This is a genomic window from Streptomyces macrolidinus, from assembly GCF_023887685.1.
GTDB classification, from domain to species: domain Bacteria; phylum Actinomycetota; class Actinomycetes; order Streptomycetales; family Streptomycetaceae; genus Streptomyces; species Streptomyces macrolidinus.
On record NZ_JAMWMR010000015.1, the window covers coordinates 55,913 to 111,781 of the forward strand.

At 71.5% G+C, this 55,869-nt stretch carries 54 protein-coding genes and 1 pseudogene (2 of these 55 only partly in view); 19 read left to right on the plus strand and 36 right to left on the minus strand.

The annotated features are described in order from the left end of the window. From NGF19_RS17770 to NGF19_RS17815, 10 genes are all read right to left on the minus strand, one after another. A protein-coding gene (locus NGF19_RS17770) for an SCO3242 family prenyltransferase (RefSeq protein ID WP_372505678.1) crosses the window boundary here: on the minus strand, positions 1-241 show its start. It extends 755 nt beyond the left edge of the window; the window shows 241 of its 996 coding nt (coding positions 1-241); its start codon is at positions 239-241; the stop codon falls past the left edge of the window. Between the two features lie 156 nt (positions 242-397). After that, complete coding sequence (locus NGF19_RS17775) at positions 398-1,747, minus strand: ThuA domain-containing protein (RefSeq protein ID WP_252425928.1); 1,350 nt, start codon at positions 1,745-1,747, stop codon at positions 398-400. A gap of 12 nt (positions 1,748-1,759) precedes the next feature. After that, positions 1,760-4,276, minus strand: coding sequence for a PQQ-dependent sugar dehydrogenase (locus NGF19_RS17780; protein WP_252425929.1), 2,517 nt, complete (start codon positions 4,274-4,276; stop codon positions 1,760-1,762). Between the two features lie 123 nt (positions 4,277-4,399). Next, the gene (locus NGF19_RS17785; RefSeq protein ID WP_252425930.1) at positions 4,400-5,398 is read right to left on the minus strand and encodes a sugar phosphate isomerase/epimerase family protein; all 999 of its coding nucleotides are present in this window, start codon (positions 5,396-5,398) and stop codon (positions 4,400-4,402) included. Between the two features lie 14 nt (positions 5,399-5,412). Further along, on the minus strand, positions 5,413-6,561 hold the full coding sequence (locus NGF19_RS17790) for a Gfo/Idh/MocA family protein (protein WP_372505682.1): 1,149 nt from the start codon (positions 6,559-6,561) through the stop codon (positions 5,413-5,415). A gap of 247 nt (positions 6,562-6,808) precedes the next feature. Further along, positions 6,809-7,858 carry a substrate-binding domain-containing protein gene (locus NGF19_RS17795; RefSeq protein WP_252425932.1) on the minus strand — a complete coding sequence of 350 codons (1,050 nt, stop codon included), beginning with the start codon at positions 7,856-7,858 and terminating at the stop codon, positions 6,809-6,811. Between the two features lie 17 nt (positions 7,859-7,875). After that, on the minus strand, positions 7,876-8,895 hold the full coding sequence (locus NGF19_RS17800) for an ABC transporter permease (protein ID WP_252425933.1): 1,020 nt from the start codon (positions 8,893-8,895) through the stop codon (positions 7,876-7,878). Next, on the minus strand, positions 8,892-10,430 hold the full coding sequence (locus NGF19_RS17805; RefSeq protein ID WP_252425934.1) for a sugar ABC transporter ATP-binding protein: 1,539 nt from the start codon (positions 10,428-10,430) through the stop codon (positions 8,892-8,894). Before NGF19_RS17805 ends, NGF19_RS17800 begins: the two co-directional genes overlap by 4 nt. A 120-nt stretch (positions 10,431-10,550) precedes the next feature. After that, positions 10,551-11,741: an ROK family transcriptional regulator gene (locus tag NGF19_RS17810; protein WP_252425935.1), complete on the minus strand. Its 1,191-nt coding sequence runs from the start codon at positions 11,739-11,741 to the stop codon at positions 10,551-10,553. Between the two features lie 177 nt (positions 11,742-11,918). Beyond that, complete coding sequence (locus NGF19_RS17815) at positions 11,919-12,866, minus strand: beta-ketoacyl-ACP synthase III (protein ID WP_252425936.1); 948 nt, start codon at positions 12,864-12,866, stop codon at positions 11,919-11,921. 186 nt (positions 12,867-13,052) lie between these two features. On the opposite strand from NGF19_RS17815, the gene fdhD reads away from it, so the two are divergent. Then, the gene (gene fdhD / locus NGF19_RS17820; protein ID WP_252425937.1) at positions 13,053-13,907 is read left to right on the plus strand and encodes a formate dehydrogenase accessory sulfurtransferase FdhD; all 855 of its coding nucleotides are present in this window, start codon (positions 13,053-13,055) and stop codon (positions 13,905-13,907) included. Next, a pseudogene (locus NGF19_RS17825) lies at positions 13,900-14,112 on the plus strand (zinc-binding dehydrogenase); the annotation flags it as partial. The gene fdhD and the pseudogene NGF19_RS17825, both read left to right, overlap by 8 nt. Here NGF19_RS17825 and NGF19_RS17830 read toward each other — a convergent pair. Beyond that, positions 14,074-15,096: a bile acid:sodium symporter family protein gene (locus NGF19_RS17830; RefSeq protein WP_252426017.1), complete on the minus strand. Its 1,023-nt coding sequence runs from the start codon at positions 15,094-15,096 to the stop codon at positions 14,074-14,076. The pseudogene NGF19_RS17825 and the gene NGF19_RS17830 sit on opposite strands and share 39 nt — an antisense overlap. Before the next feature lie 120 nt (positions 15,097-15,216). Between NGF19_RS17830 and NGF19_RS17835 the strand changes: the two genes are divergently transcribed. The 3 genes from NGF19_RS17835 (at position 15,217) to NGF19_RS17845 (ending at position 19,135) form a co-directional block, all read left to right on the plus strand. After that, positions 15,217-16,080 (plus strand): LysR substrate-binding domain-containing protein, encoded by an 864-nt coding sequence (locus tag NGF19_RS17835; protein ID WP_252425938.1) that lies wholly within the window; start codon positions 15,217-15,219, stop codon positions 16,078-16,080. A 242-nt stretch (positions 16,081-16,322) separates the two neighbouring features. Next, positions 16,323-18,149, plus strand: coding sequence for an AMP-dependent synthetase/ligase (locus tag NGF19_RS17840; protein WP_252425939.1), 1,827 nt, complete (start codon positions 16,323-16,325; stop codon positions 18,147-18,149). Positions 18,150-18,298: 149 nt separating this feature from the next. Next, positions 18,299-19,135 (plus strand): aldo/keto reductase, encoded by an 837-nt coding sequence (locus NGF19_RS17845; RefSeq protein ID WP_308288498.1) that lies wholly within the window; start codon positions 18,299-18,301, stop codon positions 19,133-19,135. An 88-nt stretch (positions 19,136-19,223) separates the two neighbouring features. Here the strand turns inward: NGF19_RS17845 and NGF19_RS17850 are convergent, their stop codons facing one another. From NGF19_RS17850 to NGF19_RS17875, 6 genes are all read right to left on the minus strand, one after another. After that, complete coding sequence (locus NGF19_RS17850) at positions 19,224-19,925, minus strand: SDR family oxidoreductase (protein ID WP_252425940.1); 702 nt, start codon at positions 19,923-19,925, stop codon at positions 19,224-19,226. A gap of 87 nt (positions 19,926-20,012) precedes the next feature. Further along, positions 20,013-20,957: a class I SAM-dependent methyltransferase gene (locus tag NGF19_RS17855; protein ID WP_252425941.1), complete on the minus strand. Its 945-nt coding sequence runs from the start codon at positions 20,955-20,957 to the stop codon at positions 20,013-20,015. 150 nt (positions 20,958-21,107) lie between these two features. After that, entirely contained in the window at positions 21,108-21,884 is a 777-nt protein-coding gene (locus NGF19_RS17860; RefSeq protein WP_252425942.1) for a class I SAM-dependent methyltransferase, read from the minus strand. A 69-nt stretch (positions 21,885-21,953) separates the two neighbouring features. Further along, a complete protein-coding gene (locus NGF19_RS17865) occupies positions 21,954-22,694 on the minus strand; it encodes a class I SAM-dependent methyltransferase (RefSeq protein ID WP_252425943.1) in 741 nt (246 codons plus the stop codon). Positions 22,695-22,704: 10 nt separating this feature from the next. Further along, positions 22,705-23,013: a 4a-hydroxytetrahydrobiopterin dehydratase gene (locus NGF19_RS17870; RefSeq protein WP_252425944.1), complete on the minus strand. Its 309-nt coding sequence runs from the start codon at positions 23,011-23,013 to the stop codon at positions 22,705-22,707. A gap of 76 nt (positions 23,014-23,089) precedes the next feature. Beyond that, positions 23,090-24,157, minus strand: a complete 1,068-nt coding sequence (locus NGF19_RS17875) for an ADP-ribosylglycohydrolase family protein (RefSeq protein WP_252425945.1) — start codon at positions 24,155-24,157, stop codon at positions 23,090-23,092. Between the two features lie 28 nt (positions 24,158-24,185). On the opposite strand from NGF19_RS17875, the gene NGF19_RS17880 reads away from it, so the two are divergent. The 3 genes from NGF19_RS17880 (at position 24,186) to NGF19_RS17890 (ending at position 26,908) form a co-directional block, all read left to right on the plus strand. Then, positions 24,186-25,022 (plus strand): helix-turn-helix domain-containing protein, encoded by an 837-nt coding sequence (locus tag NGF19_RS17880; RefSeq protein ID WP_252425946.1) that lies wholly within the window; start codon positions 24,186-24,188, stop codon positions 25,020-25,022. 120 nt (positions 25,023-25,142) lie between these two features. Beyond that, the gene (locus NGF19_RS17885; RefSeq protein WP_252425947.1) at positions 25,143-26,006 is read left to right on the plus strand and encodes a Sco1979 family transcriptional regulator; all 864 of its coding nucleotides are present in this window, start codon (positions 25,143-25,145) and stop codon (positions 26,004-26,006) included. Positions 26,007-26,089: 83 nt separating this feature from the next. Continuing rightward, on the plus strand, positions 26,090-26,908 hold the full coding sequence (locus tag NGF19_RS17890) for an SAM-dependent methyltransferase (protein ID WP_252425948.1): 819 nt from the start codon (positions 26,090-26,092) through the stop codon (positions 26,906-26,908). Positions 26,909-26,973: 65 nt separating this feature from the next. On the opposite strand, the gene NGF19_RS17895 is transcribed toward NGF19_RS17890, so the two are convergent. Beyond that, complete coding sequence (locus NGF19_RS17895; protein ID WP_252425949.1) at positions 26,974-27,399, minus strand: OsmC family protein; 426 nt, start codon at positions 27,397-27,399, stop codon at positions 26,974-26,976. A gap of 107 nt (positions 27,400-27,506) precedes the next feature. Continuing rightward, positions 27,507-29,648 carry a phage holin family protein gene (locus NGF19_RS17900; RefSeq protein ID WP_252425950.1) on the minus strand — a complete coding sequence of 714 codons (2,142 nt, stop codon included), beginning with the start codon at positions 29,646-29,648 and terminating at the stop codon, positions 27,507-27,509. A 169-nt stretch (positions 29,649-29,817) separates the two neighbouring features. On the opposite strand from NGF19_RS17900, the gene NGF19_RS17905 reads away from it, so the two are divergent. Then, the gene (locus NGF19_RS17905) at positions 29,818-30,591 is read left to right on the plus strand and encodes an MBL fold metallo-hydrolase (RefSeq protein WP_252425951.1); all 774 of its coding nucleotides are present in this window, start codon (positions 29,818-29,820) and stop codon (positions 30,589-30,591) included. Further along, complete coding sequence (locus NGF19_RS17910; RefSeq protein ID WP_252425952.1) at positions 30,588-31,214, plus strand: DedA family protein; 627 nt, start codon at positions 30,588-30,590, stop codon at positions 31,212-31,214. The genes NGF19_RS17905 and NGF19_RS17910 overlap by 4 nt, the downstream gene beginning before the upstream one ends. Positions 31,215-31,235: 21 nt before the next feature. Here the strand turns inward: NGF19_RS17910 and NGF19_RS17915 are convergent, their stop codons facing one another. The 3 genes from NGF19_RS17915 to NGF19_RS17925 are packed head-to-tail and all read right to left on the minus strand — an operon-like array spanning position 31,236 to position 35,035. After that, positions 31,236-32,315 (minus strand): MBL fold metallo-hydrolase, encoded by a 1,080-nt coding sequence (locus tag NGF19_RS17915; protein WP_252425953.1) that lies wholly within the window; start codon positions 32,313-32,315, stop codon positions 31,236-31,238. Further along, positions 32,312-33,556, minus strand: coding sequence for an aminotransferase class I/II-fold pyridoxal phosphate-dependent enzyme (locus tag NGF19_RS17920; protein WP_252425954.1), 1,245 nt, complete (start codon positions 33,554-33,556; stop codon positions 32,312-32,314). The genes NGF19_RS17915 and NGF19_RS17920 overlap by 4 nt, the downstream gene beginning before the upstream one ends. A 42-nt stretch (positions 33,557-33,598) precedes the next feature. Then, positions 33,599-35,035, minus strand: coding sequence for a hypothetical protein (locus NGF19_RS17925; protein WP_252425955.1), 1,437 nt, complete (start codon positions 35,033-35,035; stop codon positions 33,599-33,601). Positions 35,036-35,236: 201 nt separating this feature from the next. Here NGF19_RS17925 and NGF19_RS17930 point away from each other — a divergent pair, with 201 nt between their 5' ends. Beyond that, positions 35,237-35,629 (plus strand): DUF2795 domain-containing protein, encoded by a 393-nt coding sequence (locus NGF19_RS17930; RefSeq protein ID WP_252425956.1) that lies wholly within the window; start codon positions 35,237-35,239, stop codon positions 35,627-35,629. A 63-nt stretch (positions 35,630-35,692) separates the two neighbouring features. Further along, positions 35,693-36,232: a type 1 glutamine amidotransferase domain-containing protein gene (locus NGF19_RS17935; RefSeq protein WP_252425957.1), complete on the plus strand. Its 540-nt coding sequence runs from the start codon at positions 35,693-35,695 to the stop codon at positions 36,230-36,232. Between the two features lie 19 nt (positions 36,233-36,251). Here the strand turns inward: NGF19_RS17935 and NGF19_RS17940 are convergent, their stop codons facing one another. Beyond that, the gene (locus NGF19_RS17940) at positions 36,252-36,494 is read right to left on the minus strand and encodes a DUF6158 family protein (RefSeq protein WP_252425958.1); all 243 of its coding nucleotides are present in this window, start codon (positions 36,492-36,494) and stop codon (positions 36,252-36,254) included. An 81-nt stretch (positions 36,495-36,575) separates the two neighbouring features. Continuing rightward, positions 36,576-38,195 carry an ABC-F family ATP-binding cassette domain-containing protein gene (locus NGF19_RS17945; RefSeq protein ID WP_252425959.1) on the minus strand — a complete coding sequence of 540 codons (1,620 nt, stop codon included), beginning with the start codon at positions 38,193-38,195 and terminating at the stop codon, positions 36,576-36,578. A 192-nt stretch (positions 38,196-38,387) separates the two neighbouring features. Here NGF19_RS17945 and NGF19_RS17950 point away from each other — a divergent pair, with 192 nt between their 5' ends. Together NGF19_RS17950 and NGF19_RS17955 are read left to right on the plus strand one after the other, a co-directional pair. After that, complete coding sequence (locus tag NGF19_RS17950) at positions 38,388-39,203, plus strand: class I SAM-dependent methyltransferase (protein ID WP_252425960.1); 816 nt, start codon at positions 38,388-38,390, stop codon at positions 39,201-39,203. A 43-nt stretch (positions 39,204-39,246) separates the two neighbouring features. Further along, positions 39,247-39,423 (plus strand): hydrophobic protein, encoded by a 177-nt coding sequence (locus NGF19_RS17955; protein ID WP_252425961.1) that lies wholly within the window; start codon positions 39,247-39,249, stop codon positions 39,421-39,423. Positions 39,424-39,496: 73 nt separating this feature from the next. On the opposite strand, the gene NGF19_RS17960 is transcribed toward NGF19_RS17955, so the two are convergent. Continuing rightward, positions 39,497-41,344 carry a transketolase gene (locus NGF19_RS17960; protein ID WP_252425962.1) on the minus strand — a complete coding sequence of 616 codons (1,848 nt, stop codon included), beginning with the start codon at positions 41,342-41,344 and terminating at the stop codon, positions 39,497-39,499. A 285-nt stretch (positions 41,345-41,629) separates the two neighbouring features. On the opposite strand from NGF19_RS17960, the gene NGF19_RS17965 reads away from it, so the two are divergent. After that, positions 41,630-41,983 (plus strand): VOC family protein, encoded by a 354-nt coding sequence (locus tag NGF19_RS17965; protein WP_252425963.1) that lies wholly within the window; start codon positions 41,630-41,632, stop codon positions 41,981-41,983. Between the two features lie 219 nt (positions 41,984-42,202). Here NGF19_RS17965 and NGF19_RS17970 read toward each other — a convergent pair whose 3' ends face one another. From NGF19_RS17970 to NGF19_RS17980, 3 genes are all read right to left on the minus strand, one after another. Beyond that, complete coding sequence (locus NGF19_RS17970; RefSeq protein ID WP_252425964.1) at positions 42,203-42,748, minus strand: GNAT family N-acetyltransferase; 546 nt, start codon at positions 42,746-42,748, stop codon at positions 42,203-42,205. A gap of 24 nt (positions 42,749-42,772) precedes the next feature. Further along, a complete protein-coding gene (locus NGF19_RS17975; protein WP_252425965.1) occupies positions 42,773-43,012 on the minus strand; it encodes a LapA family protein in 240 nt (79 codons plus the stop codon). Positions 43,013-43,078: 66 nt separating this feature from the next. After that, a complete protein-coding gene (locus NGF19_RS17980) occupies positions 43,079-43,627 on the minus strand; it encodes a hypothetical protein (protein ID WP_252425966.1) in 549 nt (182 codons plus the stop codon). A 104-nt stretch (positions 43,628-43,731) separates the two neighbouring features. Here NGF19_RS17980 and NGF19_RS17985 point away from each other — a divergent pair, with 104 nt between their 5' ends. Beyond that, positions 43,732-44,622, plus strand: coding sequence for a hypothetical protein (locus NGF19_RS17985; RefSeq protein ID WP_252426019.1), 891 nt, complete (start codon positions 43,732-43,734; stop codon positions 44,620-44,622). Positions 44,623-44,640: 18 nt separating this feature from the next. Here NGF19_RS17985 and NGF19_RS17990 read toward each other — a convergent pair whose 3' ends face one another. The 7 genes from NGF19_RS17990 to NGF19_RS18020 all read right to left on the minus strand — a co-directional run bounded on the left by NGF19_RS17990 (position 44,641) and on the right by NGF19_RS18020 (position 52,617). After that, a complete protein-coding gene (locus NGF19_RS17990) occupies positions 44,641-45,021 on the minus strand; it encodes a hypothetical protein (protein WP_252425967.1) in 381 nt (126 codons plus the stop codon). A 294-nt stretch (positions 45,022-45,315) separates the two neighbouring features. Then, positions 45,316-46,242: a S66 peptidase family protein gene (locus NGF19_RS17995; protein WP_252425968.1), complete on the minus strand. Its 927-nt coding sequence runs from the start codon at positions 46,240-46,242 to the stop codon at positions 45,316-45,318. Continuing rightward, positions 46,239-48,212 (minus strand): dipeptidyl-peptidase 5, encoded by a 1,974-nt coding sequence (locus tag NGF19_RS18000; RefSeq protein ID WP_252425969.1) that lies wholly within the window; start codon positions 48,210-48,212, stop codon positions 46,239-46,241. The genes NGF19_RS17995 and NGF19_RS18000 overlap by 4 nt, the downstream gene beginning before the upstream one ends. Positions 48,213-48,234: 22 nt before the next feature. Continuing rightward, positions 48,235-49,548, minus strand: a complete 1,314-nt coding sequence (locus NGF19_RS18005; RefSeq protein ID WP_252425970.1) for a M20/M25/M40 family metallo-hydrolase — start codon at positions 49,546-49,548, stop codon at positions 48,235-48,237. Beyond that, positions 49,541-50,374 (minus strand): M55 family metallopeptidase, encoded by an 834-nt coding sequence (locus NGF19_RS18010; RefSeq protein WP_252425971.1) that lies wholly within the window; start codon positions 50,372-50,374, stop codon positions 49,541-49,543. The genes NGF19_RS18005 and NGF19_RS18010 overlap by 8 nt, the downstream gene beginning before the upstream one ends. Positions 50,375-50,536: 162 nt before the next feature. Then, a complete protein-coding gene (locus tag NGF19_RS18015; RefSeq protein WP_252425972.1) occupies positions 50,537-51,568 on the minus strand; it encodes a cation diffusion facilitator family transporter in 1,032 nt (343 codons plus the stop codon). 146 nt (positions 51,569-51,714) lie between these two features. Beyond that, positions 51,715-52,617: a sugar phosphate isomerase/epimerase family protein gene (locus NGF19_RS18020; RefSeq protein WP_252425973.1), complete on the minus strand. Its 903-nt coding sequence runs from the start codon at positions 52,615-52,617 to the stop codon at positions 51,715-51,717. A gap of 229 nt (positions 52,618-52,846) precedes the next feature. On the opposite strand from NGF19_RS18020, the gene NGF19_RS30715 reads away from it, so the two are divergent. The 3 genes from NGF19_RS30715 to NGF19_RS18035 all read left to right on the plus strand — a co-directional run bounded on the left by NGF19_RS30715 (position 52,847) and on the right by NGF19_RS18035 (position 55,555). Then, on the plus strand, positions 52,847-53,398 hold the full coding sequence (locus NGF19_RS30715) for a hypothetical protein (protein ID WP_289735468.1): 552 nt from the start codon (positions 52,847-52,849) through the stop codon (positions 53,396-53,398). Between the two features lie 254 nt (positions 53,399-53,652). Then, the gene (gene iolC, locus NGF19_RS18030; RefSeq protein ID WP_252425974.1) at positions 53,653-54,609 is read left to right on the plus strand and encodes a 5-dehydro-2-deoxygluconokinase; all 957 of its coding nucleotides are present in this window, start codon (positions 53,653-53,655) and stop codon (positions 54,607-54,609) included. A 67-nt stretch (positions 54,610-54,676) separates the two neighbouring features. Then, positions 54,677-55,555, plus strand: coding sequence for a Cgl0159 family (beta/alpha)8-fold protein (locus NGF19_RS18035; RefSeq protein WP_252425975.1), 879 nt, complete (start codon positions 54,677-54,679; stop codon positions 55,553-55,555). 2 nt (positions 55,556-55,557) lie between these two features. Here the strand turns inward: NGF19_RS18035 and NGF19_RS18040 are convergent, their stop codons facing one another. Further along, positions 55,558-55,869: the 3' portion of a GNAT family N-acetyltransferase gene (locus tag NGF19_RS18040; protein WP_252425976.1), read on the minus strand. It continues 186 nt past the right edge of the window; only the last 312 of its 498 coding nucleotides appear in the window; its start codon lies beyond the right edge, outside the window — the gene reads right to left on this strand; its stop codon occupies positions 55,558-55,560.

Here is a 55,869-nt window from a genome sequence, read left to right on the forward strand (position 1 = left end):
TGAGGGCCATACCCGCTTCGTACAGGCACAGGGAGGCACCGATGGCGAGCAGGGTACGGGAGGAGGGCCGCGCGGCAACCGCCGCCGCCCCTGCCAGCGCGTCGCCGGGGACGGTGAACAGGGCGGGGAGGCGCAGGAGTTCGGCCCAGGCGCGCACAGTGTCGCGGCTGCCTGTGGCCGCGTGGGTTCCGCGTACAGCAGACCCTGCCGTACCTCGGGCCGTTGGGGTTCTTCGGGTCATCGGGGCTCCCCCGGCACTTCCCGGTCGGTGTGCCGGGCAAGCTCGGGCGGCGGGGACGTGGGCATGGGCGGGCCTCCTTGTCAGGGCGTGCTGTGGGGAGACGGCGGCTGGGGGGAGACGACGGGCAGGGGTTCGGCGTCCCCCGCCCGTCGTCGCTCAGTTGCCCCGCGCGGGCAGTTCCTTGATCCGGATGTCGCGGAAGGACACCTGGTCGTCGGCCGAGTGGTTCTGGATGCCGATGTGTCCGTCGGTGAGGCTGCGGGCCGGATCGGTGTTGGTGAAGTCGTTGATCCGCACGCCGTTGAGCCAGACGCGGAGGCGTTCGCCCTCCACGCGGATCTCGTACGTGTTCCACTCCCCCGGCGGGTTCAGCGCGCGGTCGCGCTTCGCGAGGTCGGCGGAGTGGAAGCCGTAGACGGCCCCGGTGGTCTTCTCGGGCACGTCGGTGGCGTCGATCTGGATCTCGTAGCCGTTGTCGACGGCCGACCACGGGTCGTCCGAGGGCGGGAAGCCCACGAACACACCGGAGTTGGCGTCACCGGTCATCTTCCAGTCCAGCTTCAGCGCGTACGAGCCGAAGCTCTGGTCGGCGTACCAGAGCAGGCCCATGCCGCCCGATGACGTCAGGCTGCCGTCGTCGTCCAGGGTGAAGGAGCCCGGGCCCGCCTGTGTCCAGCCGGACAGCGAGTCGGCGGTGCCGTCGAAGAGCGGGCGGTAGCCGTTCTCCGGGCGGCAGTCCGCCTGCGCGTCGCCGATGCTCCATCGGATTCCGCCCAGCAGGTGCTGGAGGAAGGCCGGTTCGCTGTAGGACTCCGTGGTGTGGCCGCCTCCGGTGTAGAAGGCGCGCCCGCCCTGGTAGGTCTGGCACCAGGCGATCGGATGATCGCCGTTCATGGTGCCGCCCGTGTACGACGACTCGTCGAGCGAGGCGAGGACATGGGCACGATCCCGGGGATTCGAACGGTAGTTGTACCACTCGTCCGTACGGTCCCAGGTCCGCGCGAGCCCCGAGGTCGCCGGGTGGGCGCGGTCCTCCACGTCGACGCGCGCCGGTTGGATCTCCGGGTGGGACGCGAAGTAGGCCCCGGCGAGGCCGCCGTAGAACTCCCAGTCGTACTCGGTGTCGGCGGCGGCATGCACGCCCACATAGCCGCCGCCCTTGCGGATGTAGTCCTCGAAGGCCTTCTGCTGCGCGGAGTCGAGCACATCTCCCGTCGTGGACAGGAACACAACCGCGTCATAGCGCTTCAGGTGCCCGGGTGTGAAGGCCCGCGCGTCCTCCGTGGCGTCGACCGTGAAGCCGCCCTTCTCGCCGAGCCGCTTCACCGCCTCGACGCCCGCCGGGATCGAGTCGTGGCGGAACCCGGCGGTCTTGGAGAAGACCAACACCCGCTTCCCCGGCTCGCGTTGCTCTTCCGAGGCATGGGGCACCGCAGGTTGTACCGCACAGCCCAGTACCAGCGCGGCTCCCACGACGGTGGTCGTCAGTCGGCCGGTCGTTCGCATGGCGTCCTCCCCTCAGCCGGTGGTGAAGGTGAAGTCGTCCACGTCGAAGAGGGCCCCGGAGCCGCCCTTGAAGACCAGGTAGAGCGCGGTCGTGGCCTTCGGCGCCTGGGACAGGTTCGTGCTGACGTCCTGGAAGGTCTCCCAGCCGCCGGTCACCGGCACGGTGGCCTGGCCGAGCAGCGTGCCCGTCGGGGAGCCCGCGCGGACCTCCAGGGTGCCGCCCACGCCGCCGGAGGAGATACGGGCCGTGAACGTCTTGGCGTCGCTCAGGATGTAGGGGGTGAAGGAGATCCAGTCGCCGTCATGGATGTCGCCGACCGTCTTGCCGCCGTGGGCGGTGTCCTTGTTGAACGTGGAGATGCCGGCCGAGTCGTTGAAGTGTTCCGCCTGGCGGTGGCGGGGCTGGGTGACGTTGCTGTCGTGGGTGGTGAGCGGTGCCTGGCCGCCGCCCCCGCCGTCGGTGTACTCGGCGTCGAACACACCGAAGATGTTGGCGTTCTCGTCGTGGCCGCCGTCGGCGCTTGTCTGGATGGTGCCGGAGCAGCCGTTGGCGGAGGTCAGCGGGTGGCCGTGGGTGTCATGGCCGAGGACGAAGGTGACCTTGACCTTGGAGCAGTCGATCCTCTTGTCCTCGGGGTCGCTGACCTTCACCTTGAACGGCACCGCGTCTCCGAAGGAGAACAGCCGTCCGTCATCCGGGAGTTGCAGCGTGACTTTGGGTGCGGTGTTGCCGACCACGATCGGCACGCTCGCGCTTCCGGTGTACCCCTTCGGGTCCTTGACGGTCAGGGTCGCCGTGTAGGTGCCGTTCTTGGTGTACTTGTGCGTCGGGTCGGTGGCGGTGGAGGTGGCGCCGTCGCCGAAGTCCCAGTGGTAGGTGAGTTCGTCACCGTCCTGGTCACCGGTGCCCGCGGAGGAGAAGGACACCTTGAGCGGTGTGGTTCCGGAGGTGCGGTTCGCCGCGGCCCGGGCCACGGGTGCGTGGCCGTCGGTGACGTTCTCGATGCGGTACAGGCCGGAGTTGTCGTCGCCGCCGAACCAGCCGGTGCCGTAGTCGAGGACGTACAGCGCCCCGTCGGGCCCGAACGCCATGTCCATCACCTGGGTGCCGGACCAGGGCACAGGGTTGATCGACTGCACGGTTCCGTCGCCGTCGCTGACGATCCGCTTGATCCAGCGTCGCCCGAACTCCCCGGCGAAGAAGTCGCCGTCGTAGCTCTGCGGGAACTTCACGGGCGAGTCGAGCGTGGCGTCGTAGTGGTAGACCGGGCCGCCCATCGGGGACTCCGAGCCGTCGCCGAACTCCGGTACGGACGGGCCGTCGTAGGGGATCCAGGCGGCGTGGGCCGGAGGCAGGTCGGTCAGGCCGGTGTTGTGCCGCGAGGTGTTCTTCGGGGCGGCGCAGTCGAAGGGGGCGCCGGACGTCTTGGTCGCGAAGTCGTACTCCCTGTACGGCTCGTTGGCGCCGATGCAGAGCGGCCAGCCGTAGTTGCCGGGGCCGGTGACACGGTCGAACTCGACCTGTCCGGAGGGTCCGCGCTGCGGGTCGGCGGCGCCCGCGTCGGGACCGTAGTCACCGACGTAGAGGATGCCGGTCTCCTTGTCGACGCTGAAGCGGAACGGGTTGCGGAAGCCCATCGCGTAGATCTCGGGCCGTGTCTTGTCCGTGCCGGGCGGGAAGAGGTTGCCGTCCGGGATGGAGTACGAGCCGTCCGCGTTCACCTTGATGCGCAGGATCTTGCCGCGCAGGTCGTTGGTGTTGCTCGCCGAACGCCGGGAGTCGAAGGCCGGGTTGCGGTCGGGGCGGTCGTCCAGGGGCGCGAAACCGTCCGACTGGAAGGGGTTGGAGTCGTCTCCGGTGGACAGATAGAGGTTGCCGTCCTTGTCGAAGTCGATGTCCCCGCCGACGTGACAGCAGATACCGCGCGAGGTCGGGACCTCCAGGATCTTCTTCTCACTGGCCGTGTCGAGGGTGCCGTCGGTCTTCAGGACGAAGCGGGAGAGGCGGTTCACGCCGTCGAAGGGGGCGAAGTCGGCGGCGGTACCGGTCTCGGGCGCATCACCGTCCGGGGTGTCCAACGGCGGTGCGTAGTAGAGGTAGATGAAGCGGTTGTCGGTGAAGTCGGGGTCCACGCCGATGCCTTGGAGGCCCTCTTCGTCGTGGCTGTAGACGTTGAGCGCGCCGGCCTGCCGGGTGTTGCCCGCCGCGTCGGTGATGCGCAGGACGCCGTCGCGCGAGGTGTGCAGGACCGAGCGGTCCGGGAGGACGGCCAGCGACATGGGCTCGCCGACTTCCGCCGCGCCCTTGGCCAGCATGACCTGTTGGAACTCCTCGGCCGCCGCCGACCGCGCATCGGCGGCGGTCGCCTTCGGGTCGGCGGCGGTCGCGCCGGCCTGCGGCGTGGTGAGAGTGAGCGTGGCGCCCGCGAGCAGGACGCCGCTCAACAGGGCGAGGGTTCTGCGCAGTCGGGGGCGCCGGCTGTGCGTGGCGGTTCTTCCGGTGTGGGTGGTGCGGTCGTTCCCGTGCACGTGTGCCTCCCAGGAAGGGGCCTGTTGTACGGGGCAGGTGCGGTCTGTACGGGGCGGGTGCGGTCGGTAGGGGGCGGGTGCGGTAGGCCGGGATGCGCCGTCATCCCGGACGGGGCGAAGAGGTCAGTGGCCGAACGCCGCGTCGAAGGAGGCCGACGGCGGCTCGAAGTCGTAGGCCCTGAGGCGGTCGAGGGCCTCGGGGGCGCCCTGGAGCCGGTCCATCCCGGCGTCCTCCCATTCGACCGAGACGGGGCCTCGGTAGTCGATGGAGCGCAGCATCCGGAAGACGTCCTCCCAGGGGACGTCGCCGTGCCCGGCGGACACGAAGTCCCAGCCTCGGCGCGGGTCGCCCCAGGGCAGATGGGAGCCGAGGCGGCCGTTGCGTCCGTCGAGGCGGGTGCGGGCCTCCTTGCAGTCCACGTGGTAGATCCGGTCGCGGAAGTCCCACAGGAAGCCGACCGGGTCGAGGTCCTGCCATACGAAATGGGAGGGGTCGAAGTTCAGTCCGAAGGCGGGACGGTGGTCAACGGCCTCCAGCGCGCGTCGAGTTGTCCAGTAGTCGTACGCGATCTCGCCGGGGTGGACCTCGTGGGCGAAGCGCACGCCCTCGGCGTCGAAGACATCGAGGACCGGGTTCCAGCGCTCGGCGAAGTCCTGGTAGCCGCGGGCGATCATCGCGTCGGGCACGGGCGGGAACATGGCGACCAGGTGCCAGATGGCGGAGCCCGTGAAGCCGATGACGGTGTCCACGCCGAAGGCGGCGGCGGCGCGCGCGGTGTCGGCGATCTCGGTGGCCGCCCGTCGGCGTACGCCCTCCGCCTCGCCGTCGCCCCAGATGCGTGCGGGCAGGATGGCCCGGTGGCGCTCGTCGATGATGGCGTCGCAAACCGCCTGGCCCACCAGGTGGTTGGAGACGGCATGGCACGCGAGGCCGTACTTGTCGAGGAGTTGCCGCCGGGAGGCGAGGTACGCCGGGTCCGTGATCGCCTTGTCGACCTCGAAGTGGTCGCCCCAGCAGGCGAGTTCGAGCCCGTCGTAGCCGAAGTCGCGGGCCAACCGGCAGACCTCTTCGAGCGGGAGGTCGGCCCACTGGCCGGTGAAGAGCGTGAAGGTGCGCGGCATCTCGCTTGGCCTCCTCAGTTCGCTATCGGGGTGTAGACGGAGTTCTTCCCGGCGCTCTCCTCCACCGCCGCGAGCACCCGCTGGACCTGGAGCCCGTCGGCGAAGGAGGGAACGGGCCTCGTGCCTTCGGCGATCGCGCGGACGAGGTCGCGGGCCTGGTGGACGAAGGTGTGCTCGTACCCGAGGCCATGGCCCGGCGGCCACCAGGCGTCCAGATAGGGGTGATCGGGTTCGGTGACGAGGATGCGGCGGAAGCCCGCGTAGCTGCCGGGCTCGGTCCTGTCGTGGTACGACAGCTCGTTGAGGCGCTCCAAGTCGAAGGCCAGCGACCCGCGTTCACCGTTGAGTTCGATCCGCAGGGCGTTCTTGCGTCCGGTGGCGTACCGGGTGGCCTCGAACGAGGCGAGGGCGCCGGAGGGGAAGCGGGCGGTGAACAGGGCGGCGTCGTCCACCGTCACCTGTCCGGCGTTGTCGGCCGTCACGGCGGACAGGCCGCTGGTGGGGCCGCCGGGCAGCGGGCGGTGTCGTACGAAGGTCTCGGTGAGCGCGGAGACCCCGGCCAGTGGCTCTCCCGCCAGGTGCTGGGCGAGGTCCACGATGTGTGCTCCGAGGTCGCCGAGCGCGCCGGACCCGGCCTGTTCCCTGCGCAGTCGCCAGGTCAGGGGGAAGTCAGGGTCCACCAGCCAATCCTGAAGGTACGTCACCCGTACGTGCCGCAGGGCGCCGAGCCGCCCCTCGGCGACCATGCGCCGCGCCAGCGCGGTGGCGGGCACCCGGCGGTAGTTGAAGCCGACCATGGCCAACTGACCGCGTCCGGAGGCCACTTCGGCGGCCGAAGCCATCGCTTCGGCCTCCGCGACGGTGTTGGCGAGCGGCTTCTCGCACAGCACGTGCTTGCCCGCGGCCAGCGCGGCGAGGGCGATCTCGGCGTGGCTGTCGCCGGGTGTGCAGATGTCGACGAGGTCGATGTCGTCCCGGGCGATCAGGGCACGCCAGTCGGTCTCGGCCGTCGCCCAGCCGTGCCGGTCCGCCGCCGCGCGCACGGCCGTCTCGTCCCGGCCGCAGATCGCCGCCAGGACGGGGCGCAGCGGCAGGTCGAAGACGCGGCCGACGGTGCGCCAGCCCTGGGAGTGAGCGGCGCCCATGAAGGCATAGCCGACCATGCCGACGTGCAGGGGCGGTTTGGTGCCCTTGGCGGTCGCGGCCGGTGCTCGGTCCGGTGCCTCGGCTCCGTCCGATGCCTTGACTTCGGCCGATGCCCTGGCTTCGGCCGCGTGCGGCTTGGCGGCCTCGGACTTCGCGGCCTCGGACTTCGCGGCCTCCGCGTTCTCCGACCGCTGCGGCTCTCCCATGGGAGGGTCCTCCTCGTCCTCGTCGTGATGGCGCCGTGGGGGGTGGGGGCGGGAGTCGTCACTTGAAGCCGGTGGGCATGTACTGATCGACGTTGTCCTTGTCCACGACGGCCGAGTAGAGCGTGAGCGAGGCGGGGATCTCGTACTCGGCGAGGCCGCCGACGCCCTTGCCCTGGCCGAGGGCGCGGGCGAGGTCGATCGCGGAGGCGGCCATGGTCGGCGGGTAGAGGACGGTGGCCTTCAGGACGCCCTTGTCCTGCTTGATGGCCTGGAACGCGGCGAGCGCGCCCGCGCCGCCGACCATCATGAAGTCGCTTCGGCCCGCCTGCTCGATGGCGCGCAGCGCGCCCACGCCCTGGTCGTCGTCGTGGTTCCACAGGGCGTCGAACTTCGATTGGGCCTGGAGGAGTTGGGCCATCTTGGCCTGTCCCGACTCGACCGTGAAGTCGGCGGCCTGACGGGCCACCTTCGTGATGTTCGGGTAGTTCTTCAACGCGTCGTCGAAGCCCTGGGTGCGCTGCTTGGTCAGTTCCAGGTTGTCGAGCCCGGCCAACTCGACGACGCGGGCGTCCGACTTCCCCTTGAGCTTCTCGCCGATGTAGCGACCGGCGTTGAGCCCCATGCCGTAGTTGTCGCCGCCGATCCAACAGCGGTACGCCTGCGGTGTGTTGAAGATGCGGTCGAGGTTGACGACCGGGATGCCCGCGCGCATCGCCTTCAGCCCGACCTGGGTGAGTGCCTTGCCGTCGGCGGGCAGGATCACCAGCACGTCGACCTTCTTGTTGATGAGGGTCTCGATCTGACCGATCTGCGCGGCGGTGTCGTTCGACCCCTCGGTGATCTCCAGGGTGATGTCCGGGTACTTCCCGGCACGGCTCTTGGCGTTGTCGTTGATGGCGTTGAGCCAGCCGTGGTCGGCCTGCGGTCCGGCGAAGCCGATGGTGACGTGCTTGCCGGGGGTGTTGTCGGCGGCCGACTGGCCGTTGCCCGCGGGCTTCGCGTCCTTGTCGTCGTTGCTCGTGCACCCGGTGAGGAAGGCACCGGCGGAGACGGCGGCGGCCCCGAAGAGCATGCCTCTTCGGCTCGTGAAGGACGTCCGTTCTGACATGGCGGTGAACCCTTCCCTCAAGTCGTGCTCGCGGTACGGCGCTGGACCAGCACGGCGGCGACGATGATCGCGCCCTTGGCGATCTGCTGGACGTCGCTCTGCAGGTTGTTCAGGGCGAAGATGTCGGTGATCGTGGTGAAGATCAGGACGCCGAGCACGGAGCCGGTGATGGTGCCGCGGCCCCCGCTGAGCAGCGTCCCGCCGATGATCGCGGCGGCGATGGCGTCCAGTTCGTAGAGGTTGCCGTTGGTGTTCTGGCCGGAGCCGGACAGGACGATCAGCAGGAAGGCGGCGATGCCGCAGCACAGCCCGGACAGCAGATAGAGGTAGAGCCGCTGGCGGCGTACGTCGATACCGGCGAGCCGGGCCGCCTCCGCGTTGCCGCCGACGGCGACCGTGCGGCGCCCGAACGTGGTGCGGCCCAGGACCAGCCAGCCGATGACCGTCACCACCGCGAACACCATGACCAGCGGCGGGATGCCGAGCACATACGCGTCGCGCTCGCCGAGTCTCAGGACCTGGTCGACGGTGACGATCTGGGTTCTGCCGTCGGTGATCTGGAGTGCGAGGCCGCGCGCCGAGGCCAGCATGGCGAGCGTGGCGATGAACGGAACCATGCCGCCGTACGCCACGAGCAGGCCGTTGACCAGGCCGCAGCCCACGCCGACGGCGACCGCGGTGAAGAGGATGCCCGCGAAGCCGTAGTCCTGGGTGGCGACCGTGGTGGCCCATACCGAGGCGAGCGCGACGATCGCGCCGACCGACAGGTCGATGCCGCCGGAGGTGATGACGAAGGTCATCCCGACGGTGACCACACCGATCACCGAGGCCTGGGTGAGGACGAGTTGGAGGTTGCGGGTGTCGAGGAACTCGTCCGGCTTGGTGACGCCGCCGATGACGACCAGCGCGGCGAGCACGCCGAGGAGTGAGAGGGTGCGGACATCGAGGTGGGCCATCAGGCCGCGCCAGAAGGGGAGTTGGCCTGTCGGTGTCGCCTTGCCGGTGTCGTCGCGGGGCGGGGACATGTGCTGTGTCATGACGCCGGGCTCCCTTCGCTCGCCACGGGGCTGTCTGCCATCACCAGGTCGAGCACGCGCCGCTCGTCCAACTCCCGGGCGGGCGCCTCGTGGACGACCCGGCCTTCGCGCAGCACCAGGACGCGGTCGGCGAGCCCGAGCACCTCGGGCAGTTCGCTGGAGACCAGCAGCACGGCGACGCCCTCGGTGGCGAGACGGCGGACCACCGCGTACAGCTCGGCGCGCGCGCCGACGTCCACGCCGCGGGTCGGCTCGTCGAGCAGCAGCACCCGGCAGCCGCGCAGCAACCAGCGGGCCAGGACGGCCTTCTGCTGGTTGCCGCCGGAGAGGGTACGGACGCGTACGGAGGGGTTGTCGGGGCGCAGCGACAGCTCGCGGATCGCCTCGTGCGCCGCGGCCCGTTCGGCGCCCCGGTCGATCCAGCCCGCGTGCGCGAAGCGGGAGAGGGAGGAGACCGATACGTTGTGGGTGACGGACTCCAGCATGAGCAGGGCCTGTGCCTTGCGCTCCTCCGGGGCGAGCCCGATCCCGGCACGGACCGCCGCGCGTACGTTGCCGGGGCGCAACGGGCTTCCACTGACGAGGACTTGACCGGCGGTGGGCCTGCGCGCCCCGTAGATCGTCTCCAGGATCTCGGAGCGACCGGAGCCGACGAGTCCCGCGAGGCCGACGATCTCGCCGGGGCCGACCGTGAGATCGAGGGGCTCGAACTCGCCCTTGCGCGCCAATCGCCGTACCTCCAGGACCGGTTGACCCGCAGGAGTCTCGGCGGGGCGCGGCGGGAAGACGTGCTCGACGTTGCGCCCTGTCATCAGCGCGACCACCTCGCGCGTCGGTGTCTCCTTGGCCGGGAGTCCGCCCGCCACCGCCCGGCCGTCCTTGAGGACGGTCACCCGGTCGCCGATGCGGCGGATCTCCTCCAGGCGGTGGGAGATGTGGACGACGGCGACGCCGTCGGCGGTGAGGTCGCCGACGATTCGGAAGAGGTTGTCGACCTCGTCCGGGTCGAGGGCGGCGGAGGGCTCGTCCATCACGATGAGCCGTACGTCGTGCGAGAGTGCCCGCGCCATGGACACGATCTGCTGCTGGGCGGCGGACAGTTGACCGACACGGCGGGCCGGGTCGATCTCGGGATGGCCGAGTCGGTGCAGCAATCGGGCTGTTGACGCGCGCGCCGCCTTCCCTCGCACGATGAAGCCCGTCGTGGTCGGTTCATGGCCGAGGTGGACGTTCTCGGCCACCGACAGGTGTTCCACCAGGTCGAGTTCCTGGTAGATGGTGGCGATGCCGAGGCGCATGGCGGCGCTGGGCGAGCGGAGGGTGACGGGTTCGCCCCGCCAGCGGATCGTGCCGGTGTCAGGTTGGTGGGCACCGGCGAGGACCTTGATGAGGGTGGACTTCCCGGCCCCGTTCTGGCCGAGCAGGCAGTGCACTTCGCCGCTGTGGACGTCGAGGTCGACGCCGTCGAGGGCGCGGACGCCGGGGAACGCCTTGGTGATGCCGGACATGGTGAGCAGCGGTGGTTCTGATGCCATGTGAGTTCCCCTCGGCGGGCGTTCGGCCGGTGTCAGGGCGAAACCGCTTGTCGGGCAGGCGATTTCGGGGCAGGGCAGAGCAGAGCGAGGCGCTGTACTGGAGGGCTACCGGTGAGCCGGTTACGCGGGTGAGAAGAGGTGGTCACTGATGAGCCGGGCCGCGCCGATGACTCCGGCGGCGGGTCCCAACTCGCCGAGCACGATGGGCAGATTGCCGGTCGCCAGGGGCAGCGACTGGCGGTAGACCTGGGTGCGGATCGCGGCGAGCAGGGTGTGGCCGAGGCCGGTGACCCCGCCGCCGATCACCACCAGGCCGGGGTTGAAGAAGCTGACCAGGCCGGCGATGACCTGGCCGGTGCGGGTTCCGCCTTCCCGGATGAGGGCGAGCGAGGTGGTGTCGCCCGCGGCGGCAGCGGCGGCGACATCGACGGCGCTGAGCGTGCCGTGCGTGCCGTTCGCCTCACGTCGTCTCGCCAGTTCCGGCGAGAGTCCCTGCTGGGCCGCCTCCTGTGCGTCGCGGGCGAGGGCCGCCCCGCTGAAGTAGGCCTCCAGACACCCCCGGTTGCCGCAGGCGCACGGACGTCCCTCGGGCACGGCCTGGATGTGCCCGATGTCGCCCGCGCTGCCCGTCGTACCGCGGTGGACCGCACCGCCGACGACGATGCCGCAGCCGATACCGGTGCCGATCTTGACGCAGAGGAAGTCGCTCACCGTGCGGGCGATGCCCGCGTGCTGCTCGCCCAGGGCCATCAGGTTCACGTCGTTGTCGACCATGACCGGGCAGCCGAGTTCCTGACTGAGCGCCTCCCGTACCGGGAAGCCGTCCCAGCCCGGCATGATCGGCGGCGCGACCGGTACGCCTTCGGGGAAGCGAACCGGGCCCGGTACGCCGATGCCCGCGCCGTCGAAGTGCTCCGCGAGCCCGGAGGCCTTCAACTTCGCGGCCATGGTGAGGACTTGCTCGAAGACCGCGCCGGGACCCTCGCGCACGTCCATGGGCTGGTTGAGGTGCCCGAGCACCTCCAGTTCGGCGTTGGTGACGGCGACGTCGACCGAGGTCGCGCCGATGTCGACGCCGAGGAAGCGCAGGCCGGGGGCGAGCCGGACGTTGTGGGAACGACGGCCGCCCCGCGAGGCGGCGAGACCGTCGGCCACGACCAGCCCCGTCTCCAGCAGCCGCTCCACCTCCACGGCCAGCTTGGACCGGGACAGGTCGACCTGGTCGCCCAGTTGGGCACGGGAGTTGGGGCCGTTGTCACGCAACAGGCGCAGCAGCCGGGCCTGATGGGCGTTCGCGGGTCGTGCCGTCATGCGTCTCACGAACCCCTCCCCGCCTCAATTCGGCTGTCGGTGCCGCGCTTTGGAGGGGAACGTAGCAGCGGTCGCCGGGAGTGGGAAGAAGTCGTGCGCGAATTGCCGCGAGCTTTCGCCTCTCACAGGACAAAGACCATGGCACCCGGGACTACGGTGCCTTGTGCGGGGCGGAGGCTACGGGCAGCGGACGACCTGTCCCGCGTACGACAGGTTGCCGCCGAACCCGAAGAGCAGCACCCGGTCGCCGGACGAGATCTCGCCGCGCTCCACGAGCTTGGAGAGCGCGAGCGGGATGCTCGCGGCCGAGGTGTTCCCGGACTCGATCACATCGCGGGCGACGACCGCGTTCACGGCACCGAGCTTCTGGGCGAGCGGCTCGACGATCCGCAGGTTCGCCTGGTGCAGCACCACCGCGTCGAGGTCCTCGGGCGCGATCCCGGCCCGCTCGCAGACCCGGCGTGCCAGGGGCGGCAGTCGGGTCGTCGCCCACCGGTACACGCTCTGCCCCTCCTGCGCGAACCGCGAGGGCGTGCCCTCGATGCGTACCGCGCGCCCCATCTCCGGTACCGAGCCCCACAGCACGGGACCGATGCCGGGCTCCGCACCGGGCGGGCACGCCTCGACCACGGCGGCCCCGGCGCCGTCCCCGACCAGCACGCACGTCGTACGGTCGCTCCAGTCCGTGATGTCGGACATCTTGTCGGCGCCGATGACGAGCGCCCGCGTCGCCGCGCCCGCGCGCACCGCGTGGTCGGCGGTGGCGAGTGCGTGCGTGAACCCGGCGCAGACGACGTTGATGTCCATGGCGGCGGGCCGGGGGATGCCGAGCCGGGCGGCGACGCGAGCGGCCGTGTTCGGGGAGCGGTCGACGGCCGTGCTGGTGGCGACCATGACCAGGTCGATGTCCTGGGGCGTGAGCCCACCCGCGGCGAGCGCCTTGGCGGCGGCGTACGCGGCCAGCTCGTCCACGGGCTCGTCGGGCCCGGCGATGTGACGCGTGCGGATGCCCACCCGGCTGGTGATCCACTCGTCGCTGGTCTCGACCATGCCCGCCAGGTCCTCGTTGGTGAGCACCTTGGCGGGCTGATAGTGGCCGACGGCGGTGATGCGCGAGCCGTTCATGGGTGGTCCCCCTCGTGGGCAGGTGTCCGGCTCGACCAGTCTGATCAGTGACTCATGGGTACGAAGGCATGACCATCGACAGGAATGGGCCGTGCGTGTTGTCGGCTTCCCGCACAGCCGACGGCGGCCGACCGGGCCGAGGCCGGGGTCTCACCAGGCGCAGGACGGGTGCAGGACAATGGGGCGATGGGACGAGTCACGGAACGACGCAAGGTGATCCGCATCCGGGACGGGGTCGTCTCGTCGCGCCCGGACACACTGGTCGCCGAGGAGCCGTTGGAGATCCGGCTGAACGGCAAGCCGCTCGCGATCACCATGCGCACACCCGGGGACGACTTCGCCCTGGCGGCGGGCTTCCTGGTGAGCGAGGGCGTCCTGGGCGCCGCCTCGGACGTACGGAACATCGTGTACTGCGCGGGCGCCACCGCGGACGGGGTCAACACCTACAACGTGGTCGACGTGAGGACCGCGCCCGAGGTGGTGATCCCGGACATCACGCTGGAGCGGAACGTCTACACCACGTCCTCCTGCGGCCTGTGCGGCAAGGCGAGCCTGGACGCGGTCCGTACGACGGCGCGGTGGCCGATCGCGGACACTCCCCCACTGCGGGTGGAGCCGGAGCTGCTCGCGAGCCTTCCCGACCGGCTCCGCGCGGCCCAGCGGGTGTTCGAACGCACCGGGGGTCTGCACGCGGCTGCCCTGTTCGCCGAGGACGGGGAGCTGCTCGACATCCGCGAGGACGTGGGCCGGCACAACGCGGTCGACAAGCTGGTCGGCCGCGCCGTGCGCAGCGGCGCGTTGCCGCTGTCCCGCGCGATCCTGCTGGTCTCGGGCCGGGCCTCCTTCGAGCTGGCGCAGAAGGCGGTGATGGCGGGCATCCCGATGCTGGCCGCCGTCTCCGCACCGTCCTCCCTGGCGGTGGACCTGGCCGCGGAGACGGGCCTGACCCTGGTGGGCTTCCTGCGCGGCAGCTCCATGAACGTGTACGCGGGCGACCATCGCATCGCCCTGCGGACGACGACCAGGGCCGCCCGGAGCTGAGCAGCCTGTCGGCTTCCCGAGGGCACGGATCGCGCGCGGGGAGCCGACGCTCTACGAGCGGTGGCGGCGGGAGTTGTGGGATCTGTTCACGGAGGGCGCGCTCAGGCCCGTCGTCCACGCGAGGTTCGCGCTGGAGGACGCGGCGAGGGCGCACGAGGCGATCGCGTCACGGAGCAATCTGGGGAAGGTGGTGCTGTGCACCTGAGCCGGGCACTTCCGCCTCCCGGTCGTGGGAGCGGCGCTTGGCGATCACCGCGCAGACCATGAGCTGCATCTGGTGGAAGAGCATCAGGGGAAGCACGGCGAGCGCGGTGTGCGTGCCGAACAGGACGCCCGCCATGGGCAGTCCGGAGGCCAGGGACTTCTTCGACCCGGCGAACTGGATCGCGATCCGGTCCCCCCGGTCGAACCCCAGGGCCCGAGCGCCGTACCAGGTCAGGCCGAGCATCGCGGCGAGCAGTGCCGCTTCGGTGACGACGAGGCCGCCGAGCCGCGGCAGGCTCACCTGGTGCCAGATGCCCTGCACCATGCCCTCGCTGAACGCGGTGTAGACGACCATCAGGATCGAGCCGCGGTCGACGAGCCCGATGATCTTCCGGTGCCGGGTGATGAACCCGCCGATCCACCGCCGCAGCGCCTGCCCCGCCAGGAACGGCACCAGCAGTTGCAGCACGATCTTGACGAGCGAGTCCGCGGAGAACCCCCCGCCGCTGTTGCCGAGCAGCACCGCCGCGAGCAGCGGTGTGATGACGATGCCGATGAGGGAGGAGAAGGAGCCGGCGCAGATCGCGGCGGGGACGTTGCCGCGGGCGATCGAGGTGAAGGCGATCGAGGACTGGATCGTCGACGGGACCAGGGTGAGGAAGAGGAGTCCGGTGTAGAGGTCGTGCGTCAGGAACACCGGCACCAGGCCGCGGGCCGCGAGGCCCAGCAGTGGGAAGACCACGAACGTGCAGGCCAGCACGGTGACATGGAGTCTCCAGTGTCTGAGCCCGGCCAGTGCCTCATGAGTGGAGAGCCGGGCTCCGTACAGGAAGAAGAGGAGGGCGATTCCGGCCGTGGAGGCACCGGAGGCCACGTCGGCGGCCGTGCCGCGCGCCGGAAGGAGGGCCGCGAGCCCCACGGTCCCGAGCAGCAGGAGGACGTACGGGTCGACGGGCATCCGACGCGGCCAACGCAGGCGGTTCACTGTGCTCCACTTCTTCGACTTCTTCGGGTCGTCGTGTCCCCTCATCGTCTCCTTTCGCGAGCGATCGGGAATCCCGTACACCTCTCTGACTGTCATCACGAATCCCGATAGCCTGGGGGCATGTACGACCCCTCCCACCTGCGTACCTTCCTCGCGGTGGCCCAGACGCTCAGCTTCACGCAGGCCGCCCGGCGGCTCGGGCTGCGCCAGTCGACCGTCAGCCAGCATGTGCGGCGTCTGGAGGACGCGACCGGACGGCAGCTCTTCCAGCGGGACACCCACTCCGTCGAGCTGACGGAGGACGGCGAGGCCATGCTCGGCTTCGCCCGCCGGATCCTTCAGGTGCACGAGCAGGCGACGGCGTTCTTCACCGGGACCCGGCTGCGCGGCAGGCTGCGCTTCGGCGCGTCGGAGGACTTCGTCCTGACCCGGCTGCCGGAGATCCTGGAGGGCTTCCGCCATGACCACCCCGAGGTGGACCTGGAACTGACGGTCGAGCTGTCCGGCATCCTGCACGAGCGGCTCGCCGAGGGGCGGCTCGACCTGGTGCTGGCCAAGCGGCGTCCGCGGGACCCGCGCGGCGAACTGGTCTGGCACGACCGGCTGGTCTGGATCGGCGCGCAGCGGCTGCGGCTCGACCCCGACCGCCCGGTGCCGCTGATCGTCTATCCACCGCCGGGCATCACCCGCGCCCGCGCCCTGGACGCCCTGGAGGAACAGGGCCGTGCCTGGCACATCGTGTGCACCAGCGGCAGTCTCAACGGCCTGCTCGCCGCGGCCCGCGCCGGTCTCGGCGTGATGCCCCACTCCCGGGGCCTGATCCCGCCCGGCCTGGTACGGGTCCCCGAGCGCGCGGGCCTGCCCGAGCTGGGCGAGGTCGACTTCGTCCTGGCCCATGGCCACCGCCCCGGCCAGGCACAGGGCGCGGCCCGAGCGCTCGCGGCGGCGATCCTGGCGAGCGGGGACCGACTCCACCGCCATTAGCCCCCTCGCACCGGCATGCGGCCCTGACCCGCGGTAATCGCGCCGTACAGATTCCGTGGAGATTGCGGGCCCGCTCGTACGGGACCTCGAGGAGTTCTGTCCGCCCCTTTCCCATGTGCGCGTATTTCCCCGCTGACCTGTGCGTTCACGGACCGGCCAACGGGATTCCACCCCCTCCCGCCCGGCCCTACGGTGGGGTAGCTTTCACCGCGCTGTGCGGAGCATCACCCTAGGAGCGGGGATTGCGCGAGTTCACCAACCCTCCGTCGACGTCGGCGCCGCCGGTGGGCGGTCTGGCCGATGCCGTCTTCGACCATGCACGGGAGGATCCGCACCGGGTCGCCCTCGGCCGCAAGGACGAGGAGGGGCGCTGGCGCGAGGTGACCGCCGCCGAGTTCCGTGACGAGGTCCTGGCGCTCGCGAAGGGGCTGCTGGCGGACGGGGTCCGGTTCGGCGACCGGGTCGCCATCATGTGCCGTACGCGCTACGAGTGGACCCTCTTCGACTACGCGCTGTGGACGATCGGCGCCCAGGTGGTGCCCGTCTACCCCACCTCGTCGGCCGAGCAGGTCTCCTGGATGCTGCACGACGCACAGGCGACGGCCGCGATGGTGGAGCACGAGGACCACGCGATGACCATCGCCACGGTCATCGACCGGCTGCCGCACCTGCGCCGGTTGTGGCAGCTCGACGCGGGCGCCCTGCAGGAGCTGTACGAGGCGGGTGCGCGCATCGACGACGAGGTGGTGCACCGGCACCGCCGCGCGGTCACCCCCGACTCGACGGCGACAGTCATCTACACCTCCGGCACCACCGGCCGCCCCAAGGGCTGTGTGTTCTCGCACGGCAACTTCATGTTCGAGACCGACACGGTCATCGAGCGCTGGAAGCCGGTGTTCCACTCCAGGAAGGGCGACGAGGCGGCCACCCTGCTGTTCCTGCCGCTGGCCCATGTCTTCGGGCGGATGGTGCAGGTCGCGGCGATCCGCGGCAGGGTCAGGGTCGGCCATCAGCCGCAGTTGCGCGCGGAGGCGCTGCTGCCCGATCTGGCCGCGTTCCGGCCGACGTTCTTCCTCGCGGTGCCGTACATCTTCGAGAAGGTCTTCGACGCGGCCCGCCGCAAGGCCGAGAAGGAGGGCCGCTCCGGGCCGTTCGAGAAGGCGGTCGAGGTCGCCGTCGCCTACGCGGAGGCTCTCGAGGCGAAGGCGTGGGGCACGGGCCCCGGCCCGTCGGCGGCCCTGCGCATGCAGCATCAGTTCTTCGACAAGGTCGTGTACGCCAAGCTCCGCGCCGCGATGGGCGGCCGGGTGCGGCAGGCGATGTCGGGCGGCTCGGCGATGGACCGCCGTCTCGGGCTGTTCTTCGCGGGCGCGGGGGTGCAGATCTACGAGGGGTACGGGCTGACGGAGTCGACGGCGGCGGCGACCGCGAACCCGCCCGAGCGCACCCGGTACGGCACGGTCGGCCAGGCCATCCCCGGCACGACCGTGCACATCGCGGAGGACGGCGAGGTGTGGCTGCGCGGCGGCCATGTCTTCCAGGGCTATCTCAACAACCCCGTGGCCACCGCCGAGGTCCTGCACGACGGCTGGCTCGCCACCGGTGACCTGGGCTCTCTCGACGAGGACGGGTATCTGACGATCACCGGGCGCAAGAAGGAGATCCTGGTGACCTCCGGCGGCAAGAGTGTGTCTCCGGGACCGCTGGAGGAGCGGGTACGGGAGCATCCGCTGGTCGCGCAGTGCATCGTCGTCGGCAACGACCGCCCCTATGTGGCCGCGCTGATCACGCTCGACGCCGACGCCGTGGAGCACTGGTCGCAGATGCGCGGCAAGCCGGGGTTGCCCCCGGAGCAACTGGTGCACGACCCCGACCTGGAGACGGAGGTGCGGCGCGCGGTGGTCGCCGCGAACACCCTGGTCTCGAAGGCCGAGTCGATCCGCACGTTCCGCGTCCTCGCGCACCAGTTCACCGAGGAGCAGGGCCTGCTCACCCCGTCGCTGAAGCTGAAGCGCAAGGCGATCGAGAACGCGTACGCGACGGAGGTGGAGGCCTTGTACACGACGTGAGCCGGGGTCCGTTTCCGGTCAGTGTGTGCTTCCCGGCGCGATTCCGGCGGGAATCAGCCGTTCAGGAATGCACGTCGGGCCGTGATCGTTGACGATGGAAGTACCACGCGTATCACTCGTACCACCGTCAACCTAAGGATCAAGAGCTCGTGAGCAGCAAGGTCCCCCCGATCATCCTGAACAACGGCGTCGAGATGCCGCAGCTCGGCTTCGGCGTCTGGCAGGTGCCCGACGACGAGGCGCAGAGCGCCGTCGCCACCGCACTGGAGGCCGGGTACCGCAGCATCGACACTGCGGCGATCTACGGCAACGAAGAGGGCGTCGGCCGGGCGGTCGCGGCCTCGGGGCTCCCCCGCGAGGACCTCTTCATCACCACCAAGCTCTGGAACGGCGACCAGGGATACGACGCCACGCTGCGCGCCTTCGACACCTCGTTGGAGAAGCTCGGCCTCGAGTACGTGGATCTGTATCTGATCCACTGGCCGCTGCCGTCCCGGGGCACGTTCGTCGACACGTACAAGGCCTTCGAGAAGATCCACGCGGACGGTCGCGCCAAGGCGATCGGTGTCTCCAACTTCCTTCCGGAGCACCTGAAGACGCTGATCGAGGCGACGTCCGTCATCCCGGCGGTCAACCAGATCGAGCTGCACCCGCACCTCCAGCAGCACGCGGCGCGCGACTTCCACGCGGCTCAGGGCATCGCCACCGAGGCCTGGTCGCCGCTCGGCCAGGGCAAGGGGCTGCTGGAGGTCCCGGCGATCGTCGCCATCGCCCAGAAGCACGGCCGTTCCCCGGCCCAGATCGTGCTTCGCTGGCACCTCCAGCTCGGCACCATCGTGATCCCGAAGTCCGTGACGCCGTCCCGGATCAAGGAGAACATCGACGTGTTCGACTTCTCGCTGGACACGGAGGACATGGCGGCGATCAGCGCGCTCAACGAGGACCGCCGCATCGGCCCCGACCCGGCCGCGTTCGACGTGGTGTGAGACCGAGGCTCGGCTTCGTCAGGTCATCGACTTCGACTTCGACGAGCCGGTCGCCGTGCTCCTGTCGCTGGGGCCTGTCAGACAGGCCCTAGTTCGGCTGTCCGATCGGGCGTATGACCACCGTGTTGACGTCCACGCCCTCGGGCTGCCGAACGGCCCAGACGATCGAGTCGGCGATCTGGTCGGCGGTGAGCAGGCGGCCCGGCGGCAGGCCGCCCAGGTCGTCCCAGAACGGGGTCTCCACGCGGCCGGGGGCGATCAGGGTCACGCCCACGCCCCATTCGGTGACCTGTCGACGGGTGTTCTCGGCGAGCGCGGTGACCGCCCACTTGGTCGCGCCGTAGACGTTGCCGGGCGTGGGCACGAACCCCGCGACGCTGCCGACGAGGACGATCCGGCCGCGTGTCTCCTTGAGGGCGTCGATGGAGGCCCGGACGAGCAGCGCCGGACCGAGGACATTGGTCAGCACCATGTCGGTCCACCCGGCCGGATCGCCCTCGGCGACCGTGGAGTCGGTGGCGAACCCGGCGTTGGCGATGACGGTGTCGAGTCGGCCGAACCGCTTCACCGTGGTCTCGACGGCCCCCTTCACCTGCTCGTAGTCGGCGGCGTTCCCGGCGATCGTCAACAGGTCCTCGGGCTCGCCGAGTTCGGCGGCGAAGTCGCGCAGCCGCCGTTCGCTCCGCCCGGTGACGGCGACGCGATGCCCGGCGTCGAGCAGGTGCCGGGCCACCGCGGCGCCGATGCCGCTGCCGCCGCCGGTGATGAGTGTGACGTGAGCGTCCGTCATGGTCGACCCCCTGGTGTTCGGTGAGATGGCGAGGAGTCAACCACTTGGAGAGCGCTCGAAGTCAACCGGCTGCGCGGCGGCGGGAGTTCAGGACGTACGCACGGCCGTGTGCACGGTGTGTGCCTTCAGGACGAAGACGTCGGGCCTGTGATGCGCGCTCGCCTCGTCGTCGGGGTCGAGGAGGCGGTCCAGGGTGGCGCGGTCCGTGTCGGTGAGCTCGTCGGCCAGTGCTTCGCGTGTGCGGGTGAGGGAGGCGACGACGTAGGCGCGGGCCGTAGCGGAGAGCGGGGCGGGCAGGTCGAGGAGGAAGCTGCGGGTGCCGGTGGGCTTCAGACCGGCGGCGGTCAGCAGGGCGGGCCAGTCCTCGGTCTCGGCGACGGAACCGGGCAACTCCTCGCGCATACGCGTGAACCAGTCGGCCTCCACCGCGTCGAGGCGGGCCTGGAGACCGGGGCGGCCGATGCCGATGTCCCGGGGCAGGAAGCGGCCGGGCAGACCGCCTTCGAGGAGGGCGAGGGTGCCACCAGGAGCCAGGTGCGTGGCGAACTCGGCCAGGGCGGCGCGCTGGTCGCCCAGGTGGTGCAGGCTGTTGCTGGCCCACAGCAGGTCGGCCGGACGCTCCAACTTCCCGAGTACGTCCGGGAGTTCGCCGGTGATGGTGGTGAGCCGGTCGGCGAGACCGAGGCGTGTGGCGCGGGCGCGGGCCCGTTCGAGGAGCGGCGCGGAGCCGTCCGCCGCGACGACCCGCGCGCCAGGGAAGGCCTCCGCGAACAGGCAGGAGACCACCCCCGGGCCACTGCCCGTGTCGACGATCAGCCCGGGGGCGGACACCTGCTCGGACAGCCAGGCCATGACCTGCCGGTACAGAGGGGCGAACAGCTCGGCCTGGGACTCCAGCAGCGGGCCCATCACGGCCCAGTCCATGTCGGTGTTGCCGTGACCGTGCCCGTGGCCGTGGCCGTGGCCGTGATGGTGCTGGTGGCCGTCGCGTGCGTCTTGGTCGTGGTCCTGGTCCTGGTGTTCCTGTGCCATGGGATCAGCCTCTCCTGTCGATGCGCCCAGCGTGCACCGGCAGACGGCTGACGAGCCAGTTCCGTTGCCGGAACGGCAAACCGGGCGCGGCCCGCCCGCCCGGCCACCACTTCACCGGGCCGTCCGGCCACCCGCCCCTCAGCTCACCGGTCAGTTCACCGGCACAAGAGTCAGGTAGGCCAGACCCATGACCCCGCGATAGCCCCGGAGCCACATGCCGCGGTGGCTGTCCACACGGTCGCGGGTCTCCTGCGCCAGCGGGTGGTCGGGGTGGGCCGCGAGCCATTCCTCGACGTCGGCCTGGTACGCGGACTCGAACACCTCCCATTCGTCGAGGCTCGCGGTCTCGGTCCAGACAGGACGGAAGCCCGCGTCGACGGCGAGGTCGACAAGGTCGGCGAGGTCGCTGAACTCCGCGGCGGACGCGTCCGGCCACATGGCCGCCAACTCGCCTTCCGTAGGCGAGCGTTGCCAGAAGCCCTCGCCGAGCAGGACACGGCCGCCCGGGGCCACCAGACGGCGCAGGGCACGCAGGGCCGCCACGGTGTGCTCGGGCGGCCGGGCGTCGGTGAGCGCGTGGCTGGCGCCGAGGCAGAGCACGATGTCGGCCGGTCCATGACCGGTGTCGACGGCGGACTCCTGGACGAAGCGCACGCGCTCGCCCAGCCCACGGACCTCGGCGTTCGCGCGCCCGCGGGCGAGGTCGTCCTTGTTGAGATCGAGGCCGACGCCGGTCGCACCGGGCGTCGCCGCGATCAGACGGAGCATGAACTCGCCCCAGCCACACCCGAGATCGAGCACGGTGGCCGGGGCGTCGGGAGCGAGATGGGCGGTCAGCCGATGGATCATCCTGTCGGCCCGCTCCTCGGAGAGAGGGCCGTGGAAGGTGAGGCGGGTCAGCCGTGGCGGTGCGCTGGTGTCATCCATGAGGCCGAACACTAGGGCTGACGCGGCTCCCGGCGACACCGGATATCCGCCGCCTCCCTCGGCCGTCGTTCAGCCCTTGCGGAAGGCCTGGAGTGTGAACACCGGGTCCGGGCGCGGCCGGTCCTGATCGGGCAGGGTGCCGAGATCCGCGGCGAGTTGTTCGGCCAGCGGGGAGCCGGGGGTCAGTGTGGTGAACCAGCCGCGTCGCAGGTCCGCCACCGTGCTGCGGGGGCTGCGGCCCTGACCGACGCCGGGGAAGCGGGCCTGTCCGGCGGGGACCAGGCCGTACACGGCGGCGTGCGCCGCGACCGTCTCCGAGGCGTCCGGGGCCGGATGGCGGGGGCGGGGGACGAGGACGGCGTCGATGTCACTGCCCACGTCATGGGCCTCGGCCTTGTCGACCGTGGTGAGGTACATCCCGCCGGGACGCAGAACGCGGGCGCACTCGCGAAGGATGGCCCGGACGTCGTCGGGGTCGTCGATGAGATGCAGCAGCCACACGCTGGTGACGGCGTCGAACGTCCCGTCCGGGAAGGGCAGTCGACGGCTGTCCGCGCGGACGACGGCGCCCGGCAGCCGGGCGGCGGAGTAGCGCGTCATCGCGTCGGCCAGGTCCGCGCCCGTCACCCTGAGCCCCGGCCGCCCGGCCGCGAGCCGCCGGGTCACGCTGCCCGTGCCGCAGGCCACGTCGAGCAGCCGTCCGGTGTCCTCGGGCAGCAGGCCGAGGAGGGCGTCGGCCGCCGCCTCGGCGCGGGGCTCGCCTCCGCGGGTGGCGTCGTAGACGTCGGCCTCGCGTTCGTAGTCGAGCATGGGCCACACTCTAGCCACGGGCGCCGTGGGCGGGCGCCAACTCCTCGATGCGGCGGGCCAGTTCGAAGTCGAGTTCGGTGACCGCGCCGCCCACGCTGTGGGTGTTCACGGTGAGGGAGACGGTGTGGTAGCTGAGGGTGAGGTCGGCGTGGTGGTCGAGCTCCTCCTGCACCTGGGCGATGTGGACGACCATCGCGGCGGCGGCGAAGTGGGAGCCGAGCCGATAGGAGCGGGCGAGCCGGTCGCCGTCCAGGGACCAGCCGGGCAGCTGTGCCAGCCGGTCCTCGATCTCCTTCTGCGGCAGCGGTTCGACGGGCATGACGTGCGCTCCTTCCCAGAGGTTCGCCCACCCTGTCACATCGCCCGTCCGCGGCTCCGTACGCGCGGCCGTGCCCTCACCGGCGGAGGCACTCCGCGGCGAAGTCGTCCGCCAGGACGGTGATCTCGGCGCGCGCCTCGACCCGCGTCAGCCAGTCGTGCGGCAGGCCGTGGTCGCCGTGGTGGGCGCCGAGGAGGTTGCCGCAGATGGCGCCCGTGGAGTCGCTGTCGCCGGAGTGGTTGACGGACAGCAGGAGAGCCTGGCGTACGTCCGGCTCGACGAGCGCGCAGTACACGGCGATGGCGAGCGCCTCCTCCGCGATCCAGCCCCCGCCGAGCGTCTCGGCCTTCCGCGCGGTCGGCGACCCTTCGGCGGCCAGGTCCAGGGCCTGGCGCAGCGCGTTCGTGGTCTCCTCGTGTCCGGGGTACCGGGCGAGCAGCCGCATGCCGCGCAGCACGGCCCCTTCCAGGGAGTCGCCCTCGATCAGGTGGGTGACGATCGCGGCGAAGGCTCCCGCGGCGTAGTAGCCGGTGGGATGGCCGTGGGTGATCTGGGCGCAGCGCGCGGCCATGACGAACGCCGTCTCGGCAGCGACGCGGACCAGCCCGAAGGGGGCGGAGCGCATGACCGCGCCGCAGCCCTTGGAGTCGGAGTTGACGGGACCGGGCGGGCCCAGCTCGGTCGCCGGGTCCGGCACGAAGGCATGGGCGAGGCCGGAGAGGCAGGCGTTGCCGGGTGCGCGTCGCGCGTACAGCCAGTGCTGCGCGGCCAGGCCGTGGTGGACATCCGCGGGCGGGCGGGACAGGTGTTGGGTGTCGAGCCAGCGGCCGTACGCTTCCCGGACCAGCAGGGGCCAGCCGCCGCCCAGGCCCTTGTGCCGTTCGCGCTCGTGGGCCCGGTGGAGTCCTTCGACGGTGAAGAGGGTCATCTGGGTGTCGTCGGTGACCCGGCCCGTGACGCCCTGGGCGTCGGGTACGAGCCCGGTGACGCCCCGCGCGCCGTGCGCGGCCCGGATGCGGTCCAGGGAGAGGAACTCGACGGGGTAGCCGAGGGCGTCACCGATGGCGCCGCCGAGAAGGCAGCCGCGCACGCGGGCCCGGTAGACCGCCGTGGCCTCCCAGGGCGGGGCATTCCGGTCGTCCATACTTCCGCTCCTCGACTAGGGTCGTGCCATGACCATTGTCGCGTCCGACGCCATCGCGTTGTCACCAGGGTCTTCCGAACCGGGCATCGGCCCGCTGTTGCGCCGCTGGCGCGAGCAACGACGGCTCAGCCAAATGGAGTTGGCCCTGCGCGCCGACTCCTCGGCGCGGCACATCAGCTTCATCGAGACGGGCCGCTCGCGCCCGAGCGAGGAGATGGTGCTGCGCCTCGCGGAGCACCTGGACGTGCCGGTCCGCGAGCGCAACGCGCTGCTGCTGAGCGCCGGTTACGCCCCGCACTACTCGGAGACCCCGCTGACGGACCCGTCGATGGGGACGTTGCGTACGGCCATGGAGCGGCTGATCAAGGGCTACGAGCCCTATCCGGCGCTGGTGGTCGACGCGTTGTACAACGTGGTGGCGGCGAACCGGGGCATCATGATGTTCCTGGAGGACGTCCCGAAGCACATGCTCGCCGCACCCCTGAACGTGATGCGTCTGTCGCTGCATCCGCAGGGCCTCGCGCCGCGCATCCTGAACCTGCGCGAGTGGCGCCACCACCTGCTGGCGCAGATGGACCGGCAGATCGCCTTGCAGCGCTCGTCCGAGCTGCGCGCGCTGTACGAGGAGGTGGCGGCGTATCCGGTGCCCGACGCCCCGGACCACGCGGATTCCGAACTGGACGAGCCCGTCGCCTACTTCGCGCTCCCGATGCGCATCGCGCACGACGGCCACGCGCTGTCCTTCATCTCGTCCATCTCCACCTTCAACACCCCGATGGACGTCACGGTCGCGGAACTGGCCATCGAGACGTTCCTCCCCGCGGACGCGGCGACGGTGAAGTACCTCCAGACCACGGATATGTGACGACACGTCAAGCAGGCGGGGGATTCGGCCCCGAAGTGATCACGACGCGTCCGCCCTCGTGTGCGTTTCGCGTGAACGTGGCACACTGCTCGCGTACTTCGGCCACTAGGGAGGCGTCGCGTGAGCGAGCGGCGGGCTGCGCCGACGGTGGGGCAGGTGGTCCTCGGGCGTCGGCTGCAGGAGCTGCGGGAGAGCGCCGGGCTCAAGCGGGAGGAGGCGGCGCGGGTCCTGCGCGTCGCCCCGGCGACCGTACGGCGTATGGAGATGGCCGAAGTCTCGCTGAAGATCCCGTACGTACAGGTGCTGCTCTCGACGTACGGTGTGCCCGACGAGGAGGTCACCGCCTTCGTCCGGCTCGCCGAAGAGGCCAACGAGCCCGGCTGGTGGCAGCGTTACCACGACGTCCTGCCCGACTGGTTCAGCCTGCATGTGAGCCTGGAGGGCGCCGCCCGCATCATCCGCTCGTACGAGCCCCACTTCGTACCCGGACTGCTCCAGACCGAGGACTACGCGCGCGCCGTGCTGGAGGCCGGGACCGTCGGGCAGGTCCGCCCGCAGGACATCGAGCGGCATGTGGCGCTGCGGCTGGCCCGGCAGAAGCTGCTCACGCGCGAGAACCCGCCCCACCTCTGGGTGATCATGGACGAGACGGTGCTGCGCCGCCCGGTCAGCAACCGCTCCGCCGTGATGCGCGACCAGCTCGGCCGACTCCTCGAGATCAGCGAGAACCCCGGGATCACCTTGCAGGTCGCGGAGTACGCCGTCGGCCCGCACCCGGGGACGTACACCCCGTTCGTGCTGTTCCGCTTCGCCGAGCCGGAACTGCCCGACATGGTCTACAGCGAGTACCTGACCGGCGCCCTCTATCTCGACTCGCGCACCGAAGTGGCCATGCACCTGGAGGTGTTGGACCACATGTCCGCGAAGGCGGCCTCCGTGCAGCGCACGAGGGACATTCTGCGGGAGTATCGCGACACCTTCTGACACGTCTTGCCAGACGTCTTGCCAGACGTCTTCTGACTGCACGTCATCTTCGAGTCACCTCTTCTCCCTTCAGGAGCATCCTCATGACGAACGGACGTGAAGCGGCACCCACCCAGCTCGACACCAGCCGGCCTCATCCCGCGCGGGTGTACGACTGGTGGCTGGGCGGCAAGGACAACTACCCGGTGGACGAGGAGCTGGGCCGGAAGATACTCGCCGTGGATCCGGCCGTACGGCGCGGAGCGCGCGCCAACCGCCGGTTCATGCGCAAGGCCACGCGGGCTCTGGCGCACGCGGGGGTGCGCCAGTTCCTCGACGTCGGCACGGGCATCCCCACCTCCCCCAACCTCCACCAGGTCGCGCAGGAGATCGTCCCGGCGGCGCGTGTGGTGTACGCCGACAACGACCCGATCGTGCTGCGGCATGCCGAGGCGCTGTTGCAGGGGACCGACGAGGGTGTCACCGACTACGTCCACGCGGACGTCCGTGACGTGGACGCGATCCTCTCGCTGGCCTCGAAGACCCTGGACTTCGACCAGCCGGTGGCGCTCTCGCTGATCGCCATCACCCACTACCTGAGCGAGGACCCGGCGGTCGATGACGTGTACGGGCTGCTGAAGCGGTACGTCGACGCGCTCGCCCCCGGCAGTCATCTGGTCCTCTCCCAGGTCACCCCGGACCTGGACCCGGCCGCCATGGAGCGGGCGGCCACGCTGTTCCGCCGTAGTGGAACCCCGATGCACCCGCGCTCGCGCGCGGAGTTCTCGCGCTTCTTCGACGGCATGGAACTGCTGGAGCCCGGTGTGCTCCCGGTCTCCGAGTGGCGTCCTGAGGAGGAGGATCTGGCGGCGACGGCGGAGGGCGTCGTGCCGGTGTACGCCGGGGTCGCGCGCAAGCTCTGAGCGAGCGGGACATGACGGTGCCGCGCCCCTGCGGAGGGAGCGCGGCACCTCGAACGTGACCGGCGTCAGGCGAGCTTGGCCGTGAGCGTGATCGTCGTACCGGCCAGGGCCTGGCTGACCGGGCAGTTCTGCTTGGCGCCCTCGGCGGCGGCGCTGAAGGTGTCGGCGTCGATGCCGGGGACGGTCCCCTCGACGGTGAGATGGATACCGGTGATGCCCGTCCCCGGCTGGAACGTGACGTCGGCCGAGGTGGTGAGCTTGGTGGGCGGGGTACCGGCGCCCGCCAGACCGTGTGCCAGGGCCATGGAGAAGCAGCTCGAGTGGGCGGCGGCGATCAGTTCCTCGGGGCTGGTCTTGCCGTTCGCCTTCTCCGCGCGCGACGGCCACGACACCGGCTGCTCACCGATGCCGGAGGAGTCGAAGGTGACGACGCCGTTGCCCTCGAGCAGATTGCCTTCCCAGACCGTGTGTGCGCTGCGCGTGGTTGCCACGGTTCTTCCTTTCGGTTTGGGCCCGTTGCCGGGTTCCGTCAGGCACATCCGATCACACGCGGAGGCGGCACACCGGGTGAACGGTGCGGCGCGTTCGGGCGGCGGGGTCAGGCGGCGCGTTCGTTCTCGGCCTCGGCCGCGGGCGCGGGCGTGGCCTCCGTCCCGCCCACGCGCGCGGTCAGCGGCGTCCCGGGGACGGCGCACTCGCGCAGCCAGCGGCGGAAGACGTGATGGATCCGCTCGGCGCCGACGAGTTCGCTGCCGTCCCGCGCCGGGGCGGACAGCGTCGTCGGCGACAGCAGGAAGGGGCGGCCCTGGGCGCCGCCGAGTCCGCCGTGCGAGCCGATCTGCTCCTCGAACGCGAGCACCTCGCCCTCTGCGGGGTCGCACCAGGAGTTGACCATGATGTCGGCGGTGTGCGGGAAGGAGTGCGTGCGGCGCACGGCGTCCGCGGCGCCGGGGCCGAAGCCGGTGAGCGGACCGGTCTCGTCATCGAGCCGGTCGACCGGGATCTCCGCCCCGTGCGCCCCCAGCACCACCCCGCCGTGTTCCTCGCTGCGTACGAGGAGGAAGCCGATACCGGGGTGGTGGGCGAGCGTGGACAGCAGCGCGGGATGGCGGCGGTCGATCTCCTCCTTGCTCATCCGGTGCGGCACGTCCGGGAAGGAGACGAGACCGAGGTTGCCGGAGGCCAGCACGAGCGGCTCGGAGCGGCGAGGCGCGGGCCGGTGCTTCTCCCCGCCCTCCTCGACCGGCCGCCGCAGCGCGGCCCGTACCGCCGCGCGCGCCTCGGTCCCGCTGTGCGTGCTCTCCGCCTTGCGAGGCACGGGCAGGCCGCAGCCGGCCCGGACCAGGTCGCCCAGGCTGAGTCCGTACCGCGACCGGAAGGTCTCCCCCGGGCTCTGGCCGTGGTCGGACAGGACGACGATCCGGTACGGGCGCGGGGCGTGCTCGGCGACCTGGGCGAGCAGCGCGAGCGAGCGGTCCAGCGTCCGGAGGACCTTCTCGGCGTCGCGGCTGTGCGGGCCGGAGTGGTGGGCCACCTCGTCGTACGCCACCAGGTCGGCGTAGACCGCGGTGCGGCCGGCGAGCATGTCCCCGATCACCGCGGCGACGACGACGTCCCGTTCGACGACGGTGGCGAAGGCGCGGACGAGGGGGTACAGGCCGCCGCGGCCGACCCGGGGCCGCCGCTTCGCGCAGCGCGCGCGAAGGGACTGGCCCATCTCGCGGCCGACCTCGGCGACGAAGGACATGGCGGTGCGGACCGCGTTGGCGGGGTCGCGGAAGTAGGCGAAGTACCCGGCGCGGGACCGGTTCTCCTTGCCTCGTCTCGCGGACACGGACAGGACGAGGGCGAGTTGGCCGGCGCCGCCGCTGAACAGGTTGCCGCGGCTGGCGCCGTCGGTGGTGAGGAGCCCGCCGTCACCGGTCCGTGCGACGGCGCGGCGCTGGAGTTCGGCGGCGCTCGTCGGCCGGTTGGAGACCATGACCTCGTGCCGGTCCTTCTCGTACCACCGGAAGGCCGGGATGTCGTGGTTGGAGCCGTGCAGGATGCCCAGTTGGCTGGCGCCGGTCTGGCTGGACCAGTCGGTGCGCCAGGAGGTGAGGCGGTGGGAGGGGCCCTGACCGTCGCGGGGGTCGAGCCAGGAGGCGACGGTGGGCATGAGCCCCTTGTCGACGGCCGTCCGGAGCACCTCGTATCCGACGCCGTCGAGTTGGACGAAGACGACGCCCGGCGTGGCGGGCCCGGCCTGTCCGCCGTCACGTCGTCGCCCGTGCCGCCGGTCGGCGAGCCGGGAGAGCCGTCTGCGGTACGCGTCGTCGTCCCGTACGGCGAGGGCGCCGCCGGTGGCCGAGGCCACGGCCGACATCGCGGCGGCGACGACCACCGCGGTCTCCAGGGCGGCCTGGCCGTGACCGGAGGGGTTGAGGCGCAGAGCGAGCAGCAGCAGGGAGCCGTTGAGGAAGAAGACGAGCAGCCCGAGGACGAGGGCGGGCACGAGCAGCAGCAGCCGCACCAGCAGGGGCCACACCAGAGAGGACAGCAGGCCGAAGACACCGGCGCCCGCGGCGGCGGTGAGAGCGACGCGGGTGAAGCTGTCGCCGCCCGCGGACTCCAGCCGGAAGTCGGGGAGGAACGCGGCGAGGACGAGCAGGGTGACACTCGACGCGGCCCACACGGCGATACTCCGCCACACTCCACTGAGCACACGTCGCAGGCGCCCGTGACCCACACCACACCTCATCTCGTCCTCGTCCGGCCGGGGTCGCCGCAGACCCTACCTCTGCCCGTAGGCTTCGGACAGCGCGGGAAGGACCGGGCGGGACGGACTCGGTGGTCGGACTCGGTGGTCGGACTCGGTGGTCGGACTCGGTGGTCGGACTCGGTGGGACGGACGGGAAGGAGGCGACGAGGTGTCGGTGGAGATCACGTGGTGGGGCCATGCCACGTGCACGGTCGAGGACTCCGGGGTGCGGGTGCTCACGGACCCGCTGTTCGCGCGCCGTCTCGCGCATCTGCGGCGCCGCCGGGGTGCCCCGCCGCCGCCCGAGGCCGCGATCGCGGATGTGGTGCTCGTCTCCCATCTGCACGCCGACCACCTGCACGTGCCGTCGCTGGCCCGGCTCGCCCCGGACACCCGGCTGCTGGTGCCGCGCGGTGCTCCCGCCCAGGTACCGGGGCTGCGCAAGCTCGACCGGCTGCGCGTCACGGAGGTCTCGCCCGGCGACCGGGTCCAGCTCGGTGACCTGGTCGTACGCGTGGTCCCCGCCCATCACGACGGGCGTCGGCTGCCGTTCGGGCGGCCCCGCTGCCCCGCGCTCGGCTTCGTCGTCGAGGGCGAGGCACACACGTACTTCGCCGGGGACACCGGGCTGTACCCGTCCATGGCGGAGGAGGTCGGGCCGGTCGACGTGGCGCTGCTGCCGGTCGGCGGCTGGGGGCCGAACCTCGGGGAGGGGCATCTGGACGCGGGGCGTGCGGCCGAGGCGTTGGCGCGGCTGATGCCCCGCAGCGCGGTGCCGATGCACTACGGCACGTACTGGCCGATCGGCATGGACGCCGTGCGCCCCCATGAATTCCACGCGCCGGGCGACGAGTTCGCGCGCCTTGCCGCGCAGCACGCGCCCCAGGCTGCGGTCCATCTCCTGGCCCACGGCGAGAGCGTCCGTCCGGAGGCCGCCTCGTGATATCCCTCGCCGCCGCGAGTACCACCCTGCCCTTGGAGTCCACCCAGCAGGCGATCGGCTACCCGTCGCTGTTCCTGCTCGTGCTGGTCGGCGCGCTCGTGCCCGTCGTGCCGACGGGGGCGCTGGTCAGCTCCGCGGCCGTCGTCGCCTTCCACCAGACCGCGCCGTTCGCGCTCGCGCTGGTCTTCGTCGTCGGGGCGCTCGCGGCGTTCCTCGGGGATGTCGCGCTGTACTGGCTGGGGCGGCGCGGCATGCGGTCGCGGAGCGGCTCCCGGTGGCTCGCGCGGATCCGCGACCGCGCCCCCGAGGACCGGCTGGCCCAGGCGCAGCAGAAGCTCGACGACCACGGGGTGGCGGTGCTCACCCTCTCCCGGCTGCTCCCGGCGGGCCGTGTACCGGTGATGCTCGCCTGTCTGATGGCCCGTATGCCCCTACGGGACTTCGCCCGCGGCGACGCCCCGGCCTGCCTCGCCTGGGCCGCGACCTACCAACTGATCGGCATTCTCGGCGGCTCCCTGTTCCCGAAGCCGTGGGAGGGCGTGGTGGCGGCGGTGGTGCTGACGCTGGCGGTCAGTTCGGTGCCTGGCGTGTGGCGCCGGATGCGCGGGCCCGCCGCGTCCTGAGGCCGGAACGCTCGGGCGGGATCATTCCAGTACCCGGGACGCCCCCACCGGCAGGTCCCACAGGTTCTCGCGGGGCAGGCCCGCTCGCTCCCAGGCCGCCCGTACCCGGGTCAGCGGTTCGAGGACCGGCTCCGTCGACAGGACGAACGTGCCCCAGTGCATGGGGGCCATCCGCCGTGCGCCGAGGTCCGCGACCGCACGGACCGCCTCCTCCGGGTCGCAGTGGACATCGCTGAGCCACCAACGCGGGTCGTACGCGCCGATCGGCATGAGCGCCAGATCGATGCCCGGGTAGCGGCGGCCGATCCGCTCGAACCAGTGGCCGTATCCCGTGTCCCCGGCGAAGTACACGCGCTGTCCGTCGGACGCCGTCAGCACCCAGCCGCCCCACAGCGTCGTACAGGTGTCGGTCAGGGTGCGCTTGGACCAGTGGTGGGCGGGCACGAAGTCGAAGCGGACACCGTCCAGTTCGGCGCCCTCCCACCAGTCCAGCTCGGTGACACGGGTGAACTTCCGCCGCCGGAACCAGCGGGCGAGGCCCGCCGGGGCGAACACCGGTGTGTCGTACGGGAGTCGGCGCAGCGTCGGGACGTCGAGATGGTCGTAGTGGTTGTGGCTGATGACGACCGCGTCGATGGGCGGCAGGGCGCTCCAGGCGATGCCGACGGGCGTGATCCTGGACGGTGTGCCGAGGATACGGCGGGACCAGACCGGGTCGGTGAGGACGCTCAGCCCGCCGACGCGCACCACCCAACTGGCGTGCCCCGCCCAGGAGACGGCGATGGAGCGCGCGTCGACCCGCGGCAGCGGGCCCGGCTCGTAGGGCAACAGCGGTACGTCTCTGAGCTGTTCGGGCGCGGGCCGTAGCGCGCCCTCGCGGGCGAGGCGGGCGAAGGCCTTGAGGCCGGGCAGCGGCGCGGTGAGCCGGTCCATGAACGACCGCGGCCACAGGCGCCGTTCACCGAGCGGACGGGGTTCGGCGAGCGGCGGGTACGAGGTCGGCGGCGCGGGGTTCCGGGTCAGTACGGACGCGGACGCCGGTTCCGTGGCGGCCGGTTGTACGGAGAGGGTGCTCGTGGTCGGCTCGGACTGCTGCGTCATCGGGGAGACTCCCATCGCTGAGCGTCGTCGCGTAGATCGTCGAAGACCGATTCCAGACGGGTCAACGCGCTGTGCACGTGCGGCAGTTCCAAGGGCGCGGGCGAGGCGAGGCACCGGGCTCGTTCCTCGGGGGTCGCGCCGAGAAGGGGTGCGGTGGTCAGGCGGACGCGGAGCGCCCCGAGGTCGTCGCCGAAGCGGTGGCCGCCGGGCGCGGGCATGGCGAGCCGGGCGGAGAGGAAGTCCTCCAGTTCCTGTGCGTCGCCGACGCCCTGCCGGTCGAGCGCGGTGCGCAGCGGCGCGAGGTCGGCGTAGAGGTGACGCCCCGCCTGCGGGGGCCGGGCGAGGGCGCCCGCGGCGACGACGACGCGGTGCAGGGCGGCGGCCACGCGCGCGTGCAGCGCGGTGCCGGCGGCCAGGCGCCGGGTGATGTCGTCGGGCTCGGCGAGGGCATAGGCCGCGGCGGCGGCGACCGGGGCGGCGATACGGGCACCGAGCGCGGTCAGTACGTCGAGGGCACGGGCACGCAGCCGGGCGCCGTCGGCGGTGGCCGGGAAGCGGGCGACGGCCGCGGGCCAGCCCGACGGAAGGAAGGGACCGGCCAGGTCGGTGACGACGGTGACCCGGTCCGGGAGCATCTCGGCGGGGCTGAGCAGCACGGTGTCGCGCGGCCGGTGCACGGTGTCGCGCCAGGTCTCGTCGCTGACGAGGTGGAGGCCCTCGGCGGCGGCGGCCTCCACGGTCTGGTGCACCACCTCGGGCGGCGCCACGGTGGCGGTGGGGTCGTCGGCGACCGACAGCACGAGCAGACGCGGATCGCCGCCTTCCGCGCGGACCCGGCGGACGGTCTCCAGCAGGGCACAGGGATCCGGGACGCCGCCGCACTCGGCGGGCGTGGCCACGGGGAACACGGCTCTGCCGAGCGCCCGGACCTGGGGTGCCCACCAGGCGGCGCACGGCCGGGGCACGAGTACGTCGCCGCCGAGCGCGGCGGTGACCGCGGCCAGCAGGGCGGGGGCACCGGGGGCTGCGGTCGCCCGGTCGCGCTCGGTGGGCAGTCCGCGTCTGCCGAAGTAGCCGCAGGCGGCGTCGAGGAGGGCCGGTACGCCGCCGGGCTCGGCACCGTCGTACTCCGCGGCGGCGGTGAGCACGGCGACGAGGCCCGGGAGGACCGGCAGTCCGTGGTCGGGCAGGGGCGGGCCGTAGCGGACGGGGCCGTGCCCTTCCGGATCCGTCCGCCGCATGCCTGCCTCCACGCTGTCCGTCACCGCTGTCGGGTCACGGGATCAGCAGGCGCGGGACGGTCCGCGCCGCCACACCCGGTGCACCGCGCCGCCGAGCGCGCCCGCGATCAGCAGACCGCCGAGGGCGAGCAGGGGCAGGGACTCGTGGAAGGCGCCGCCCGCTCCCGCGTTCACTCCGTGCCGCGCGGGTGACCGCCCGTTCTCGTGCTCCCCCCGGCCCTCGTCCCGGCCGCCGCCTTGCTTCCCGTGCTCCTTGCCCGAGCCCTCGCCGTGCTGCCGCCCCTGCTCTCCGCCTTGGGCCGCGCCATGCCGACCTTCCTGACCCCAGCCCTGACTCCCACCGCCGTGCTCCTTGCCCTGGCCCCAACTCTGGTTCCCGCCCTGCTCGCTGCCCTGCCCCCACCCTTGGCCCCCGCCCTGGTCCTTCCCTTGACCCCAGCCCTGGCTTCCGCCCTGCCCCCAGCCCTGCCCCCAGCCCTGGCTTCCGCCCTGTTCCTTCCCCTGCTGCCACTCCTGGCTGTCGCCCTGGGACCTCCCCTGGGCTCCTTCGGCCTGCTGCCAGCCCCGGCCCTGGCCCTCGTCCTGCTGCCAGCCCTGACCATCGCCCTGCGGGCCACCTTGCCCCTGCTCGGACGCCTGGCCCGGACTGCCTCCCAAGCCCTGCCCTGGCTGCCACCCCTGGCCCGCGCCCTGCGGCTTGACCTGCCCCCAGCCCTGACGGCCCTGACGCTGCTGCCCTTGCCCTTCACCCTGCGGCCATGCCTGGCCATCGCCTTGGTTCTGACCTTCGCCCTGGGCCTGGCCCTCGCCTCGCACGCCCTGCCCCGGCTGTACCGACTCCTGCCCCTCCTGCTGCCCCTGCTGCCCCTGCCCTTGCTGACCGTCCTCCGACGGCCCCGCCGGGCTCGCCCCTTGCCGATTCGCCGGGCCGCCCCCGCGCTGCATCCCCGGCTGCCCTGTCTGCCCCGGCTGACCCGCCTGCCCCTGCACCCCCGTCTGTCCCTGTCCCTGTCCCTGGCCCTGTCCTTGCGTCGCCGCCCGTCCCTCCCCGCTCACGTCCAGCGACTCGGACCACCGGCTCTCCGGCTCCCCCGGCTCGTTCGGGCACCGGCCCTCGATGCCCAGCTCCGTGTACCGGTGGGCCAGGCTCACTCCGAGGCCCTGCACGGAGGGCGGGATACGGGCCGTACCGCTGTACACCACGCGGGTCGTGCCCTGGCTGCCGACCGGCACGGGCACGCCCTCGACCCGCTTCAACCGCACCGTGCCTCCCTCGAAGCCCTCGGAGGTGGCCTCGACGGAGTCGGGTTCGTTGCCACTGATCGCGTCGCAGGACACCGAGACGGTGACCGTGCCGCCGGGTGCCACCGCGCGCGGGGTGATGTCGGCGGCGGGTTCCGCGAAGGCCGGCGATGCGACGGCGCTCAGTGCGGCACCGGCCACGGTGGCGGCGGACAGGACGCGGGCACTGCGGTGCATGAAGGGGCTCCTTCGGCCGGTTCCTCCGGGGCACGGACGTCGTGCCCTCGAAAGCCCATGACAGCCCGCCCGGCCACGGCCCGCGCGCGGCCGGGCACCATTCGCGGTAACCGCACCCCCGGGCGGGTGACGACGGCGCGCACCGATTCGAACGGCGCGCACCGGGTACCTGGGGACCACCCCGATGTTCTGGAGAGAGTCATGCAGCGAGGCAGTGACCGGCTGAGTGTCCACCGCGACGACGAGATGAAGCACGAGCTACAGGAGCTGCTGCGGTCCGGCCACCCGACGCGGACCGAGGAGTGGCACGACCCCGAGCCGACCGCCGACGACGACCCCGCGGCCTGGGCCGGACCCATGGCCCCGGACAGCGCGCACTCCGTGGCCGACATGCGCTACGAGATGGCGCGGATCCTCGGGCGTACGGCGTTCCCGGCGCGCAGGGACGACCTGATCGGCACGCTGCGCGCCAGGAACGCACCGGACGCCCTCGTCGAACCGCTGAAGCGACTGCCGCGCTCGACGCGCTACGCGAGCGCCCGTGAACTCGCCGAGGCGGTCGTGCAGGCGGAAGGCGTCGCACGCCACGCCTAGGACCACCCACACCACCAAGCCCCACCGAACCACCGGACGACCCGGAGAGGACAGTGAGCAGACATGCGTATCGCGTTCCTGATGGCGCCCGAGGGCGTCGAGCAGGTCGAACTCACCGACCCCTGGAGCGCGCTGGCCGACGCCGGCCACGAACCGGTCCTGGTGTCGACGAAGCCAGGGCATGTGCAGGCGTTCCATCACCTCGACAAGGCGGACACCTTCCCGGTGGACGCGGTCGTCGGGCAGGCGGAGGCGGAGTCCTTCGACGGGCTCGTCCTGCCGGGCGGCGTGGCCAACCCTGACTTCCTGCGCATGGACGAGAAGGCCGTCTCGTTCATTCACGCCTTCTTCCGGCAGGGCCGTCCGGTCGCCGCGATCTGCCATGCGCCGTGGACCCTGGTCGAGGCGGACGTGGTACGGGGCCGGGTCCTGACGTCATGGCCGAGTCTGCGTACGGACATCACCAACGCGGGCGGTACCTGGGTGGACGAGCAGGTGCGGCTCGACCAAGGTCCCAACAAGCTGATCACCAGCCGCAAGCCGGACGATCTGAAGGCGTTCGACGAGGCGATCCTGGCGGAGTTCCCCGGCCCGGACAGCTAGGGCCTCACGTACCAAGCGGTCACGTACCAGGCGCCTCGGCCGCCCCCCGCTCCCGCGCCCCGTCGCGCGTCCGGCTCGCGACGATCAGGCGGCGCGGGTGGCGGCGCAGATACTCGCCCTCCAGCTGCGCCATACGGTCGTTGTGGGCGCGCAGCGCGTCGTTGGAACCGTGGAGCAGGGTGTCGTGACGCGTGCGGTGGATCGTCTCCAGCTCCTTCATGAGTTGCTGGTCGGTGAGGTGCCCCGGGTCGACTCCGCTCATGGTGTACCCCGCTCGTCGCTCGACGGTGCTCACTCCACTGTACGAACATCCTGGACGGCCCACGAGCGCTAGGGCCTGGCCCTAGCGGGCGCGCTCCACCCTCCGCTCGTCCCACACCGGCTCCGTCGACTCCCGGACCCGGCCGTCGGAGCCGAAGACGAGGTAGCGGTCGAAGGAGCGGGCGAACCAACGGTCGTGCGTGACGGCGAGGACCGTACCGGCGAAGGCTTCCAGGCCCTCCTGGAGCGCCTCGGCGGACTCCAGGTCGAGGTTGTCGGTCGGCTCGTCGAGCAGCAGCGCGGTCACGCCCTCCAGCTCCAGGAGCAGGATCTGGAAGCGGGCCTGCTGGCCGCCCGAGAGCCGCTCGAAGGTCTGCTCGGCCTGGCCGGTCAGCTCGTAGCGCCGCAGCCGGGACATGGCGGCGCCGCGGTCCTGCGCGTGCTCCTTCCACAGGATGTCCAGGAGCGTACGGCCCTCCAGTTCGGGGTGGGCATGGGTCTGGGCGAAGTGGCCGGGCACGACGCGCGCGCCGAGCTTCCACCGCCCGGTGTGGGCGACGTCGTCACCGGCCAGGAGGCGCAGGAAGTGCGACTTGCCCGAGCCGTTGGAGCCGAGGACGGCGACGCGTTCGCCGTAGAACACCTCCAGGTCGAACGGGCGCATCAGGCCGGTGAGTTCGAGCCCTTCGCAGGTGACCGCCCGGACTCCCGTACGTCCCCCCTGGAGCCGCATGGTGATGTCCTGCTCGCGCGGCGGCTCGGGCGGCGGGCCCGCCTCCTCGAACTTCCGCAGCCGGGTCTGCGCGGCGCGGTAGCGCGAGGCCATGTCGGCGCTGTTCTCGGCTGCTTGACGGAGCGTCAGGACAAGCTTCTTCAACTGGGCGTGCTTCTCGTCCCAGCGGCGGCGCAGCTCCTCGAACCGCGCGAACCGTTCGCGGCGGGCCTCGTGGTACGTGGCGAAACTCCCGCCGTGCACCCAGGCGTCGGCACCGGCCGGTCCCGGCTCGACGCTGACGATCCGCTCGGCGGAGCGGGCGAGCAACTCCCGATCGTGGGAGACGAACAGCACGGTCTTACGGGTCTCCGCGAGCCGCTCCTCCAGCCATCGTTTCCCTGGTACGTCAAGGTAGTTGTCGGGCTCGTCGAGGAGGAGGACCTCGTCGGGGCCGCGCAGCAGCGCTTCGAGGACCAGCCGCTTCTGCTCACCACCGGAGAGGGTGCGCACCTGGCGCCATTGGGCCCGCTCGTAGGGGACGCCGAACGCGGCCGTGGTGCAGATGTCCCACAGGGTCTCGGCCTCGTAGCCGCGGGCCTCGGCCCAGTCGGCGAGGGCCTGCGCGTACCGCAGTTGGGCGGCCTCGTCGTCGACGGTCATGACGGCGTGCTCGGCGGCGTCGACGGCGCGGGCGGCCTCGCGGATGCGCGGTGGGGCGACGGAGACGAGGAGGTCGCGTACGGTCGTCTCGTCCCGCACCGATCCCACGAACTGCCGCATGACACCGAGCCCGCCGCTGGTGGTGACCGTCCCGCCGTGCGGCTTCAGTTCACCCGAGATGATGCGCAACAGGGTTGTCTTGCCGGCCCCGTTGGGTCCGACGAGCGCGACGACGGCGCCCTCCCCGACCCGGAAGGACACGTCGCCGAGCAACGCCCTGCCGTCCGGGAGGTAGTACTCGAGGTGCGCGGCTTCGAGGTGTCCCATGAGGCGCATTCTGGACGGCGCCGCCAAGCCCCGGCAAACGATTATCGATCCCGCCGCACGACCGGAGCGGGCCGTACGCAGGCAAGTCCACATGGTGATACGTGGGTCTCACCATCCGACATGGCCGCGTACGGTGAGGCGTACGGCCCGGCGGTCATGACGCGGGGGTTCGTACGACGGGAAGGGGCAGGTATGCCGGAGGAGACGGCCGTCTACACGCACGGCCACCACGAGTCCGTACTGCGCTCGCACACGTGGCGGACGGCCGCCAACTCGGCGGCGTATCTGCTCGGCTCGCTGAAGCCGCACATGAGGATCCTGGACATCGGCTGCGGTCCGGGCACCATCACCGCGGATCTCGCTGCCCTGGTCCCGGACGGTCACGTCACCGGTGTCGACCGGGCGGCGTCGATCCTGGACCAGGCCCGCGCCACGGCCGCCGCGCGCGGCGCCACGAACGTGGACTTCGCGGTAGCCGACGTGCACGCGCTTCCGTACCCGGACGACTCGTTCTGTGTGGTCCACGCCCACCAGGTGCTCCAGCACGTGGGCGACCCGGTGCGGGCGCTGCGCGAGATGGACCGGGTCACCAGGCCGGGCGGTCTCGTCGCCGTGCGCGACGCGGACTACGCGGCGATGGCCTGGTACCCGTCGTCCGCGGGCATGGACGACTGGCTGGACCTGTACGAGCGGGTCGCCCGTGCCAACGGCGGTGAGCCGGACGCCGGTCGGCGCCTCAGGTCCTGGGCGCTGCGGGCCGGTATCCGTGACATCACGGCCACCACCGGCACCTGGACCTTCGCCACCGCCGAGGAGCGGGACTGGTGGAGCGGGCTGTGGGCGGACCGTACGCTCGCCTCCACGTACGCGGACCGGGCCACCGAGGGCGGTCACGCGAGCGTCGCGCGGTTGCGGGCCGTGGCGGAGGCCTGGCGGGAATGGGGACGGCAGGAGGACGGCTGGTTCTCCGTCCTGCACGGAGAGATCCTTTGCCGGAAGGACGTCTGACTCGCCCGTTTCGGGAAACCCGGCCGAGCAGGAGGTACATGTCATGGTTCCGATCCTGCTGGCAATTCTGGTGGCGGCCGTGGTCTTCTTCGCCATCGGATTCGTGGTGAAAGTACTGTGGTGGATCGCCCTCGCGCTGATCGTGATCTGGCTGCTGGGCTTCCTGTTCCGCCATCAACTGTTCCCGCATCATCACCACCGCCACGGAGCGCGGGGATGATGCGGGGATGATATGGCCGGCGATCGGGTGACGCATCCTCAGCGCCCTCAGCGCCCCTCGGCCGGACCATCGGTCAGACCAGCACGGCGTGCTCCACCAGCAGTCGTGCGGCGGCCATGACCGACCCGGCGTCGATGCCCGCGGCGTGCAACTGCTCCGCGGGGGTCGCGGAGCCCGGCATCGTTCGCACGGCGAGGCGCGCCAGGCGGGGTACGGGGCGCCCGTCGAGGAAGGCGTCGAGGACCGCGTCACCGAGACCGCCCTCCTCGTGGTGGTCCTCCACCGTGAGGAGGGCGCCGGTGCGGGCGGCGGCCTCGCGCAGGGTGGCCCGGTCGACGGGCTTGACCGAGTAGAGGTCGATGACCCGCACCCGCAGGCCCTCCTCGGCGAGCGCGTCGGCCGCGGCCAGCGCCTCGTGGACGGTGACCCCGGCCGCGACGATCGTCAGCCGGTCCTCGAAGGAGGCGCGCAGCACCTTGCTGCCGCCGACCGGGAACTCCTCGGTGGGCCCGTAGACGACCGGTGTCTTCCCGCGCGTGGTGCGCAGATAGCGGATGCCGTCCTGGTCGGCCATCGCGGCGACGAGCTTGGCGGTCTGGTTGGCGTCGCACGGGTACAGCACGGTCGAGCCGTGCACCGCGCGCAGCATCGCGAGGTCTTCGAGACCCATCTGGGACGGGCCGTCCTGGCCGATGGCGCATCCCGCGTGCGAACCGACGAGGTTGATGCCGGAGCCGCTGATCGAGGCCATGCGGACGAAGTCATGGGCGCGGGTGAGGAACGCGGCGAACGTCGAGGCGTAGGGCACCCAGCCGCGCGTCGCCATGCCGACGGCGGCGGCGACCATCAACTGTTCGGCGATGTAGCACTGGAAGTAGCGGTCGGGGTGCTCCTTGCCGAAGTACTCGGCGCGCGTGGAGTCGCCGACCTCGCCGTCGAGGGCGACGATGTCGCCGCGGGCGCTGCCGAGTGCGGCGAGCGCCTGCCCGTAGGCGTCGCGGGTGGGGACCTCGTCACCGACCTCGTAGCGCGGCAGTTCCAGGTGGCCGCTGTGCACCGGGTGCAGCGTGCGGGCGGCGGGCGGTGGCTGGACCTCGACGCGCAGGTCCCGTACGCCGCCGAGTTCCGCGATCGCCTCCGCCGGGTCCGGCAGGGGCTTGCCGTGCAGGCCCTCGTGGTCCTGGACGGCGCGGACGCCCTTGCCCTTGAGGGTGCGGGCGAGGATCACGGTGGGTGCTCCGGTGGTGGACTCGGCCTCGGCGCAGGCGCGGTCGACGGCCTCCACGTCGTGTCCGTCGACCTCGACGGTGTGCCAGTCGAAGGCCCGGAAGCGCCGTGCGTACGCGTCGAGGTCGTGGCCGTGGCGGGTGGGGCCGCGCTGGCCGAGCCGGTTGACGTCGACGATCGCGATCAGGTTGTCGAGGTGCTCGTACCCGGCGTGCTCGGCGGCCTCCCAGACGGAGCCCTCGGCCAGTTCGCTGTCGCCGCACAGCACCCAGACGCGGTAACCGGTGCGGTCGAGCCGCTGCCCGGCCAGGGCGACACCGACGCCGACGGGCAGGCCCTGGCCGAGCGATCCGGTGGCCGTCTCCACCCAGGGCAGTCGACGGGGCGTGGGGTGCCCTTCGAGACGGCTGCCGAGCTTGCGGTAGGTGAGCAGCTCGGTCTCGTTGATCGCTCCGGCGGCCTTGTAGGCGGCGTAGAGCAGGGGTGAGGCGTGTCCCTTGGACAGGATGAACCGGTCGTTCGCGGGGTGGGCGGGGCGTTCGAAGTCGTAGCGGAGGTGGTGGGCCAGCAGGACGGCCATGAGGTCCGCGGCGGACATCGAGGACGTGGGGTGCCCGGAACCGGCCGCGTCGGCGGCGCGGACGCTGTCCACGCGCAACTGCTGGGCCAGTTCGGTGAGCTGACGGGTCTTCATCTGCGTCTCCTCCGTACCGGTCAGCCGTCGCCGGGGACGGCGTCCAGGTGTCCCGCCCCGGACGAACGGGGGTGTGTCGGTATCGGTGACGGTGTGGCGGTGGCACGGCGGTGGCCGCCGCGGGCCGGATGTTCCAGGTCACGCACAGGTGTCATGGCCGCCGGGTACCCAGGCCGCGGTCGCCGTAACACCGCGCCCGCGGCGGCCTCGCGCGCCGCCCTGCGCCGGACCGGGATCCGGCCGAAACGATCACGTCCGCACCGAGCCCCAACTAGGCTGTTCCGTATGGAAATTCTGGGAGCCACGCTACGGATCTGCGTCGACGACCTGGAGGCTTCGGTCGCGTTCTACGAGAGACTGGCGGGCGGCCGTGCCCAGCGCTTCGAGCGGGGCGGCGTCTCGGTCGCCGCGGTCGGCTGCTTCCTGCTGATGAGCGGTCCCGAGGCGGAGATCGAGGTCCTGCGCAAGGTCACGGCGACGATCGCGGTGAAGGACGTCGAGGAGACCCAGCGCGTCCTCACCGACTCGGGCGCCCGGGTCCTGGCGGGCCCGATGGCGACACCGGCCGGCCGCAACCTGATCGCACTGCACCCGGACGGTTCGGTGTACGAGTACGCGGACCGCGGGCCGACGGCGTAGCGACTCCGGGGGGCGGGCGGCGAGCAGGGCCGGCTGCGGCACCGGGCTCGGGGTACACGCGGACCTGGTAGCGGAGCTGCACTGCCGCGAGCGAGGCGCCGACGATCCCGCCGAGGCTGTACGCGGCGTGGAAGCCGAGCATGCGACAACCGCCGCACGTCCCTCACGCGCCGCACGTCCCTCACGCGCCGCACGTCCCTCACGCGCCCTTGCGCACCCTCACGCCCCGACCATCTCGGCGGTGATGGCCCACCGTTCATGGTCCCGCCACGCGCCATCGATGAAGATCATGTCCGGCGAGAACCCCTCCAGCCGGAAGCCGCCGCGGCGGGCAAGGGCGATCGAACCGGCGTTGCCGGGCTGCACGTTGATCTCCAGCCGGTGCAGCCCCATCGGCCCGAAGGCGTAGCGCACCACGAGATCGAGCGCCTCGGACATCAGCCCGCGCCCCACGGCGTGCGCGAAGGCGCCGTATCCGAGGGCCCCGCAACGGAAGCCGCCCTCCACGATGTTGTTGATGTTGATGAACCCGGCGAGGGCACCGCTGTCCTTCTCGCACACCAGGAATCCGGCCTTCGTCGGATCCTCGATGAGCCGCCTGGTGTACGCGGCGTAGGCCTGGGGGTCGGCGGGCGGGAACAGCCACGGACGGTGCAGTTCCTCGCTCTCCCGCACCCGCGCGACGAACTCTGCTTCGTCCTCGTACGTGAAGGGACGGACCCCCACGCGGGGCCCCTCGGCGAGATATCCATGAGTCTCCGGCACCCGGCCACCGTACGTGAACCGAGGTCAGCCGCGCCGACTCATCACCAGAGCCCCGCACAGCGCCCCGATCACCCCCGTGCCCAGCAGCGCCAGCCACAGCGGCATGGTGACCGTGGCCACGAGCAGCCGGATCCGGGTGTGCTGGGTGTTCTCGAAGACGAAGGCCAGCACGAGCGCGGCCAGCGCCAGCCCGGCGATCCTGCGCGGTGTCACCCACGGCAACCGCCCCTGGCGCGCTTCACCGCTGGGGGTCCTCGCTCTCATACGCCCAGCATGGACGGCCACCGGGCCCGCCGCCCGACCGGCGGGGGCCGGACGGGTGAGCCGCCCTCACGCCGAGGGATGCTCCCGTACGGGGATGCCGGGCGCGAAGTGGGCGACGGCCACGACCAGCCGTTCCTTGTCCAAACGCCACCCGGACACCGCCCGCGAGGCGAACGCCACGTCCTCGGGCACCGACACGAGTCGCCGCACGACGGCACGGGCCTTCGGACCGTCCCCAGGGAGTGCGGGAGCGCCCTCGCGCCGGACGAGCCCCACATAGGGCAAGGTGGCGACACCCGTGCTCTGCCGCCAGAGCACGAAGCCCGTGATGTCACCCCAGGGCACATGGACGGTGGTGGCCCTGTACCGAGCGGCATTCCCACCGAGAAGCACACCTGTCCCGTCCACCCGGAACGCGACCTTGTGACTCATGGCCGTGTACGCCATGAGCGCCCCGCCCCCACCGAACAGAGCCAGCCCCAGAACCCGCAGGAACAGCGGAACCCCAGGAAGCAACAGGACCACGCTGAAGAAGACACTGCCCACAACGACCCACCCGGTCTTACGGTCCCAGCCGTACCGCACCTCGTACACGGGTGACACGTCGTCGACCATACCGAAAGCATGCCGCCAACTACCCACTACGGAAAGGCTTCTGACCGACCTGCCATCATGTCGGGACCATGTCCGCCCGCCCGCGAGGTGATCTCTTGAGGAAGGTGGCACTGCGTCCCCACGCACTGTTGCCTCGGCAGTACGACCACCGGAAGGTCCTGGCGACCACAGTGGACGCCTGGGGCAGGGCCCTCTGGCTGATCTGCCCCGACGCGGAACTCACACCACGTCCGCGCACAAGGCCCTCTCCAACGCCCCGCCGCTACCCCTACGACGCGCTGCTCGTCACCGCCGAGGGTGGTGCCGTGCGAGAACAGACCCTGCACGCGGTGACCATGCGGGTCATCCACCTTGATGCGTTGCCCAACGGGCGGTTCATCCTGCACGGGTACGATCCCGGGCGAGAGCCCGATAGGCGGAACGCGCAGATATACGGCCGAGACGGCCGACGCCGACGTTCCTTCGTGATGGGGGACGCGGTCGAGTTCATGATGGCGGACCGGCGGAACCACGTCTGGAGCGCCTACTTCGACGAGGGTGTCTACGCCGACCCCATCAGTTGCGCCGGTCTGGTGCGCTGGGACAGCGGGGGACGCCAGGAATGGAGATACGCCGCTCCCGAGGGAGTCGAGTACATCGACACGGTCTACGCCCTCAACGTCGACGACGGTGTGGCCTGGGCCGGCTACTACCCGACCTTCCCGCTTCTGGAGGTCCGTACGAACGGGCCGACCCGCATCCGGAAGTCGCCCGTAGCCGCCCCCAGCGGCATGGCCGTACACGGGGAGGACATCGTCATGCTCGGCGGCGACCGGCGACACGACCGCCTTCACCACTGCCGGTTGACGGAAGACGAGGTCCTGCTGGTCGAAGAAGCACAGCTCACCCTCCCGGACGGTGCACCACTCAAGCAGTACGCACCGCCTGTCGGACGGGGGCGGCATCTGTACGTGCGGGGCGCCTCGTCCAGGCAGTGGTTCGTGCTCAGCGCATAGACCGCCGTCCGCCGCGAGCTACCAGATCAGCACGCCGCCCGCGACGGCCTTCGCTCGCTCGGCGGCGTCCTCGATGTTCTTCAGGCGTTGGGAGATCTGCTGGACGTGCGTCGCGTGCGACTGTGTCGAATCGGCGGCCGGGGTCACGTGTTCGAGGTTGCGGCGGATCAGTGCGCATTCGCCGAGGAACTCGTCCACCTCGTCCGGTGCCACCGTGACCAACTCGCCGGTGGCCAGGGCCGGGAAGAACCTCGCGCCCAGTGCGCGCACGGCGTCGGAGCCCCACACGGTGGTGCGCCAGCTCTCGAAGCCCGCGAGGTCGGACGCGCTCGCCGGGACATCGAGCACGCGCATCTGGTCGTCCTCACCGACGACGTACACATCCACGCACAGACTCATGCCCTCAGTCGACCACGGCCGCGAACCGCGGGTCCACACGGTTTCGCCCGCCGATGGCGCGGTTCGCGGTGCTCGTCGATGATGGTGCCCCCGCCATGCCGGACGGCTTCCCTGTCGTGCCGAACGAAGGGGCTCGAGTGATGGTCTATGCCGTACACCACTGCACCGAACGGCATGCCCGCCGCGATCCACAGGCCCCCCGTCCGGTAGCCACCGGACGTGCATGTGTGTGACATGCGCGCACAGTAGCCGACCGGGGGGCGGGCAGGTCCGGGGCGACGCCCCGAGGTCACCTCATGCCAGCGCCGGTGCCTCCAGGGTCAACGTCCCTGCCTCCGTGTCCAGTTCGGCCGCGACACCGAACGGGATCGTCAGTGCGTCCGGGCCGTGTCCGAACCCGAACTCCTCCACGACCGGTACGCCCAGGACACCGAGGCGGTCGCTGAGGACGGGACGCAGTTCCTCGTAGGGCCCGCAGCCCTCCCAGGAGCCCAGTGCGATCCCGGCGACTCCCTCCAGCCGGCCGGACCGCAGGAGTTGGGTGAGGAGCCGGTCGATCCGGAACGGCTCCTCACCTACGTCCTCGATCATCAACAGCCCACCCCGGGCGCCGGATCGGGCGTGCGGCGTGCCGAGTTCGGACGCGAGCAGGCTCAGACAGCCGCCGAGGGTGACACCCCGGACGCGGCCGGGCACGAGCGTCATGGCGGTGGAGGAGGTGATGGTGCGCACCGACTCCGGCGCGAACAGCGTTGCCCGCAGGTGCGCTTGGGCCCGTGCGCTCTTGAGGAAGTCGGCGCCCGCCGCCATCGGCCCGTGCAGGGTGACCAGGCCGAGGCGGTTCGCGAACGCCTCGTGCAATGCGGTGACGTCGCTGAAGCCGACCAGCGCCTTCGGCCCGGCGGCCCGCAGCGCGTCCCAGTCGAGCAGGTCCACCATGCGCTGGGCGCCGTAACCGCCCCGGGCGCACAGCACCGCGGACACGTCCGGGTCGCACCAGGCGGCCTGGAAGTCGGCGGCCCGGTCGGCGTCGTTCCCCGCGAGGTACGCCAAGTCGGGGTGCGCGTCGAGGACATGCGGCGGCGCGACGGGGTCCAGGTCCCAGCCGCGCAGGATGTCGAGCCCGGCGGCGAGGCGCTGCTCGGGTATGGGCCCGCTGGTCGCGACGATGGCCACGCGGGCACCGGGCGCGAGCCGGGGCGGCCTGGTGAGCGGTCTCACTTGTTGAGCTCCAGAGTGGGGATGCCGGGCACGTTCAGGCCGAACGCCTGGGCGTACAGGGAGAGTTCGGCCTCCAGTGCGCGCACCATCGTGTCGGCGCGGCGGAAGCCGTGCCCCTCGCCCTCGAAGGCGAGGTACGCGTGCGGGATCCCGCGCCCGTCGAGCCGGGCCAGGAACCGCTCGCACTGGGCGGGCGGGCAGATGGGGTCGTCGAGTCCCTGCAGCAGCAGGAAGGGCGCGGTGATGCGGTCCGCCTGCTCCATGGGCGAGCGTTCGACGTAGCGCTCGGGGACCTCGGCGTGCGGTCCGACGAGGCTCTCCAGATAGTGCGACTCGAAGTCGTGGGTCTCCTCCGCGCCCCAGTTGGCCAGGTCGAGCACGGGGTAGATGATCGTGCCGCAGGCGTACACGTCGGTCGTCGTCAGGGACGCCGCGGTGGTCCAGCCGCCCGCGCTGCCGCCGCGTACGGCGAGCCGGTCGCGGTCGGCGGTGCCCTCGTCGGCGAGGGCGAGCGCGACGGCCGCGCAGTCCTCGACGTCGACCACGCCCCACCGTTCGCGCAGCCGGTTGCGGTACTCCCGCCCGTACCCGGTCGAGCCCCCGTAGTTCACCTCGGCGACGCCGATGCCGCGTGAGGTGAAGTAGGCGATCTCCAGGTCGAGGACGAGCGGGGAGCGGCTGGTGGGGCCACCGTGGGCCCACACCACGTACGGCGGCAACTCGCCCTCGGGCGCGGTGTGGTCGGGGTGGCGCGGCGGGTAGATGTGCGCGTGGATCTCACGGCCGTCGGGGCCGGTGAAGGTACGGATCCGCGGCTGCGGGTAGTACGCGGGGTCCACCGGGTCCTGGTGCGCGGCGCCGATCACCCGGGCGCGCCCGGTGCGGGAGTCGAGTTCGACCACTTCGTACGCGCGGTGCGCACCGGCGCCGACGCCGAGGATCCGGCTGCCGTGCACGGCGAGCGTGGCCGCGAACTCGGTCCAGGGCCCGGCGGTGTCGACGACCTCGCCGCGATCCGGGCAGAGCACCCCGAGACGGCCCGCGCCCTTGCCGTGCACGACGGCGATCAGCCCGTTCTCCAGCGGCGCGAACCAGCGCTGCCCGACCCGCCACAGGGGCCCGCCGAACTCCTCCTCGCGGGGGCACAGCGGCACGCCGTCGCGGTAGAGGTTCCACCAGCCGGTGCGGTCACTGACGTACAACAGGCCGCCGTCCGGGGCCCATTCGGCCTGGGGGACGGACTCGTCGGGGCCTCCGGCGACCGTGCGCAGCTCCCGGAACGTCCCGTCGTCGGTCACCTCGGCGACGATCAACTCGGTGCCGTCCCACGGCATGCGGGGGTGGTCCCAGGCGATCCAGGCGGCGCGTCGGCCGTCCGGCGAGAGCCGGGGTCCGGTGACGAACCGGTGGCGGGCCTCGGTCAGTTCACGCAGGGCGTCGCGGTCCTCGGCCGCCGAGCCGTCCAGAGGTACGGAGACGGCCACGCGCCGTACGTCACCGGGCTTGTCCCCGGTGAACTCCTCCAGCACGCACCACACTTCACCCCGGTCGAGGTGCAACTGCGGGTCGACCCAGCGCAGTCCGCCGCCCACCGACGAGAGCGGGGTGAGCGGGCGCGGCTCGGCGCCGGGCGCGTCGGGCTCGTACGCGTACAGCCGCCCGTCCGCGAAGTGCGCGAACACCACGAGCGGTCCCTCGGGGCGCATCACCCCGGCCCAGGGCAGGCCGCCGTACTCCATGACCCGGCTGCGCACGTTCCACGGCGCGGGCAGCACCGACCGCGGTGTGCCGTCCGCCGTGCGTCGTACGAGCGCGCGGCGCCCGCCCTCGGTGGGGCGCGGCTCGGTCCACCACGCCTCGTCACCGACGAAGCCCACCGCGTCCGGCTGCCCGTCGTGTGCGGCGGCGAGCGCCGCGTCGATCGGCGAAGGCCACGCCCCGTACTCCAGGGTCTGCTCCAACTCCCCCACTCCTCTTCTCAGGCCGTGCGCATCAGGCGGTGCGCAGAAAGCGGTCGAGGACGCGGACGCCGAAGTGCAGCGCCTCGACCGGGACGCGCTCGTCCACACCGTGGAAGAGCGCCTGGTAGTCGAAGCCCTCCGGGAGCTTCAGCGGGGCGAACCCGTACCCGGTGATGCCCAGGCGCGAGAACTGCTTGGCGTCCGTGCCGCCGGACATGCAGTACGGCACGACATGTCCCTCGGGCGCGAACTCCTCCACGGCCGCACGCATCCTGGCATACGTCGGCGAGTCGACGGGAGCCTGGAGAGCCGGCTCGCGATGGTCGAACTCCCAATCCACATCGGGGCCGGTGAGTTCGTCCAGGGTCGTGGTGAACTCGTCCTCGCCGCCGGGCAGGTAGCGTCCGTCGACATAGGCGACGGCCTCCCCCGGGATGACGTTGACCTTGTAACCGGCGTTCAGCATGGTCGGGTTGGCGCTGTTGCGGACCGTGGGCCGGACGAGCGCGGCAGCCGGGCCGAGCTTGCGCAGCAGGCCGTCGACGGCGTCGGGGCTGCCGAGGTCGGCGTCGAGGCCGTACAGCGCGGCGAGTTCGGTGAGCGCGGCGCGTACGGTCGGGGTGAGCCGGATCGGCCACTCGTGGGCGCCGATACGGGCGACGGCCGCGGCGAGCCGGGTGACCGCGTTGGCGCGGTTGACCTTGGAGCCGTGTCCGGCCCGGCCGTGCGCGGTGAGCTTGAGCCAGCCGGTGCCGCGTTCGCCCGCCGCGATCGGGTAGATCTGCCGGCCGTCTCCGTCGTGGAAGGTGAACGCCCCGGACTCGCTGACGCCTTCCGTGCAGCCCTCGAAGAGGTCCGCGTGCCGGTCGGCGAGGAAGCCGGAGCCGTCCGCCGCGCTGGCCTCCTCGTCGGCGGTGAACGCGATGACGACGTCGCGTCGTGGCCGCAGGCCCGAGCGCGCCCAGTGCCGGACGACCGCGAGGATCATCGCGTCCATGTTCTTCATGTCGATCGCGCCGCGGCCCCAGACGACCCCGTCGCGGATCTCACCGGAGAAGGGGTGCACGCTCCAGTCCGCGGCCTGGGCGGGCACCACGTCGAGGTGGCCGTGGACGAGCAGCGCGTCGGCGGACGGGTCGGTGCCCTCGATACGGGCGACGACGTTGGTCCGCCCGGTGGTGCGTTCCAGGAGCGTGGGTTCGAGGCCCGCCCCGGCCAGTTGCTCGGCGGCGTACTCGGCGGCGGGGCGCTCCTGGCAGTCGCCGCCGCCGCGGTTGGTGGTGTCGATGCGGATGAGGTCGGAGGTGAACCGGACGACCTCGTCGAGTGCCTGCTGGTCAGCCATACTGCTCCTCCAGCGCGGCCGAGGCGATCGTGGTGACCGCCTTGAAGGTACGGATGCCTTCGTACATGGTCGCGTGCGTGTACGCCACCTTCCGCTCGCCGACGCGGTGCACGCCCGGCACGACGGTGGCGGCCATCGCGAGATGCTCGGCGTCGAACTCCACCGCCACGGTGAACGGGCCGTCGTCCAGGGGCTCTTGGCGTACCGCCAGGGCGGCGGCCTCCTTGGCGGCGGCGCGGATGTCGGCGGCGGTCCTGGCCGGGGTGCGGCACACGGCCGCGTACCGGGAGACATGGTCCTTGACGGCGACCTTGAGCGCCTCGGGCGCGTATCCGAGCGCGTCCTCGCAGGCCACGTCGTCGCCCGTGACGAGGACGACGGGGACTCCGTACTCGGCGACGACATGCGCGTTCAGCAGGCCCTCGCTCGCGCGTACGTCGTTCACCCACACCCCGGTGATGGAGTTGGCGAGGTAGGTGTGTGCGAGGACGCCCTCCATACCGGCGCCCGCGTGGTAGCCGACGAACGCGATGCCGTCCACGTCGCCGTGCTGCACGCCCTCGACCATGGAGAGGGACTTGTGGCGGCCGGTGATCATCTGCGCCCGCTCGTCCAGGTCCTCCAGGAGCAGATTGCGCATGGTCGAGTGGGCCTCGTTGATCAGCACCTCGTCGGCGCCACCGTCGAAGAACCCGAGCACGGCGGCGTTCACGTCCGAGGTGAACATCGCCCGGCACCGCTCCCACTCGGGTCTCCCGGGCATCACGTCGGCCGGCCAGGTGACTCCGGTGGCGCCCTCCATGTCGGCGCTGATGAGGATCTTCATGCGGCTCCGTCCTCTCGGGGTCGAGGAGCCCGAGGCGGCCCGCCGACAGGAGTAGTTGACATCAGTTCCCCTGTTGTCGGCAACGCCTTCCTGTCCCTGAAGGCGTTGCCGGGAGCGGGAGTCAGAGACCGGGAGTCAGGGAGCGAGAGTCAGGACCGGTAGTCAGCGGTCCGTCGGTCCCGGACGGTAGACGGGGCCGTGGGCGTCGTCGCAGTGCTCGGCGGAGCCCAGCGGTGAGGCGGAGATCCGGAGCAGGTCCCCGGCCTCGGTGTCCTCGCCGACATGGTCGACCTGGAGGGTGGTGTGGGTGATGCCGTAGCCGTCGCGCAGGACTCGCTCCAGATGGCGGCGTACGGAGTGGCAGTCGCCGTCCGCCTCGACCAGGACATGGGCCGACAGGGCGGCCTGTCCGGAGGTGATCTGCCAGACGTGCAGGTCGTGCACCTCGACGATCTCCGGCTGGGCGACGAGCCGGTCCCCCAGCGCCTCGGGGTCCATGCCGACGGGCGCGGCCTCCAGGAAGATACGGCCCGAGTCGCGCAGCAGCCCGTAGGCGGCCTTCACCATCAGCGCGACCACGACGAGCGTGGCGATGGCGTCGGCGCGCTGGAAGCCCGTGAGGACGATGACGAGGGCGGCGACCGCGGTGCCGATGAAGGCGAACAGGTCGGTCAGGATGTGCTGGTAGGCGCCCTCGATGTTCAGGGAGGTGCGGTTGGCCTTCGCGATGCACGCGGCGGCGGCCATGTTGACGACGATGCCGACCAGCGCGGTCACCAGCATCAGTCCGCCGCGGACCTCGGGTGGCGAGATGAGCCGCTCCACGGCCTCGACGGCGAGCCAGGCACCGAGCAGCAGCAGGGTGAGGCCGTTGACCTGGGCGGAGAGGATCTCCGCGCGTTTGAGCCCGTAGGTGAAGCCGCCGGCGGCCGGGCGGGCGGCGAGCCGCATCGCGATCAGCGCCAGCACGATGGCGGCGGCGTCGGTGAGCATGTGCGCCGCGTCGGAGAGCAGCGCCAGGGAACCGGCGATGACACCGACGACCACTTCGACCGCCATGAACGCCGTGATCAGCCCGAGCGCGATCCCCAGCCAGCGGCGGTCGGCGTCGGCCGACACCCCGTGGGCGTGGGCGTGGCCGTCAGGCCCATGGCCATGCCCGTGCCCGTGCCCGTGCGCGTGGTCGCTCGTCATCGTCCGCTGCCCCCTTGCCTCGGGTGTCCGAACCGCAGTGAAACGCATCGACCGGGGAATCACCAAAGACTGCATCGGTGACCGTTGTCATCTCCGTTAACACCCGCTCTGACCTGCGCAAACACTCAGAAGGGCCCGCGCGTCGCTCAGGCTCCGCAGGAGCGGAGGAACGCGCGGGTACGGACGGCGATCGGCAGCGGCTTGCCCGGCGGGCAGGGGTACATGTCCTGCTCGACGATGGCGAACAGATCGACGCCGAGCCCCTGCGCGGCGGCGAGGACCGGTTCCAGCGCGGGCACACCGGTCGGCGGCTCGCACATCACGCCACGCCGCACGGCGGGGCCGAACGGCACCCCGTTCGCGACGACGTCGGCGAGGATCTCGGGGTCGACCTGCTTGAGGTGCAGGTAGCCGATGCGCTCGCCGTAGGTCTCGATGAGCTTGACGGAGTCGCCCCCGCAGTAGGCGTAGTGACCGGTGTCCAAGCAGAGGCCGACCAGGTCGGAGTCCGTCGCGTCGAGGAAGCGTTCGACGTGCTTCTCGGTGTCGATATGGGTGTCGGCGTGCGGGTGGACGACGATGCCGAGACCGTACGTCTCCCTGACGGCCCGCCCGAGCCGCTCCATGCCCCGGGTGAGCCGGGTCCACTGCTCGGTGGTCAGCTCCGGGGGCTCGATGATCTCGGCGGTCTTGTCGTCCCGCCAGAAGGAGGGGATGACCACGAGGTGCTCGGCGCCCATGGCCCGGGCGAGCGAGGCGACCCGGCCGACCTGCTCCCAGGTGGACTCCCACACCGCCGGTCCGCGGTGCAGCGCGGTGAAGACCGTGCCCGCCGACACCTTCAGGTTCCGCCGGTCCACCTCGTCGGCGAGTCGTGCGGGATCGGTCGGGAGGTAGCCGTACGGGCCCAGCTCGATCCAGGAGTAGCCGGCCTCGGCGACCTCGTCCAGGAAGCGTTCCCAGGGCACCTGCCGCGCGTCGTCGGCGAACCAGACACCCCAGGAGTCCGGGGCCGAGCCGACCCGAATGCGGTCCAGGACAGTGCTCATGTCAGGAGGTCCCTTCGGTGGATGCCGCCATGGGTGCCCGCACGCCCGCCGAGTCTCGCACGAAGCGGGCGGCGGTTGATGGCTCGTTACCCCGGAGACCGACCGGGTGATCCTCCCGTGAGGAATGAGTCGTTTCATACTATTTACTTACGATATGTCAACAATGGGCCCTGTCCGTGGTCACTGAGTCTGTTCGTGATCACTCCGAGTTCGCGAGAAAGGTTCTCTGGTGAGCCGTAGAACGATCCGCAGTTCACGCGTGAGGTCCGCCACCCTGGTGTCGGCGGGCGCAGTTGCCGTAGCACTCAACGTCGTCCCGAGCACGACAGCCGTCGCCGACGCGATCCACAGGTCGGGCGCCGACAGCGCCGTGGCACTGCCCGGCCCGAAAGGGGCCGTGAGCCTCCCGGTCGGGGGCGGCGGCGACCACGACAAGGACCACGGCCGCAAGGGCAAACAGGGGCCGCAGGGGCCGCAGGGCACCACGGGTCCGCAAGGCCCTCAGGGACTGCAAGGCGTCCAGGGCCCACAGGGCGCACCGGGGTTCGCTACCGTCTACACCGTGGTCGGGCCGGCGGGATCGCAGTCGATCGCGAATTGCAACCCCGGCGATGTGGCCGTCGGTGGCGGATACCGCGAAACCTCCTCACTCCCCGTCTCCATCAAGGCGAGCCGTCCTCTCCCCGGCACCCAGGGCAGCTCTACCACCGGCTGGCAGGCCGTTGCCACGCCGGGTGCCCATATCGTCGCCTACGCCGTCTGCACCACCCGAACCGCGTGAGCGGCGACGGTCCGATACCGACTCTGTGCCCCGCGCGCAGGCCGCGAGCGACGGTGCCCCCGAGGATTCCTCCTCGCGGGCACCGTCGCTCATGGACGCGCGTCGCCATGACATCGCCTCAGCATCAGGTCCGAATGTAAGCACAAACCCTTGACAGGGAAGCGCCCCGCGGCCTACACCTGGGAGGCATCCGGGCCCGGACACCGGTCTTCCGGGCGGCCGTCGGCCTGTATCCCGTACGAGGAGCGACGCGCATGCCTGAGCCCGCCGAACGGTTCGACCTCATCGCCATGGGGCGCCTCGGAGTGGACCTCTACCCCTTGCAGACCGGCGTGCCGCTCCCCCAGGTCGAGTCGTTCGGGAAGTTCCTCGGCGGTTCGGCCGCCAATGTCGCGGTGGCCGCCGCGCGGCTCGGCCGGTCCACCGCGCTGATCAGCCGGACCGGCAACGACCCCTTCGGCGCCTATCTCCACCAAGCGCTCAAGGAGTTCGGGGTGGACGACCGGTTCGTCACGCCCGTGGACGCCTTCCCGACCCCGATCACGTTCTGCGAGATCTTCCCGCCGGACGACTTCCCGCTCTACTTCTACCGGCTGCCCAAGGCCCCCGATCTCGAGATCCACACCGCGGAGTTGGACCTTCGTGCCATCCGCTCCGCCCGCGTCTTCTGGGTCACGGGCACCGGCCTGAGCGACGAGCCCAGCCGCTCGGCCACGCTCGCCGCCCTCGCGGCCCGGGGCAGGTCCGGCATCACCGTGTTCGACCTCGACTGGCGCCCGATGTTCTGGCAGGACCCCGCGACCGCGCCCGCGTACTACGCCGAGGCGCTGCGCCACGCCACCGTGGCCGTGGGCAACCTCGCCGAGTGCGAGATCGCCACCGGGGGCCGCGAACCCCGCGCCTGCGCCGAGGCGTTGCTGGCGGCGGGCGTGGAACTCGCGGTCGTCAAGCAGGGCCCGCACGGGGTGCTCGCCCTGCACCGCGACGGTAGAACCGCCGAGGTGCCGCCCGTGCCCGTGGAGGTCGTCAACGGGCTCGGCGCAGGGGACGCGTTCGGCGGCTCGCTCTGCCACGGGCTGCTCGCCGAGCGGCCGTTGGAGCAGATCATGCGTCACGCCAACGCGGCGGGCGCGCTCGTCGCCTCCCGACTCGCCTGCTCCACCGCGATGCCGACCGAGTCGGAGATCGCCGCCCTCCTTGCACGCGCTTGACCGGCCCGGTCCACCAGGAACCCTGCTCGCGCGGGCGACCCCTGCCATCCCGTGAACGGAGCCTGTCTTGCGCATCAGCATCCGCGACCTCGTCACCCTGCGCGCCCGCACTCCGCAGGCCATCGCCGAAGCCGCCGCCCGACGCGTCCGCCGCCCGCTGATCGGTGCCGGCGGACGCCTCATGATCGTGGCCGCCGACCATCCCGCGCGGGGCGCGCTCGCCGTCGGCGACCGCCAACTGGCCATGGCCGACCGGGCCGACCTCCTGGAACGCCTGTGTGTCGCGCTGTCCCGGCCCGGCGTGGACGGCGTCCTCGCCACCGCCGACATCCTGGAGGACCTGCTGCTCCTCGGCGTGCTGAACGACAAGGTCGTCCTCGGGTCCATGAACCGCGGTGGCCTCGCCGGGGCTTCCTTCGAACTGGACGACCGCTTCACCGGCCTGCGCGCCGAGGACATCGAGCGGCTGCGCTTCGACGCCGGGAAGCTGCTGCTGCGGATCGACTACGACAACCCGGGCTCCCTGCGCACCCTGGAGTCGACTGCGCGGGCCGTCAACGAGATGGCCGCGCGCCGACTGCCGCTGTTCATCGAGCCGTTCATAGTGCAGCGCGTCGACGGCAGGGTACGCAACGACCTGAGCGCCGAGGCCGTCGCCCGGTCCATCGCCATCGCCTCGGGCCTGGGCGGCACCTCCGCCTACACCTGGCTCAAGCTGCCTGTCACCGACGACCCCGACGACATGGCCGAGGCGCTGAAGGCCTCGACCCTGCCCGTGGTCCTCCTCGGCGGCGAGGCCCACGGAGACCAGCAGGGCGTCTACGAGAAGTGGCGCAAGGCCCTCCAACTGCCCACCGTGCAGGGCATGGTGGCAGGCAGGGCACTGCTGTACCCCGCCGAGGGCAGCGTGGAGACGGCGGTGGACACCGCGGTCGGACTGCTCTGACGCTACGTCAGTTCCTGGGCGGTGAGCCGACGCCGGTAGCGCACGCCGGGCTGTCCTCCGACCAAGGTCTCCTCCACTGCGGTGAACGCGTTGTGCAGGAGTACGGCCGTGGAGGCCGGGTTGTCGAGCGCGGCCATCGCTGTCAGCTCCCGGAGGCCGTACTCCGTGGCGGCGACCCGGCAGACCTCCCCCACCATGGCCGTCGCCACGCCCCGTCCGGTGGCGTGCTCACCGATCCGGTAACCGAGTTCAGCGCGTCCCGCCACGACGTCCACGAGGTTGACGCGGCCGATCAACTCGCCCTGGTCGTCGAG

Bases quoted from the DNA above. Each gene is read 5' to 3' on its own strand.
- NGF19_RS18010 (WP_252425971.1), bottom strand. From the start codon at position 50,374: ATGAAGATCCTCATCAGCGCCGACATGGAGGGCGCCACCGGAGTCACC.
- NGF19_RS17865 (WP_252425943.1), bottom strand. From the start codon at position 22,694: ATGCTCGACTACGAACGCGAGGCCGACGTCTACGACGCCACCCGCGGA.
- NGF19_RS17805 (WP_252425934.1), bottom strand. From the start codon at position 10,430: ATGGCATCAGAACCACCGCTGCTCACCATGTCCGGCATCACCAAGGCG.
- NGF19_RS17810 (WP_252425935.1), bottom strand. From the start codon at position 11,741: ATGACGGCACGACCCGCGAACGCCCATCAGGCCCGGCTGCTGCGCCTG.
- NGF19_RS17925 (WP_252425955.1), bottom strand. From the start codon at position 35,035: ATGCACCGCAGTGCCCGCGTCCTGTCCGCCGCCACCGTGGCCGGTGCC.
- NGF19_RS17875 (WP_252425945.1), bottom strand. From the start codon at position 24,157: ATGGACGACCGGAATGCCCCGCCCTGGGAGGCCACGGCGGTCTACCGG.
- NGF19_RS17940 (WP_252425958.1), bottom strand. From the start codon at position 36,494: ATGAGCGGAGTCGACCCGGGGCACCTCACCGACCAGCAACTCATGAAG.
- iolC (WP_252425974.1), top strand. From the start codon at position 53,653: ATGCCTGAGCCCGCCGAACGGTTCGACCTCATCGCCATGGGGCGCCTC.
- NGF19_RS17785 (WP_252425930.1), bottom strand. From the start codon at position 5,398: ATGCCGCGCACCTTCACGCTCTTCACCGGCCAGTGGGCCGACCTCCCG.
- NGF19_RS18020 (WP_252425973.1), bottom strand. From the start codon at position 52,617: ATGAGCACTGTCCTGGACCGCATTCGGGTCGGCTCGGCCCCGGACTCC.
- NGF19_RS17790 (WP_372505682.1), bottom strand. From the start codon at position 6,561: ATGGTCGGCTATGCCTTCATGGGCGCCGCTCACTCCCAGGGCTGGCGC.
- NGF19_RS17980 (WP_252425966.1), bottom strand. From the start codon at position 43,627: ATGGTCGACGACGTGTCACCCGTGTACGAGGTGCGGTACGGCTGGGAC.
- NGF19_RS18005 (WP_252425970.1), bottom strand. From the start codon at position 49,548: ATGGCTGACCAGCAGGCACTCGACGAGGTCGTCCGGTTCACCTCCGAC.
- NGF19_RS17800 (WP_252425933.1), bottom strand. From the start codon at position 8,895: ATGACACAGCACATGTCCCCGCCCCGCGACGACACCGGCAAGGCGACA.
- NGF19_RS17835 (WP_252425938.1), top strand. From the start codon at position 15,217: ATGTACGACCCCTCCCACCTGCGTACCTTCCTCGCGGTGGCCCAGACG.
- NGF19_RS17870 (WP_252425944.1), bottom strand. From the start codon at position 23,013: ATGCCCGTCGAACCGCTGCCGCAGAAGGAGATCGAGGACCGGCTGGCA.
- NGF19_RS17900 (WP_252425950.1), bottom strand. From the start codon at position 29,648: ATGAGGTGTGGTGTGGGTCACGGGCGCCTGCGACGTGTGCTCAGTGGA.
- NGF19_RS17975 (WP_252425965.1), bottom strand. From the start codon at position 43,012: ATGAGAGCGAGGACCCCCAGCGGTGAAGCGCGCCAGGGGCGGTTGCCG.
- NGF19_RS17890 (WP_252425948.1), top strand. From the start codon at position 26,090: ATGACGAACGGACGTGAAGCGGCACCCACCCAGCTCGACACCAGCCGG.
- NGF19_RS17945 (WP_252425959.1), bottom strand. From the start codon at position 38,195: ATGGGACACCTCGAAGCCGCGCACCTCGAGTACTACCTCCCGGACGGC.
- NGF19_RS17855 (WP_252425941.1), bottom strand. From the start codon at position 20,957: ATGGCACAGGAACACCAGGACCAGGACCACGACCAAGACGCACGCGAC.
- NGF19_RS18015 (WP_252425972.1), bottom strand. From the start codon at position 51,568: ATGACGAGCGACCACGCGCACGGGCACGGGCACGGGCATGGCCATGGG.
- fdhD (WP_252425937.1), top strand. From the start codon at position 13,053: ATGGGACGAGTCACGGAACGACGCAAGGTGATCCGCATCCGGGACGGG.
- NGF19_RS17920 (WP_252425954.1), bottom strand. From the start codon at position 33,556: ATGCGGCGGACGGATCCGGAAGGGCACGGCCCCGTCCGCTACGGCCCG.
- NGF19_RS17850 (WP_252425940.1), bottom strand. From the start codon at position 19,925: ATGACGGACGCTCACGTCACACTCATCACCGGCGGCGGCAGCGGCATC.
- NGF19_RS17955 (WP_252425961.1), top strand. From the start codon at position 39,247: ATGGTTCCGATCCTGCTGGCAATTCTGGTGGCGGCCGTGGTCTTCTTC.
- NGF19_RS17930 (WP_252425956.1), top strand. From the start codon at position 35,237: ATGCAGCGAGGCAGTGACCGGCTGAGTGTCCACCGCGACGACGAGATG.
- NGF19_RS17935 (WP_252425957.1), top strand. From the start codon at position 35,693: ATGCGTATCGCGTTCCTGATGGCGCCCGAGGGCGTCGAGCAGGTCGAA.
- NGF19_RS17915 (WP_252425953.1), bottom strand. From the start codon at position 32,315: ATGACGCAGCAGTCCGAGCCGACCACGAGCACCCTCTCCGTACAACCG.
- NGF19_RS17960 (WP_252425962.1), bottom strand. From the start codon at position 41,344: ATGAAGACCCGTCAGCTCACCGAACTGGCCCAGCAGTTGCGCGTGGAC.
- NGF19_RS17775 (WP_252425928.1), bottom strand. From the start codon at position 1,747: ATGCGAACGACCGGCCGACTGACGACCACCGTCGTGGGAGCCGCGCTG.
- NGF19_RS17815 (WP_252425936.1), bottom strand. From the start codon at position 12,866: ATGAACGGCTCGCGCATCACCGCCGTCGGCCACTATCAGCCCGCCAAG.
- NGF19_RS17880 (WP_252425946.1), top strand. From the start codon at position 24,186: ATGACCATTGTCGCGTCCGACGCCATCGCGTTGTCACCAGGGTCTTCC.
- NGF19_RS17990 (WP_252425967.1), bottom strand. From the start codon at position 45,021: ATGAGTCTGTGCGTGGATGTGTACGTCGTCGGTGAGGACGACCAGATG.
- NGF19_RS17965 (WP_252425963.1), top strand. From the start codon at position 41,630: ATGGAAATTCTGGGAGCCACGCTACGGATCTGCGTCGACGACCTGGAG.
- NGF19_RS17860 (WP_252425942.1), bottom strand. From the start codon at position 21,884: ATGGATGACACCAGCGCACCGCCACGGCTGACCCGCCTCACCTTCCAC.
- NGF19_RS17795 (WP_252425932.1), bottom strand. From the start codon at position 7,858: ATGTCAGAACGGACGTCCTTCACGAGCCGAAGAGGCATGCTCTTCGGG.
- NGF19_RS17950 (WP_252425960.1), top strand. From the start codon at position 38,388: ATGCCGGAGGAGACGGCCGTCTACACGCACGGCCACCACGAGTCCGTA.